The organism is Ruegeria sp. F11 (assembly GCF_056533855.1).
Genome location: NZ_JBQFOW010000001.1, coordinates 1 through 56,347 on the forward strand (window position 1 = coordinate 1; position 56,347 = coordinate 56,347).

Annotated in this window: 57 protein-coding genes and 1 tRNA gene (1 of these 58 cut by a window edge); 25 read left to right on the forward strand and 33 right to left on the reverse strand. The window is 58.8% G+C overall.

Annotated elements, in window-relative coordinates; all coding sequences use genetic code 11:
• Both ACR0NJ_RS00005 and ACR0NJ_RS00010 read right to left on the reverse strand, forming a co-directional pair.
• On the reverse strand, nt 1–670 hold a 670-nt coding region (locus ACR0NJ_RS00005; protein WP_480815084.1), incomplete at its 3' end, for a hypothetical protein.
• Nucleotides 667–930, reverse strand: coding sequence for a hypothetical protein (locus tag ACR0NJ_RS00010; RefSeq protein ID WP_480815085.1), 264 nt, complete (start codon nt 928–930; stop codon nt 667–669). The genes ACR0NJ_RS00005 and ACR0NJ_RS00010, both read right to left, overlap by 4 nt.
• A gap of 229 nt (nt 931–1,159) precedes the next feature.
• Between ACR0NJ_RS00010 and ACR0NJ_RS00015 the strand changes: the two genes are divergently transcribed.
• The gene (locus ACR0NJ_RS00015) at nt 1,160–1,906 is read left to right on the forward strand and encodes a hypothetical protein (protein ID WP_480815086.1); all 747 of its coding nucleotides are present in this window, start codon (nt 1,160–1,162) and stop codon (nt 1,904–1,906) included.
• Between the two features lie 215 nt (nt 1,907–2,121).
• On the forward strand, nt 2,122–3,585 hold the full coding sequence (locus ACR0NJ_RS00020) for a caspase family protein (protein ID WP_480815087.1): 1,464 nt from the start codon (nt 2,122–2,124) through the stop codon (nt 3,583–3,585).
• Between the two features lie 18 nt (nt 3,586–3,603).
• Here the strand turns inward: ACR0NJ_RS00020 and ACR0NJ_RS00025 are convergent, their stop codons facing one another.
• Nucleotides 3,604–4,278 (reverse strand): SOS response-associated peptidase, encoded by a 675-nt coding sequence (locus ACR0NJ_RS00025; protein WP_480815088.1) that lies wholly within the window; start codon nt 4,276–4,278, stop codon nt 3,604–3,606.
• Here ACR0NJ_RS00025 and ACR0NJ_RS00030 point away from each other — a divergent pair, their 5' ends adjacent.
• Together ACR0NJ_RS00030 and ACR0NJ_RS00035 are read left to right on the forward strand one after the other, a co-directional pair.
• A complete protein-coding gene (locus tag ACR0NJ_RS00030; protein WP_480815089.1) occupies nt 4,279–4,620 on the forward strand; it encodes a hypothetical protein in 342 nt (113 codons plus the stop codon).
• A gap of 863 nt (nt 4,621–5,483) precedes the next feature.
• Complete coding sequence (locus ACR0NJ_RS00035; protein ID WP_480815090.1) at nt 5,484–5,933, forward strand: CAP domain-containing protein; 450 nt, start codon at nt 5,484–5,486, stop codon at nt 5,931–5,933.
• Nucleotides 5,934–6,347: 414 nt separating this feature from the next.
• Here ACR0NJ_RS00035 and ACR0NJ_RS00040 read toward each other — a convergent pair whose 3' ends face one another.
• The 8 genes from ACR0NJ_RS00040 to ACR0NJ_RS00075 form a co-directional block, all read right to left on the reverse strand.
• The gene (locus tag ACR0NJ_RS00040; RefSeq protein WP_480815091.1) at nt 6,348–6,680 is read right to left on the reverse strand and encodes a hypothetical protein; all 333 of its coding nucleotides are present in this window, start codon (nt 6,678–6,680) and stop codon (nt 6,348–6,350) included.
• Nucleotide 6,681: 1 nt separating this feature from the next.
• A complete protein-coding gene (locus ACR0NJ_RS00045) occupies nt 6,682–6,999 on the reverse strand; it encodes a hypothetical protein (protein ID WP_480815092.1) in 318 nt (105 codons plus the stop codon).
• Complete coding sequence (locus tag ACR0NJ_RS00050; protein ID WP_480815093.1) at nt 6,996–7,439, reverse strand: hypothetical protein; 444 nt, start codon at nt 7,437–7,439, stop codon at nt 6,996–6,998. The genes ACR0NJ_RS00045 and ACR0NJ_RS00050 overlap by 4 nt, the downstream gene beginning before the upstream one ends.
• Before the next feature lie 146 nt (nt 7,440–7,585).
• Complete coding sequence (locus ACR0NJ_RS00055) at nt 7,586–8,113, reverse strand: hypothetical protein (RefSeq protein WP_480815094.1); 528 nt, start codon at nt 8,111–8,113, stop codon at nt 7,586–7,588.
• A gap of 325 nt (nt 8,114–8,438) precedes the next feature.
• Nucleotides 8,439–8,816, reverse strand: coding sequence for a hypothetical protein (locus ACR0NJ_RS00060; protein ID WP_480815095.1), 378 nt, complete (start codon nt 8,814–8,816; stop codon nt 8,439–8,441).
• Between the two features lie 101 nt (nt 8,817–8,917).
• Nucleotides 8,918–9,091, reverse strand: coding sequence for a helix-turn-helix transcriptional regulator (locus ACR0NJ_RS00065; protein ID WP_480815096.1), 174 nt, complete (start codon nt 9,089–9,091; stop codon nt 8,918–8,920).
• Between the two features lie 86 nt (nt 9,092–9,177).
• Entirely contained in the window at nt 9,178–9,873 is a 696-nt protein-coding gene (locus tag ACR0NJ_RS00070; protein ID WP_480815097.1) for a hypothetical protein, read from the reverse strand.
• A complete protein-coding gene (locus tag ACR0NJ_RS00075) occupies nt 9,870–11,066 on the reverse strand; it encodes a tyrosine-type recombinase/integrase (protein ID WP_480815098.1) in 1,197 nt (398 codons plus the stop codon). The genes ACR0NJ_RS00070 and ACR0NJ_RS00075 overlap by 4 nt, the downstream gene beginning before the upstream one ends.
• Before the next feature lie 372 nt (nt 11,067–11,438).
• On the opposite strand from ACR0NJ_RS00075, the gene ACR0NJ_RS00080 reads away from it, so the two are divergent.
• Nucleotides 11,439–11,524: transfer RNA gene (locus tag ACR0NJ_RS00080), tRNA-Leu, on the forward strand.
• A gap of 70 nt (nt 11,525–11,594) precedes the next feature.
• Here the strand turns inward: ACR0NJ_RS00080 and ACR0NJ_RS00085 are convergent.
• The gene (locus ACR0NJ_RS00085) at nt 11,595–12,092 is read right to left on the reverse strand and encodes a hypothetical protein (protein WP_480815099.1); all 498 of its coding nucleotides are present in this window, start codon (nt 12,090–12,092) and stop codon (nt 11,595–11,597) included.
• On the reverse strand, nt 12,085–12,813 hold the full coding sequence (locus tag ACR0NJ_RS00090; protein ID WP_480815100.1) for a response regulator transcription factor: 729 nt from the start codon (nt 12,811–12,813) through the stop codon (nt 12,085–12,087). Before ACR0NJ_RS00090 ends, ACR0NJ_RS00085 begins: the two co-directional genes overlap by 8 nt.
• A gap of 619 nt (nt 12,814–13,432) precedes the next feature.
• On the opposite strand from ACR0NJ_RS00090, the gene ACR0NJ_RS00095 reads away from it, so the two are divergent.
• The 5 genes from ACR0NJ_RS00095 (at nt 13,433) to ACR0NJ_RS00115 (ending at nt 21,740) form a co-directional block, all read left to right on the forward strand.
• Nucleotides 13,433–15,727 (forward strand): hypothetical protein, encoded by a 2,295-nt coding sequence (locus tag ACR0NJ_RS00095; protein ID WP_480815101.1) that lies wholly within the window; start codon nt 13,433–13,435, stop codon nt 15,725–15,727.
• A gap of 131 nt (nt 15,728–15,858) precedes the next feature.
• Nucleotides 15,859–17,799, forward strand: coding sequence for a type I secretion protein (locus tag ACR0NJ_RS00100; protein WP_480815102.1), 1,941 nt, complete (start codon nt 15,859–15,861; stop codon nt 17,797–17,799).
• A 38-nt stretch (nt 17,800–17,837) separates the two neighbouring features.
• Nucleotides 17,838–20,090, forward strand: coding sequence for a type I secretion system permease/ATPase (locus ACR0NJ_RS00105; RefSeq protein WP_480815103.1), 2,253 nt, complete (start codon nt 17,838–17,840; stop codon nt 20,088–20,090).
• Between the two features lie 11 nt (nt 20,091–20,101).
• Nucleotides 20,102–21,454: an HlyD family type I secretion periplasmic adaptor subunit gene (locus ACR0NJ_RS00110; RefSeq protein ID WP_480815104.1), complete on the forward strand. Its 1,353-nt coding sequence runs from the start codon at nt 20,102–20,104 to the stop codon at nt 21,452–21,454.
• Nucleotides 21,455–21,554: 100 nt separating this feature from the next.
• On the forward strand, nt 21,555–21,740 hold the full coding sequence (locus ACR0NJ_RS00115; RefSeq protein ID WP_480815105.1) for a hypothetical protein: 186 nt from the start codon (nt 21,555–21,557) through the stop codon (nt 21,738–21,740).
• Here the strand turns inward: ACR0NJ_RS00115 and ACR0NJ_RS00120 are convergent, their stop codons facing one another.
• The gene (locus ACR0NJ_RS00120) at nt 21,741–22,541 is read right to left on the reverse strand and encodes an alpha/beta fold hydrolase (protein ID WP_480815106.1); all 801 of its coding nucleotides are present in this window, start codon (nt 22,539–22,541) and stop codon (nt 21,741–21,743) included.
• 47 nt (nt 22,542–22,588) lie between these two features.
• Here ACR0NJ_RS00120 and ACR0NJ_RS00125 point away from each other — a divergent pair, with 47 nt between their 5' ends.
• The gene (locus tag ACR0NJ_RS00125; protein ID WP_480815107.1) at nt 22,589–22,963 is read left to right on the forward strand and encodes a hypothetical protein; all 375 of its coding nucleotides are present in this window, start codon (nt 22,589–22,591) and stop codon (nt 22,961–22,963) included.
• Nucleotides 22,964–23,030: 67 nt separating this feature from the next.
• Here ACR0NJ_RS00125 and glyA read toward each other — a convergent pair whose 3' ends face one another.
• The gene (gene glyA, locus ACR0NJ_RS00130) at nt 23,031–24,326 is read right to left on the reverse strand and encodes a serine hydroxymethyltransferase (protein ID WP_480815108.1); all 1,296 of its coding nucleotides are present in this window, start codon (nt 24,324–24,326) and stop codon (nt 23,031–23,033) included.
• Nucleotides 24,327–24,493: 167 nt separating this feature from the next.
• Here glyA and ACR0NJ_RS00135 point away from each other — a divergent pair, with 167 nt between their 5' ends.
• A complete protein-coding gene (locus ACR0NJ_RS00135; RefSeq protein ID WP_480815109.1) occupies nt 24,494–25,255 on the forward strand; it encodes an NAD kinase in 762 nt (253 codons plus the stop codon).
• Between the two features lie 242 nt (nt 25,256–25,497).
• On the opposite strand, the gene ACR0NJ_RS00140 is transcribed toward ACR0NJ_RS00135, so the two are convergent.
• The 4 genes from ACR0NJ_RS00140 to ACR0NJ_RS00155 all read right to left on the reverse strand — a co-directional run bounded on the left by ACR0NJ_RS00140 (nt 25,498) and on the right by ACR0NJ_RS00155 (nt 31,868).
• A complete protein-coding gene (locus ACR0NJ_RS00140) occupies nt 25,498–26,946 on the reverse strand; it encodes an amidase family protein (protein WP_480815110.1) in 1,449 nt (482 codons plus the stop codon).
• Between the two features lie 92 nt (nt 26,947–27,038).
• Entirely contained in the window at nt 27,039–28,928 is a 1,890-nt protein-coding gene (gene prpE, locus ACR0NJ_RS00145) for a propionate-CoA ligase PrpE (RefSeq protein ID WP_480815111.1), read from the reverse strand.
• Nucleotides 28,929–29,161: 233 nt separating this feature from the next.
• Nucleotides 29,162–29,551, reverse strand: a complete 390-nt coding sequence (locus ACR0NJ_RS00150; protein WP_480815112.1) for a GFA family protein — start codon at nt 29,549–29,551, stop codon at nt 29,162–29,164.
• 43 nt (nt 29,552–29,594) lie between these two features.
• Nucleotides 29,595–31,868 carry an NADP-dependent malic enzyme gene (locus ACR0NJ_RS00155; protein ID WP_480815113.1) on the reverse strand — a complete coding sequence of 758 codons (2,274 nt, stop codon included), beginning with the start codon at nt 31,866–31,868 and terminating at the stop codon, nt 29,595–29,597.
• 182 nt (nt 31,869–32,050) lie between these two features.
• Between ACR0NJ_RS00155 and ACR0NJ_RS00160 the strand changes: the two genes are divergently transcribed.
• From ACR0NJ_RS00160 to upp, 7 genes are all read left to right on the forward strand, one after another.
• The gene (locus tag ACR0NJ_RS00160) at nt 32,051–32,746 is read left to right on the forward strand and encodes a hypothetical protein (protein ID WP_480815114.1); all 696 of its coding nucleotides are present in this window, start codon (nt 32,051–32,053) and stop codon (nt 32,744–32,746) included.
• Nucleotides 32,718–33,812, forward strand: coding sequence for a cupin domain-containing protein (locus tag ACR0NJ_RS00165; RefSeq protein ID WP_480815115.1), 1,095 nt, complete (start codon nt 32,718–32,720; stop codon nt 33,810–33,812). Before ACR0NJ_RS00160 ends, ACR0NJ_RS00165 begins: the two co-directional genes overlap by 29 nt.
• A gap of 71 nt (nt 33,813–33,883) precedes the next feature.
• Nucleotides 33,884–34,297, forward strand: a complete 414-nt coding sequence (locus tag ACR0NJ_RS00170; protein ID WP_480815539.1) for a cytidine deaminase — start codon at nt 33,884–33,886, stop codon at nt 34,295–34,297.
• 3 nt (nt 34,298–34,300) lie between these two features.
• Nucleotides 34,301–35,608: a thymidine phosphorylase gene (locus tag ACR0NJ_RS00175; RefSeq protein ID WP_480815116.1), complete on the forward strand. Its 1,308-nt coding sequence runs from the start codon at nt 34,301–34,303 to the stop codon at nt 35,606–35,608.
• Nucleotides 35,605–36,816, forward strand: coding sequence for a phosphopentomutase (locus ACR0NJ_RS00180; RefSeq protein WP_480815117.1), 1,212 nt, complete (start codon nt 35,605–35,607; stop codon nt 36,814–36,816). The genes ACR0NJ_RS00175 and ACR0NJ_RS00180 overlap by 4 nt, the downstream gene beginning before the upstream one ends.
• Nucleotides 36,813–37,799 carry an adenosine deaminase gene (locus ACR0NJ_RS00185; RefSeq protein WP_480815118.1) on the forward strand — a complete coding sequence of 329 codons (987 nt, stop codon included), beginning with the start codon at nt 36,813–36,815 and terminating at the stop codon, nt 37,797–37,799. Before ACR0NJ_RS00180 ends, ACR0NJ_RS00185 begins: the two co-directional genes overlap by 4 nt.
• On the forward strand, nt 37,796–38,428 hold the full coding sequence (gene upp, locus ACR0NJ_RS00190; protein ID WP_480815119.1) for a uracil phosphoribosyltransferase: 633 nt from the start codon (nt 37,796–37,798) through the stop codon (nt 38,426–38,428). Before ACR0NJ_RS00185 ends, upp begins: the two co-directional genes overlap by 4 nt.
• A gap of 5 nt (nt 38,429–38,433) precedes the next feature.
• Here upp and ACR0NJ_RS00195 read toward each other — a convergent pair whose 3' ends face one another.
• Nucleotides 38,434–39,447, reverse strand: coding sequence for a hypothetical protein (locus tag ACR0NJ_RS00195; RefSeq protein ID WP_480815120.1), 1,014 nt, complete (start codon nt 39,445–39,447; stop codon nt 38,434–38,436).
• A gap of 88 nt (nt 39,448–39,535) precedes the next feature.
• On the opposite strand from ACR0NJ_RS00195, the gene ACR0NJ_RS00200 reads away from it, so the two are divergent.
• Together ACR0NJ_RS00200 and ACR0NJ_RS00205 are read left to right on the forward strand one after the other, a co-directional pair.
• Nucleotides 39,536–40,501, forward strand: a complete 966-nt coding sequence (locus tag ACR0NJ_RS00200; RefSeq protein WP_480815121.1) for a DMT family transporter — start codon at nt 39,536–39,538, stop codon at nt 40,499–40,501.
• A 224-nt stretch (nt 40,502–40,725) separates the two neighbouring features.
• Nucleotides 40,726–41,502 (forward strand): Hint domain-containing protein, encoded by a 777-nt coding sequence (locus ACR0NJ_RS00205; protein ID WP_480815122.1) that lies wholly within the window; start codon nt 40,726–40,728, stop codon nt 41,500–41,502.
• 42 nt (nt 41,503–41,544) lie between these two features.
• Here ACR0NJ_RS00205 and ACR0NJ_RS00210 read toward each other — a convergent pair whose 3' ends face one another.
• The 8 genes from ACR0NJ_RS00210 to ACR0NJ_RS00245 form a co-directional block, all read right to left on the reverse strand.
• Nucleotides 41,545–43,746, reverse strand: coding sequence for a 3-hydroxyacyl-CoA dehydrogenase NAD-binding domain-containing protein (locus tag ACR0NJ_RS00210; protein ID WP_480815123.1), 2,202 nt, complete (start codon nt 43,744–43,746; stop codon nt 41,545–41,547).
• Nucleotides 43,739–44,227 (reverse strand): cupin domain-containing protein, encoded by a 489-nt coding sequence (locus ACR0NJ_RS00215; protein ID WP_480815124.1) that lies wholly within the window; start codon nt 44,225–44,227, stop codon nt 43,739–43,741. Before ACR0NJ_RS00215 ends, ACR0NJ_RS00210 begins: the two co-directional genes overlap by 8 nt.
• The gene (locus tag ACR0NJ_RS00220) at nt 44,227–45,438 is read right to left on the reverse strand and encodes an acetyl-CoA C-acetyltransferase (protein ID WP_480815125.1); all 1,212 of its coding nucleotides are present in this window, start codon (nt 45,436–45,438) and stop codon (nt 44,227–44,229) included. Before ACR0NJ_RS00220 ends, ACR0NJ_RS00215 begins: the two co-directional genes overlap by 1 nt.
• 11 nt (nt 45,439–45,449) lie before the next feature.
• On the reverse strand, nt 45,450–46,088 hold the full coding sequence (locus tag ACR0NJ_RS00225) for a glutathione S-transferase family protein (protein ID WP_480815126.1): 639 nt from the start codon (nt 46,086–46,088) through the stop codon (nt 45,450–45,452).
• Between the two features lie 313 nt (nt 46,089–46,401).
• Entirely contained in the window at nt 46,402–46,614 is a 213-nt protein-coding gene (locus ACR0NJ_RS00230; protein WP_480815127.1) for a hypothetical protein, read from the reverse strand.
• A 51-nt stretch (nt 46,615–46,665) separates the two neighbouring features.
• A complete protein-coding gene (locus ACR0NJ_RS00235) occupies nt 46,666–48,447 on the reverse strand; it encodes an acyl-CoA dehydrogenase C-terminal domain-containing protein (RefSeq protein WP_480815128.1) in 1,782 nt (593 codons plus the stop codon).
• Between the two features lie 36 nt (nt 48,448–48,483).
• Nucleotides 48,484–48,885, reverse strand: a complete 402-nt coding sequence (locus tag ACR0NJ_RS00240) for a MerR family transcriptional regulator (protein WP_480613402.1) — start codon at nt 48,883–48,885, stop codon at nt 48,484–48,486.
• 255 nt (nt 48,886–49,140) lie between these two features.
• The gene (locus tag ACR0NJ_RS00245) at nt 49,141–49,509 is read right to left on the reverse strand and encodes a MerR family transcriptional regulator (RefSeq protein ID WP_480815129.1); all 369 of its coding nucleotides are present in this window, start codon (nt 49,507–49,509) and stop codon (nt 49,141–49,143) included.
• Nucleotides 49,510–49,622: 113 nt separating this feature from the next.
• Here ACR0NJ_RS00245 and ACR0NJ_RS00250 point away from each other — a divergent pair, with 113 nt between their 5' ends.
• Genes ACR0NJ_RS00250 through ACR0NJ_RS00260 form a run of 3 tightly spaced genes read left to right on the forward strand, consistent with a single transcriptional unit; the run spans nt 49,623 to nt 51,884 of the window.
• A complete protein-coding gene (locus ACR0NJ_RS00250) occupies nt 49,623–50,042 on the forward strand; it encodes a PaaI family thioesterase (protein WP_480815130.1) in 420 nt (139 codons plus the stop codon).
• A gap of 1 nt (nt 50,043) precedes the next feature.
• A complete protein-coding gene (locus ACR0NJ_RS00255; RefSeq protein ID WP_480815131.1) occupies nt 50,044–50,565 on the forward strand; it encodes a PaaI family thioesterase in 522 nt (173 codons plus the stop codon).
• A gap of 2 nt (nt 50,566–50,567) precedes the next feature.
• A complete protein-coding gene (locus ACR0NJ_RS00260; RefSeq protein ID WP_480815132.1) occupies nt 50,568–51,884 on the forward strand; it encodes an MATE family efflux transporter in 1,317 nt (438 codons plus the stop codon).
• Here the strand turns inward: ACR0NJ_RS00260 and arsC are convergent.
• From arsC to ACR0NJ_RS00280, 4 genes are read right to left on the reverse strand one after another with little or no spacing between them, the layout of a single operon-like run.
• Nucleotides 51,881–52,222, reverse strand: coding sequence for an arsenate reductase (glutaredoxin) (gene arsC / locus ACR0NJ_RS00265; RefSeq protein ID WP_480815133.1), 342 nt, complete (start codon nt 52,220–52,222; stop codon nt 51,881–51,883). The two genes, ACR0NJ_RS00260 and arsC, sit on opposite strands and share 4 nt — an antisense overlap.
• Complete coding sequence (locus ACR0NJ_RS00270; protein WP_480815134.1) at nt 52,219–53,277, reverse strand: quinone-dependent dihydroorotate dehydrogenase; 1,059 nt, start codon at nt 53,275–53,277, stop codon at nt 52,219–52,221. Before ACR0NJ_RS00270 ends, arsC begins: the two co-directional genes overlap by 4 nt.
• Nucleotides 53,274–53,705: a DUF1330 domain-containing protein gene (locus ACR0NJ_RS00275; RefSeq protein WP_480815135.1), complete on the reverse strand. Its 432-nt coding sequence runs from the start codon at nt 53,703–53,705 to the stop codon at nt 53,274–53,276. The genes ACR0NJ_RS00270 and ACR0NJ_RS00275 overlap by 4 nt, the downstream gene beginning before the upstream one ends.
• On the reverse strand, nt 53,702–54,040 hold the full coding sequence (locus ACR0NJ_RS00280; protein ID WP_480815136.1) for a DUF952 domain-containing protein: 339 nt from the start codon (nt 54,038–54,040) through the stop codon (nt 53,702–53,704). The genes ACR0NJ_RS00275 and ACR0NJ_RS00280 overlap by 4 nt, the downstream gene beginning before the upstream one ends.
• A 107-nt stretch (nt 54,041–54,147) precedes the next feature.
• Here ACR0NJ_RS00280 and ACR0NJ_RS00285 point away from each other — a divergent pair, with 107 nt between their 5' ends.
• Entirely contained in the window at nt 54,148–55,731 is a 1,584-nt protein-coding gene (locus ACR0NJ_RS00285) for a bifunctional metallophosphatase/5'-nucleotidase (protein WP_480815137.1), read from the forward strand.
• 46 nt (nt 55,732–55,777) lie between these two features.
• Here the strand turns inward: ACR0NJ_RS00285 and ACR0NJ_RS00290 are convergent, their stop codons facing one another.
• A protein-coding gene (locus ACR0NJ_RS00290; RefSeq protein WP_480815138.1) for a tetratricopeptide repeat-containing sulfotransferase family protein crosses the window boundary here: on the reverse strand, nt 55,778–56,347 show its 3' end. It continues 1,215 nt past the right edge of the window; only the last 570 of its 1,785 coding nucleotides appear in the window; the start codon falls outside the window, past its right edge; the stop codon is at nt 55,778–55,780.

The following is a 56,347-nucleotide window of genomic DNA, read 5'->3' on the forward strand; positions in this document are numbered from 1 at the left end:
GTTGCCCGCCGCCGTAAGAGACAACGGTGCCGTCAGATGTAGTGACGTTGAAGCCTTGCCCCTTCTTGGCCTGCGCGTATTCAATCCGGCTCAGAGGTGTGCGACCCGCCGCTGTTTCCTCCGCAACATACCGTTGATATTCGTCTGCCGGTTTGTCCGGCTGTTCCGCTTGCAAAATCTGCGCAAATTCCATGTGACGGCGAACATGGGCTTCCTTGTTTTCAAACTCGCCCACGAGTTCCTGAGCGCCAAACTGTGTTACCATCGCGTCCCACTGTTCCGGGGTCTGTGCGCCAAATGCAGCCTTGAGGCCCGTCTGTATCCGTTCCGCAGTAGCTGCGCGCTCTGCTGCGTCCATCTTGGCGACATGCGCCTCTGCACTCCGACGTTCCTCTGCTGTCAGGCGGGCCTGCACTTGGCGGCGCTGCGCTTGAATCTGGTGCTGACCTTGAATTTGGACCGCTGCGCCGGGATCATGCCGGGCTAGTACATTCATCGCAGCCGGATCACCGGCCATGATTTGCGGGCCGTGTGTCTGGTACATCTCACGCAGTGCGTTCTGGCTTTGGTATTGGTCAGCCCGTGCGCGGGCCTCTTGTCCTTGGGCCAGTGCGTTGATGAAATTTGGCTGGCGGCCAGCCAAAATTATCGATGCATCCATTCTGCTCATTGCATTACCTCGGGCATTTTTTGCGTTGCTATTTCGTCCATGGCTTTGGCGGCAAGCGCTACCCCAAGTTTGTCAGACGCCATGCTTACAAGTCTGGCTTTCAGTTCGGGTGATAGAGGCTTTGAGCGGTCGCTGTTTAGCCACCGATAGACCTCTCTGGTTTCATCTTCCGCCTTTCGTACGGCGGCCATCATTTCCCGGATTTCTACGCTCATTTGGTTCGCCACTGCCTGCCATTCTTGTTTGGTGTACGGTAACATATTACCTCCCTCAAAGCAAGAACAGGGCGTGAACATTCGACCGATTTGAGGCGTAGATGCACCGCGCAAACAGCGGTTCTTAGCGAAGAACTAATCCACTACATCTTGCGTCCCGAAAATCCTCAATGTTTCAGACGAGGTTTGGCCTTCCGGGGAAGAGTCCAATCATGAATTTGTTTGCGTGCTGATCCGGGGGTGTTAGCTCTAAAGGGTATAGTGAGGTTTTTTCATGGCAAAGTTTGACGATATCGAAACCATCCAGCTCGAGAATTTTCGGAGCTTCGGAAAGTTCATGAATAAGTACGGGCCGAACATTCGACCAGAACCCAACGCCGCCGGGTTTTATGCGGGTGGATGGGTTACCAACTCAAAAGGGATCAAGGCCGACAAGAAAGACTTGGAAGATGGCTTCGAAAAGAAGTTCGGTGCGCTGATGAAGCGAGCCTATAAGGTGCTGGAAGAAAGAAACAAAATTCGGGCATCTTTGGGCCTGACAAAGATTCAAATTCTGAACGATGTTGTGCGTGAAATCGGTAAGCATCCGGGAGTGGTCGGAACCCTGGGGAAGCAACTCGGAAAGCCGCTGAAGTTTAAATCCTTGCTGGACTACGCAAATGCCGTCTCTAAGAAGACGAATGCGCTATTTCCTGAAAAGCAACTGAAAAAGGACATTGTTTGGAAAACCATGAGCCATTGGTATGCCAAGGGGGCCGAGGGCGAAATACATGTCATGGAAGGCATAATGCCAGACCCTAAGGACAAGAATTTCAAAAACCTCAATGCGCTGAAAATCTTTGTGAATACAGAACTACCAGCATTGCTAAAAAGCCCCAAGCTCACGGATGGAGCGCGCCGAGAAGCACAAGCGCTCGCCAAAAAATACATCAAGCTGTTGGATCAAGATGAGAAGGCTCTGAACAAAGACGCCTCGCTTGCCATACGCAAATTGCGTTCCGGTTCACGTCCCAAGAAGTGATATTCCCGAAGGATCGATACAGGGTTTGGATTTCCCAGAGACAAAGTTCCGGCTCAAACAGACTGGGTGCTACAGTCGGAGTTAATGCACATTTGTTTTGCGATTAGGATTATGGAATTCTTGAAGCTACTGTAAAAAGATTACTTTTTTCTGTGGGAATTTGACCGGCAAGAGCTTTGTGAGATACTCTAGCAGCAAACCACGGGAGTGGACTTTTGGCGTATTTGTTTAAGACTATTTCTTGGATTATTTTGGCATTATCCCTGCCATTTTCTGCCGCAGCATCAGATAGGTTTGCCTTGGTCATTGGCAATGCTAGCTACGGAGACTTCAGTGACCTTAACAACCCACTGAACGACGCCAGTGATATCGCATCGACTCTATCCAGTCTGGGATATGCTGTAACTCGACATGTCGACTTGGAAAAACATGCGATGGAGCAGGCGCTACGAGAGTTTCGAAACGAGAGCGCTGGTGCCAAACACGCCATAATCTACTTTGCGGGGCACGGTGTTGAGATTGAGCGCAAAAACTACCTTATTCCAACCGACGCATCTCTGAAATCGGACCTCGATATTGAATTCGAAACTGTCCCTTTGAGCTTGCTGGAGCGCTCGGTTCAAGGTGCAACAGAGCTCCAACTGATTTTGCTGGACGCTTGCCGCGATAATCCGTTTTTGAATACGATGGCATTCTCGAACGGCACAAGTCGGTCAATCGGTAGAGGACTGGCTGACATTGAGCCTTCGGGAAGCAGCCTTATCTTCTATGCCGCTCGCCATGGCACTGTGGCCAATGATGGTGTCGGACGCAATAGCCCATTTGCCAGAGCTTTGTTGGCAGCACTCAATGAGCCGAACCTCGAGGTTGGGCAGCTTGTCCGGCGCGTCCGGGATGACGTTCTGGAAGCGACAAGTCACGTGCAGGAACCTTTCTTCTACGGCACGTTGTCTTCGCGGCAAGTGTTCTTAAACCAAAAACCCATTCAGCCAAAGAGCGAAGACGACAGAATTCAAAGCTCGTCCTCTGAGGCGTTGGAGCTTGCCTTTTGGCAGGCGACCGAACGAGGCGGAACGGACGCGGATTATCGCGATTACCTTTCACAGTTCCCGGAAGGCAAGTTCCGTTCGATAGCGGAACGCCGTTTGGCAAAACTCGATAGTCAAGTACCCAGCTTGTCCAAAGATGAAGAAACCTCAGCATCGGATACTCAGAAACTTGACGAAGTACCTTTCTTAATGACGAAAGAACTGGTTCACGAAATACAGGAACGCCTGAACGCAGGTGGTTACAGTCCAGGCCAAGTGGATGGTATCTTAGGTAATCGAACTGTCGGTGCCGCTGGTGAGTTTTCAGTTGCTTACGGCCTTACCGGTAACGGAAGAATTGACCATGCTTTTGTTGCCGAATTGCGTCGGCAAGTCACTGACGCAATGGTCTTAGAATGGAAAAGGGAACTGGCCTCGAAGCAGCGGGCAACTGCAAAGAGTACAATAAAGAGTGAAGCAAATTTGAGCGACACAAATGCGAACCAAGACAAAGAGTTGAAAGCACTGCGAAGTCAACTTGAAGGTCAAAGCCTCACACAGGATCAATACGAATCTAGACTGACAGAAATCCAACAAATCCGAAATCGATTAAAAAGAACTCTTAGCGAAATAGACGGCCATACTGATTGAAAAATAGTGCCAAAACAGTCAAATTAACTTGTCCGATTTCTCACCCTCACCGCTAAGAACGACTTGCATGCCGTCGGCGTCATAAGGTTGCAGAAGCTCAAAAGCTTCGTCAGGGCCGCCGCTCATCCACTGTTCATAGTCGTCTGGCTTGAGGATCACCGGCATTCTCTGATGGTGGATCGGCTTCACAATCTCATTTGCTGTTGTAGTAACCACAGTGTACGTCTCGACGGCGTCGGGGCCTTCTTTGCCCGCATAGCGCGACTCTTGCCACATCCCGGCAAAAGCGAACGGCGGGCGGTCCTCATCGCCTTTCAGGGCGAACCAGTGATAAGTGGCCGGGTTGCGCCCCTTGGCCTCGCAAAAGGAACTGGCAGGCACGAGGCAACGACGATGCTCGAAACTGCCCCTCCAAAGCCCGCTCGAACGTACCTTGTCGTCTCGGGCATTGTTCCAGGCATTCGGCTGGATAATTGCCCCAGTCTTCTTGGATTTCTTCGTTGTCCGAAACCCCCAACTAAGCGGCAGCAATTCTCGCTCGCCATCTTCGGTAATTCTGACCACCGGAGCCATATGCTTTGGATAAATCGCCGGTAGGGGCTCTGCGTTTCCAAGCCTGTCGCGTTCAACCGCAACGTCGAACAGTTGGCGCATCGCTTCGGCGGGGATCGTGTTGGAGTAAAGGTTGCACATGTGAAATACGGTAAGTGCGATTTTTCATTTGGACAAGCGGTCGATGTTCGCTACCTGTTCCCTATGCAGAACTGGCCCAACCGAATCCCCTTCGACCTTCATATCGAACTTGAATCCCGTCGTGTGGACGATTGGGAAGCCGCATTGCGCGCGTGGGCAAAAGCGCATGGGCTCAGGCTCAAACTGCAGTGGTGGCGGCAGTTGGAAATCACAATCGCAGACCTGCATTCACGCCGATACACAGCAAAGCCGCAGGACTATTGGTCTGTCTTCAAGGAATGGCTTGAGCGGCACTACGTAGCTGCGCCAGAACAGCTTCCTGCGTGGCCGGAGCAGAAATGACAGCGTTACTTTACGTCACCTAGGCAATTAATTTGCCAGCTTATCTCCTCTTCCCCCAAAATAGTGAATGTACGCGGAGCGGCTAACAGGATGCACTTGCTCCACGCCGCCAGGGACAACCACAACTGCCTGTCACAAATGAATAGAAAGTGATGGGTGGTGTGAGGGGCTGGATGAGGGGGTCTTGGCCAGCCCCTCATATTGTGGGGGTGTTACGGATTGGGTTAAGTGGTCCGTTGATAAAACCCTACTCTCTGGTTCATGTTTCCGAAATTGGGGGTTTCCCTTAGACCCTCTATTTTCTTGTCCCAGACACAATTCCAACATTCTGCTCTGGTACCAAAGCGGTGCGGCGCGTCTTGAGGGGGTTAACGATTTCCAAGAGGGGGTATGATTTTGGCGCGTCGTACCCCGGTCTGCCAAGAGTCAGCCATTTTTGGCTTCATCTCAAACACCTAGTTTCCTTGGCTAACGTTTCCGCTGGTTTTGACGTTTTTAGGCATGTGCGAACAGATTTCATCCAACCAACTCGCGTCTGCTGCTACGTTGTATGCCGTTTTGTCACCTCGCGCGAACTCTGCTCTGGTGGTGTACATGAGGGCAACTGCGTGGCACCGCTTCTTGTTCCAATATCCTTTAGGTTTTTTCGGTCCGGGCATGCAGCTTCTCCTGCGCGGATTGTGATGGCGCAGGGTAAATTGGGATTGTGAAACTTTGCCAAATTATTTGTTATTTTTGCCGCCGATGTCAGATTGGCTAAAGAGTATGTCTGAAAGCTACCCCATTTCTGCAAACCACGTTGGTCTCTTGCCTGTTCCCAGGTGAGCTGTTTCAAGTGTTCTAAACTCGCTGCGTGCTCGCCAATGAGCTTTAAATTGAGAAAGAGAGAGATGGTACGTTTGTTGACTGCATTGGCGCTCCTGCTGCCCGCTCCCCTCGCGGCAAATCCCTTGGCAGAGGACGAACTCAACACATTTCGCAATAGCCAAGGCCTTGCAGAGGTAAGCTACAATCAAAGACTGGAGAAAGCCGCCAAATCTCATGCTGAAGACATGGTGAAGAAGGGTTTCTTTTCGCATAACGGCTCCAACGGGTCTGATGTGGGCGAACGAGTACGCGACGCGGGCTACGAATGGTGTTTTGTGGCTGAAAACATCGCCCAAGGGCAGAACGGTCTAGACGCCGTTATGTTGGCTTGGGCGCAATCGCCTGGACACAGAGCCAACTTACTGTCACCGAAAGCTAAGGAGTTTGCGCTGTACGAGGCGACGGGCCGTACATGGGTCATGGTTTTAGCCGCGCCGTGTCGATAGTCTTGTGCTGAGATTTGGCCAAACACGCATCAAGTACACTGCTACAACTCGCTATCGACAAGCCGCTCCAAAGCGCGAGCCAGACGCACATGCTCGTTGATATCTTTTCTCATCTCCTGCGTCTCTCGACTTCGCATACCGTGCTTCTAGCCGGGTTATTCTGCTTTTCATGTTCATTTACTCTGCTCCTCTCAGAGGTTTTCGCCATCTTGCTCAAGGTAGGCGTGTCGCCGACCGTATGGGTTGGCCCGCTCCTTGAAATCCTCTTGAATCTCCTTGGGCTGGCGCTCCATCACCGTCCCACTCACTGCGGCGCTTTGGATAATCAGGTCAGTTTCTTCTTAGACGGCTAGCGTTTCCACGAAGTAGAGGACAGAATCCCCATTTGCAGCCTGTTCCAATTTGCTGACGCGTTTACTTATCGTTATGGTTGCTTCCTTCCATTTCCAGGTCCGCAGCAGCGAATGCCGCTACACGTTCTTCTTCGGTCATGTCTTCAATGAGCTTGCCGCCAGCCCTGATGGCATACACGCGCCGCTCAAACTCGGTTTTGCTTTCGCCGTCTTTTGGATGAATACGACCAACACCAAGGCCGCAGATTCTTGCAGGTCCAGGCCTGTACTCGACAATCCGGGTGGTTTCCTCGGTGCCCTTTTTGATCCCGTAAATCTGATAGAACACGATGAGATGATCCTGAGTGACCGGCGATTTTGCTTCCAGTTTCTTCAAGCGATTTTTGATGCTCATATCAACCTTCCTCCGTCAGGCTTGCTTGGTTGCAACCGGCTGCGTCCAAGAAGCATTGGAACAGTTTCGCGTTCGGGGCTGATTGCTTAGAAAGCTCGATACATTTCCGGGCTACTTCCTCATCCACCCGGCCATCCAATATGAGGGCGGCAACCTCTACGGGTGATGCCTTAGCGGTCAGTTGGTTCAGTGGGGTATACCGCATCCGTTCGGCAGTGCTTAGCAGTTGCTTGGTCAACTGATCCGATGCGCCCGACTTCGATACGGCGCATACAGCTTTCCTGCTTTCCAAAGCTGCCAGTCGATTTCTGATGTTCATTTTCCTGCCTCCAATGCTGTGATCCGGCGTTCCAGTTCCGTGGTTTCCAGGACCCGCCTGTACTGCTCCACCAGCCCCATGACCGTTGCGCCCTCCAACGGGGTCACCTCACCCTGAGACACGGCCTGTAGGACCGCCTGTGCGGCCTCTGAGGCGTCCTGAGCGCTTTGGATAGGTGGAAGGTCAAAACTAACCGGCGCGTCCTTCCTCGTGGGCGCTATCCGCTCCAAGCAGAGACGCAGGGCAGTGCTGTCGCCTTCAAGCGCCATCTCGACCGCTTTCTGCGTGATTTGCTCACACTGGCCCTCAAGCAATCTTTCAACCGCCCGTGTGACCCTGTGCCGGGTTCCTCGGGGCTTGCCGGGGTTGCCCTGGGCAAACTTACCGCTTTCGTCAGTGTACGTATTGCCCACGTTTTTTCGTTCGGATTCATCCGTCATTGCTCATGCCTCGCTTATTGGATTGTTGGTGCAGAAGGTGTCCGTTTCCCCCAGACACCCTGGTAGATTAAGGATGTCATCAATATTGAGCCGGGAGCCCTGCCGAAATGGGGCGTTTCCGGCACAAATTTTGAGCCGCCCTGTCATCATTTTTGTGCCGCCTCTGCTGTCCCCGGCACAAATTTTAAGACGGTGCTGTCATGATTTTGATGACGGGATTTTTCTTTTCCGTTGGTCCCATTGGGGTTGTGAATCGGGGCTTTGACGACAGGGAAATCCGCGCCTTCGGACCATTGCTTGTACAGTCTTCGTCCGCTGTTCCCGTGTGCGGCGGGTAGGGATAACTCAGTGAGTTCAAACAGCGGGGAAGTAGCTACACCACTGTCACCAAGTTTGGGTGGCGTGGTTACTGCGATGAAGCCCTTGGCCTGCAATTCGCGGAAGCCATTGGCGACAGTGTTACGTGTCACACCTAGACGCTCTGCCGCCTGCCGGACACTTAAACTGATCCTGCCGTTATTGTTGCTGTCCGGGCCTTTCCATTCCAGCTTGAGCCACGGATACAGCGCCTGTGCGACGGGTGAGAGAGCCCGCCAAGCGGGCTCCTCCATCATGTTTCGGGGAAGCTTTGCGAAGTGCTCGCCGCGCTTCTCGTTACGCTTGTCACGCCCCATTTATTCGACCGTTGCTCTGTTGGACGCATCCAACAAAGCCCTCAGAACATATGGCAGTAACGAGGCCTCGAACATGACGCCGCGATTGGTACGGCGCAGACCTGCTTTCGTTTTGGACCAGACTCGGAAATCTACGATGTCCAATCCCGGATGGGGTTTTGCGTCTACAGGGGCGCGAGATATGCGGATTTCCTCGCGCCCGTTGCATGGGACCACAACCATCATGACCGACGCTCCCCGTAGTAGAGGGCGGCAATTAGCCGTGCGGCGGCCTCTGACAGGCCGTGCTTGCGACGAAGGGCGTGAATTTGGAGGTCCCGGGTTCTCATGCCGCCACCTCGTTCGCCTGGATCAGCTCAACTTTGCTGACGAGGAAATAGATGCCGAACTTCTGGCGTCCGGTATCTGCATCACCCCGATACATCTTGCACTCGATGTTCACGCCGTCATCGCGCCGCAGGGGCAGCACTTGATCCGAGAGGCGGCAGTAGCTGGCCGCGTAGAGTGGAGACCGCATCAGCCCTTCAAGGACTTGGCGCTTGTGCTTGGATGCGTGGATTTCGCGCGGCTCCTTACCCGGATCGGTGACCCGATACAGCGCTGGGGCCGTCAAGTTGGGAAGGTCTGCCCAGCGATACACGCGCAGTGCGTTTGAAGGTGGAAGTTCGGTTTTGATTGTTTGGTTTTGCTCGAAAGTAACCATTTATTGTCCTTCTTTTGTTGAAAGACATCAGGCTTTCGGCTATTCTCTCAGTACCACCTAAAAGAATTCGCCTCCGCCCGTGCCTCGGGTGGGGGTTTCTTTTAGGCCGCAACCTGTTTCTCGATTGCAGCATCGATATCGGCCTCGTTCCAATAAAGACGAGAACCGAACTTGATAGGCTCAGGAATACGACCCAGTTCGACGTCGCGGTAAACGCTGGAGCGACTGCGACCGCCCAACTTGGCTTGCAGGTCTTGGAAGGAAAGTAGCTTCATGACTGTGCACCGCGTTGCTTCGTGGTGCACCTAGAGTCATTCATACAGGCGAATTAGAATATTGCGAAAGAAACTAAACCCTTAAATCACACTCTATCACGGGTAACTTCGGCCTGTTGGACATTGTCTCTAGCTGTCTGCTGAGTCGCTGCCGTGACGCCACCTAACAGAACACTTGCTATATCTGCGTACGATGCTCCTTGCGCCTTAGCGTCCAAAACTCGTAAGTACCTCTTCCATTTGGATTTATGAGTTCTTTCGAGGCCCTTTGTGGCGTGGTTTCTGTGCATTTCTAAATAGTCTTTTAAGCCGTCTAGTTGAGGATCAAGCGGTTTGTCGCAATCGAACACAATTGCTACCTGACCCGGCCCTATGCAGCTTGCTGTGTCCCATGAACCAAGCTTTTGAGCTTCAAGATGAAACGGGAGAAGCTTTCGCGACTCCAAAAAATGGAGCTTTCCGCCCAGCTCTGACTTAAGCAAAGCGTAGCTATTCGAATAGGCAGGGTTTGGCAGGTGCGAGTAACCAATACCAGCCGCCCGTGCTGGAACCAGCCGAAAGAAATGATCTCTGTATCGCGGATGATTAATCACGTTTCTTGGAACAGGTTTACCAGATTTTCGCCAGTCACGGATTGCGAGGTCAGAGAAGCAGAACCTAACTGGCTGGCTGCGCCGCCGAAACTCCCAACGCCATTGTTCTAAATCCCATCCGTCGCTGATTTCATAAGCTCTTTCGTCGGTCCAATCCGGGACGCCCCAATCAACATCATTCTTATTCATGATGCGCCCTCATCACGTGTTCCTAATTTTTTTGAACCCGACAATAACAATGACCATTTTCTCATCAGTCGGCCACGTTGCTCCAAGAAATCGGTACGCTTATAGGCGCGTTCAACAGACCCACCAACAACGTGACCCAAGCAGGTTTCAGCAACTTCGAACGGCACGTTCTGCGTCTCCGCCACCCAATCTCGGAACGAAGACCGGAAACCGTGCGGGCGTTCAACCAGACCACGGCGCTTCATATACGCGCTCATTGTCATGTCAGAAATCACACCACGGCGGACGCTTGGGAAAAGGTAGCCGTCCCGAGCCATGGGCTTGGCTCTCTCGACTACAGAAAGGGCTTCAGTGGATAGTGGCACCCGGAAATCTTGGGTCGCGTCTCTGCGTCCCTTCATCGCTTCTGCCGGTATGGTCCATACGTCACCGTCAATCTGATCCAGGCGCAGGTTTCGCAAAGGGTAAGACCGCACTGCTGTAAGTATAAGCAAACGCAGCGCAAGCTCGGTTGTCGTTCCGCCGTCCAAGCTTTGATAGAAGGCTGGAACGTCCTGCCACGGCATTGCGGGAATGTTCTTGGCCTTGTGGCGCTGTTTTCCTAACAACGCCTTTGCTTTGTCAGTGGCTTGCAAATCCACATCCAAGCCGAGGGCCGCAGCGTGGCGCATCACGATTGATAGCCGGTTCATAGCTTTCCGGGCTGTATCCGCCTTTGTGTGCCAGATAGGGGCAAGCGTATCCCGGATATCCTTTTGGTCCAGTTCCACGACCGGCACTTTCCCAAGCTTGGGCAGCACATGCAGTTCTAGCGGTGAATACCACCGGCCTGCTTTACCATCACCTTTCAACTCGGCCTTTCGGCTCTCGAACGCATCCAGGGCAACGTCCTTCAACAGATGCAGCTTACTGGCTTCCTCACGCTTGAGACGTTCGCGTTCTTTGATTGGGTCAATGCCTTTCCGAGCAACAGCCCGCCAGTTCTCTGCCACCTGACGGACTTCCTTGAGCGATACCTCGGGATAAGGCCCCAGACCCATTTCACGCCTACGACCGTGGACAGTGACACGCAAGAACCATTGTGCCCCGCCATCCTCGCGACGGTGGAACCACAACCCGCCACCGTCAGAATACTTTCCGGGAGCGGAAGCCTTCAGCGTAGCTGCACTGAGCTTGTTCAAAGGGCGTGACACTCAACCACCTCTCTATCCACCCTCAATATATAGTATACGCTGGGGCATAGTGGAACACAGTGGCACAGTTAAATCACTGTAAATAAATCATTCAGCAAATTCTTGGGACATGGTGAAGCATCCTGAAACAAGGATTAGATGCCGTGTGGGGGCACCATTTTTCAGCAAATACAGTGAAGCGCTCCGAGGCAGGCGCAACCATTGCGACTCCAAAGCGGAGGCGTTTGATTGAACAATGATCGATCTCGTGCGGCGGCAAACCCGCTTGTGAGGTACCTCAAATTAACCGTCTCTTCTCTGCTGAAACGCATTGTCTTCATTACCTTGTCGCTTTAGGGGTTTCTCAGGCCCGACGGCGGGTCAAAGCGCTTTGCCCGCGTGGTGGAATGGTAGACACAGGAGACTTAAAATCTCCAGGCGGAAACGCCGTGCCGGTTCGAGTCCGGCCGCGGGTACCAAGTTTTTAGGCGCATTGTTGGAATTAGACGCTAAGGTGCTAACTCCAAGCGCCACGCCGCGGGGAAACAACTAGACCGGATAACCCAGTTCCGTGATCAGGCGCCAGATGTCGCGGTTTGCGGCTGACAGTTGTTCGACCACGTCCTCGATCTCGTGTATCGCCTCGTCATCTACCGTGTCTTCCCGGCCCAGTTTGATGTCGGTTTTGCGGTCCGAGATGCGCATCAGAATGGTCTTTGGGTTCCCACTTTCCTTGTCGAAAGAGTATATGCAGTGATTGAACTTGTTTCGGATGCCCGACAGTTTGCTGAGGCGATGGGTGTGCTTCAGAATCGGATCACGTATCTCAGCCGAGCGACCATCCATTTTGGCCAGACGTTCGACCAGATCTATCCGGGCTCTGGTGGTGTTCAAAGTCAGGAAGATGATTACGGCGACGTCCTTTGAGGTCCCGCTCAGGCCAGCGATCAGGTGGATTAGCAGGCTTTCGGTGTTGGTCCACATGTAATTCAGCTTGCCGACCAGAAGGATCAGGCGGTCGAAGCGGGCCTCGAAAGGATCAGTCAATTGAAATCTGCGCGTCGTTTGGCGCGACCTCGAAATAGAAATGAGCGGCGGCGGTGCGGTTGCTGACCCCGATCTTGCCCACCACGTTATGCATGTGCAGCTTGACCGTGTGCTCGGTAATGCCCAGCCGGGAGGCTATAACCTTGTTGCTTTCCCCCTGAGAAACCAGACGCAGGACCTGTTTTTCCCGGCGTGTCAGTTTGGCGTAGAGGCTTTGAAGTTTCGGGCTGTCTGCGCGGGGCGATGCGGGGGCGGGTCCGTTTGGACGAGGGCTCGGTTTGGAAACGGCGTTGGCGAGGAAGCAGGGCAGATACAGTTCCTCATGCATCAGCAGCCTAAGTATTGCCCGCCAAACATCCGGCGCGACGTTCATGGGCAGATAGCCGATATCGCCGAATTGCTCTCGATCCCAGTTCTCAAAAAGGACGCGGGCCGATTCTTCTTTACGATAGGCGAAGGCCAGGCAGCTGGACGCGGCATTGCGGATATAGTCCTTTGGGCGGGCCAGAAGGTCATCCAGCAAGAGTTGATCGACAACCATGACACTGCCAGCCGCTGCGGCGGTCCCTGCCAGAGCATCAAGCGTTTCGTGGCGCAGGGCTTGAACGCCAAATTCATTGTGAACGCTTCTTAGGGTTTGATTCGAATAGAATAATTCTTTGCCAATAAAATTGATCGAGAAGTCCTCGTAACCGGTGCTTTGGGTATCGGAATTACTCATTACGGTTTCACTCATTATTATTCTCTCCGGTAAAAATTGAGATAATAATTGTTTCGTTAATTAAGCTGAAGTTTAGGGCGGTGAAAGGGTAGTGTATTCAATTAAATAGTAAGGGGACTATACCTGAAAGTAGAATTTTCAGCAATAAGGCAAAAGAAAATCGAAGCTTCACATAGAACTTTCGTTTAGGTATTTGAGGCAATTTTGTGCCTAAATTGCGGAAACAATTGGATTTCTTTGTGCCTTCCGGGCTCGGTGAAAAAATCAGTGCGCTTTTTCCCAAGATGAGTTTTTGAGCACTTAAAATACAGCAAAAACAAAGTTTTAATCTCTTTAGTACTTTCAGGCAGCTAGGCGTTCGCAGGTACCCCTGCAACGATGAGAGGGCTTCAATTCAGGAAGCTTCAATATCCTTGCGTGACCGCGCACTGCCTATTGTGGCGCACTAAAAAGCGGTCGCGAATTCGGCTTGGCCGAGAAGGGAGGTGGGCACGACACATGCTTGACGACCACATTCAGCGCAATTCAGCGGCTGTATGTGGAGTTTTTTGTTTCCAACACGCCGAATACCGCTTTGTAGATGAATGGCGGTCTGGCGTATCAGTGATGGATTATTGTTATGAGACGCAATGTAAATAACACCAATGTTACGACCGTCGACGAAATTAATGTCGAAAATCTCTCTGCCGATCTCGATGCAGACGTGGATATTGCAGAAGCGACGATTGATGCGGACCTGACTGCTCAGCAGCAGCAGCAAGATCAGAACGTCGAATCCTCGAACGACCAAGCGCAGGATCAGGGACAGGATCAGGGCCAAGAGCAAGGTCAGGATCAGGGTCAAGATCAGGGCCAGGACCAAGGTCAGGACCAAGGTCAGGATCAGGACCAGTCTCAGACGCTGGATGCTGGTGACGACAGCAACGACAACTCGAACAACAACGCCATCAACATCGACTTTGGCGGCGGCGAGTGGATTCCGCGCGATGACGATCAGGTCGATCTGGACCTCGGCGATGACGCATCGGTTGGCGATGTGATCAGCGCTGGTGGTGATCTTGACTACGATCCCGGCGACGACATGAACCTGGACATCTCAATGGATGGTGCCGGGACCGCGATGTCATCGGTCAACAACCAGGTGAACACACTGGATGACAACGACTCGCTCGAGTCAGCGTCCGTGTCGAATGACGGCATGTTCCACCAGGAAGGCGATGCGCATGGCGGTACTGCCCATGCCGAAGAGGGCATCGGTTCAAACGCCAATGGCGGTGACTCCGGTTATGGCGGCACCAGCTACGGCGGTGATGCAAGCTCGGCGACCAGTGGTGGTCATGCACATGCTCTGGGTGGCCATACTGGCAGCGCAGATGCGGCCTCGACCGGCGGTGACGGCGGTTCGACCGGTGACGCACATAATGCCAGCATGGGTGTAGGCACCTCGGATGCCGCATCTGACGGCGACAGCTCCGGCGGCAATGGCGGCGACGCGGATAACTCGTCTTCGGCCAGCAATTCCGGTTCTTCAGACGCCAACGGTCAGGGCACCGGCGGTGCTGGCGGTAGCGCGGATTCATTCGGTCTGGGCCTTGGCCTTGGTCTGTCTGGTGCAGGCGCGTATGGCGACGCTGATGGCGGCGACAGCGACTCTGACTCCAACGGCAACGGCAATGGCAACGCGACGAACGATACGAGTGCCGATGGTGCGGACGGCGGTGACGGCGACGCCACCTCGGATAACTCGGCATCGAACTCCGGCGACGCGGACACCGAAGCCAATGACGCGACCGCGGGCAGCAATGATGCTGATGGTACTGCGTCCAGTGCTGCTGACAGCTCGGCCGACGGCGACGGCGGCGACGGAGACGGCGGTGATGGAACCGGCGGTGACGGAGACGGCGGCGACGGAACTGGCGGTGACGGCACCGGTGGTGACGGCGAAGGCGGTTTCGCGGCATTGGTCGAAGCGGCAATCATGGCCCTGCAGGAAGAGCTTGGCATGGTTGATGCTGAAGCCGGTGAAGGCGGCGACGGCAATGGTGGCGACGGAAACGGCGGCGACGGTTCTGGCGGTGACGGCGACGGCGGCGATGGTTCCGGCGGTGACGGTTCCGGCGGTACGGCCGACTCGGATGCCGATTCGCAGGCGGTTGGCGATCAGTCCGCAAGCGGACCTGACATCGACCAGACCTCGGGTGACGTGAACGGATCGGCCGACAACTCGCAAGCGACCGATGGTAGCGGCGGCGACGGCGGCACGAACGATGCCGACGGTGCGGCAAACGGTACTGGCACCGGTACGGCAGCAGCCGACGGTGACGGTGGTGCCGGTGGTACGACCACGCCGACAGCGACCTCGACCGGTAGCGGTGCGGGATCTGCCGATGCGGCCAATACGGCCGGTGCCGGCGGTGCTGCTGATGTTATGGGCGACTCCGACAACGAAGGTTCGGCAGACGCCTTGGCAGAAGCGATTGCCGGTTACGGCGGTGCGGGTAGCTCGGACAACGATGCGACCTCGACCGGGTCCGGCAGCGCGACCGGCGCGGCAAGTTCGGGCGCAAGCGGTGCCGGTGGTGCATCTGCTGCAACCGGCGGAACCAGCGGCGCGGCAACCGGTACGGCGATGTCCGGCGACACCATGGGTGGCACGATCACCGGTGGTAGCGCGGCTGGTGCCTACTCGGGCGACGGCGGTGCTGGCGGTAACGGCGGCGCATGGGGTTCGAACAACAGTGGCGATGGTATCGTGACTGGCGAGTCCTACGCTTCGGCAGCAGCCGTTGTCGATACATCGGCGTTCAACCAGTCGATCGTCATGGGTGCCAACGTGCTTGGTAACTCGGTCGATACGACCATGGTTGGCGGTTCGATGACGTCGTCCTACGCAAGCGACGACACCGACGCGTAAACAGTAAAACGGGGTCCGCATTCTCGGGCCCCGTGATTTTAACGATAACGCCGGGGCCGTAATCTGCGGCCTCGGTCAAGCTGAACCCAAGGCGGAAATTGTAGCCGGTGCGGGTGTAAAGGATGACCGATATGGCCCTTGACAGTATTACCGAAAAGATTGCCCATTTTATTGGAACTTTTGAGCTAACCACCGAACAGGCCCGGTTGCGGGATCAGTACGAAGAGTTCACGGCCATGCGGCGCAAAGCCGAGCTTGATGAACTGGAAGACCCCATCAAAATCAATGTCAAAGCCAAGCTCGAACTTGATCCGGGCGACTACAAACCCCTTCCTTTCAAATTCGACGCGCCGCCCGCAGACCTGCCTCTGCCACCGGCCCCGTTTGGCCCCATTCAAGAGGCCGCGATCTATCTGGATGGCGTCCCGCTGGCCGAACGGTTCGTTCCCGAGTCATTTTTCGGGGGTCCTGATGTAAACTTTGAAGTGCTGTTCATTCGTCCGGAAATTGAACCCTTGGGTTCGGCAGTAACCTTCACGCTGCAAAAGCTGTTCCTGCGCGACAACGATACGGTGGGCGAGGGCGACTTTCGCGACACTGAGGATCTGATTGCCGAGGGCGAAGCGTTTCTGGATACCGCCCTGTCCCTGCACGCCTTTGCCGCGCCGTCTTTCAGCCTTGCGGATTATGCATCCGTCGACGCCGTGAAAGAGCTGGCCGAGCAGATGCAGAACCCGTTGAACTCCGAGGTCGAGGGCGTCACCATTCACCAATTCCACGGCGAAGATGCGCTGGGCATCATTGTGAACGGTGAGTATGTGGACGAAGCACCGGTCTGGAACGATTTGCTGCCCGAGTATCATCAACCCGATGAGGACGAGGAAGCCGAGGCCGAGTACGAAGCGCAGTTCCCAGACGAATGGGATCAATCGAAAGACCCTGATTTCGATGAAGGGCATACGGTAATCGCTGGCGGAAATCTGGCGATCAATGCGATATCCACCACCGTTGCGTGGGTCGATGCGCCATTCATCGCCGTGGGCGGTCAGTCGATCAACCTGACAATGATCAGCCAAGTGGCAGCCGTTTCGGATTGGGACCAGGGGCTACCGGGCACCGAAAGTGGCACCAATGTCATCCAGTCCACCGAGATTGTGGTCGAGGCCAACGAAGCCTCGTGGCTGGACGGCGGCACGGAACAACCCGCTTTCATCACGGTCGATTGGGTTCACGGCGATATGGTGGTTGCGAACTTCATCAGCCAACTGATCGACGCGACGGATATCGACCACATTCAAACCGAAATCTCGGCCTCGTCCACGCTGTACGCGCTGGGCGATAACGAGATGGTCAACGTGACCGACATCATTCAGCTTGGCAGCTATTACGACCTGGTCATGATCGGTGGGGATATGATTTCGGTCGATGTGCTGCACCAGAGCATCGCTCTGATGGATGACGACATCGTTACAGGGGTAATCCCCGCCACTCACGAAGACGGCGACGACGAAAACCTGGTGATGAACGACGCCTCGATCACCACGATGGGCGAAGACACGCACGAGGATATCGGCGACAACATCTCGAACGCGATGGCGCTGCAAGAGATGGACATGGAGGCGCTGGAACAGGCGTTGCTGAATGACCCGATGTTTGCCGGGATGGAGCAGATGCGGGTCCTGAAGATCGATGGTGACCTGATGCAGGTCAACATTATGGAACAGGTCACGATGATGCTGGATCAGGACGATGTGCATCTTTCGGGGCCGAACGCCCCGGAAACCGACGTGGTCGCCGGCAGCAATGCCATTCTGAATGCCGCTGACGTCACCAAGTTAGGCGTCGATTCCGTCGTCATGACCGGTGAGGGCGAGTATTCCGACCTGCTGATTCATCAGGCCAGCCTCATTGATATGCCGGACAATGAAGAGATCGCGGAACTGACTAATGAGGCGATTGCCATGATCATGGAAGAAGCCTCTGGCGGACAGATGGAGGCCGGAACAGCACCGCAACTGACGCCAACAGAAGAGTTCAGTACCGAAGACGGCCTGCAGTCCATGCTGGCCTGAGTTTCCCATGTTTTTACGAGTGACCAGAAGGTTAGTAGATGTCGATTATGTTTTCGTCGCGCCGTACCTTATATGCCAGCCCTCTGGATCGGCACGGTGGCACTGGCCCGCTGAAGCCTGACGCAGGCGACAGGCTGGCGCGCCCGAAGTCGGGCACCAAAGGCGCAGCGCGCCTGAGTCTGACCGAGGAGATGCGCGTGCTTGAAGCGGATGAAAGGCAGGCGGCGAAGGTGGCAGCGGAACCGGAACCGTCCGCGCGTTCAATGGAGGATACTGCCCGGCCACAGAACCCGGAAGACCCAGCAGATCAGCAAACAACGCGTGCCGTTCCTCCCCAACGGCGCGAACAGCCGCAGCCCGCGCAAGATCAAGACCCTGCGGGCGGTGGCGCAGGGGTGGCCGATGGCGATGGCTTCGGTCCCGAAACCGCCAAGGATGCCACAGCGCGCACGACCCCCTCAGCGCCCGCATCCGGCGGCGATCGCATAGGCACCACGATTGAGGCCAAAGCAAACGAGCCACTGATGCGGGCCAAGTCCGGCGGCGGTGGTGGGAATGGGCCACCCCAAACTTTCCACAAGCGCACCCCGCCCGAGGATTTTCAGCAAACGCTGAAAACCTCGATGCGGGCGATCTGGCGCAATCTGGCGTTTGTGTTGGTGCTGACCTGTGCGACCAATATCCTGATCCTGGCGATCCCGATCTACCTGTTCCAGATCAGTGACCGGGTGCTGACCAGCCGTTCACTGGATACGCTGATCATGCTGACGGCTATCGTCGCCGGGGCGGTGATCTTTCAATCCGCCTTTGACGCGATCCGGCGGTTTATGCTGATGCGGACCGGGGTCGAGATTGCAGCCCGCCTTGGGGCACCCGTGCTGAGCGCCGCCGCCCATGCCTCACTTCACGGAAGCGGGCGCGAGTATCAGACGCTGGGCGATCTGCAGCAGGTGCGCGGTTTTCTGGTGTCGGGTACGCTGATTTCGTTTCTGGACGTCCCATTTGCACCGATGTTCATCCTGATGATCTTTCTGGTGCACCCGCAATTGGGCATGATCGTTGTGGTCACCGCTTTGCTGCTGATGACCATTGCACTGATTAACCAGAAGATGACCGCCAAGCCCTTCTCCGAGGCGAACCGGGCGCAATCCATGGCGAACCAGCATCTGGATTCGATGGCGCGCAACAGTCAGATCATCAACGCGTTGGCCATGATCCCCGAAGCTGTGCGGATTTGGGGCCGCGACACCGCGCAGTCCCTGACCTGGCAGGTACGGGCGCAGGACCGTAACGTTGTCTTTGCCGCCATCTCACGCGCGATACGCCTGCTGACCCAGATCGGCATTCTGGGCTGGGGCGCGTTTCTGGCGCTGCAGGGAGAGATCACCGGTGGTATGGTGATCGCCGCGTCGATCATTGCCGGGCGGGCCTTTGCGCCGATCGAAGGCTCCATCGAGGGGTGGAACAGCTTCCTGATGACACGCGGGGCCTACAGCCGGATCAACGCACTGCTGTCGAGTTCGGCCCTGCAGTTCGAAAAACTGCGCCTGCCACGCCCCGAGGGCCGGGTGGATGTCGAGCGACTGCTCTATGTGCCCGGCGGCACCAAGCGCGTTGTGCTGAACGGCATCAGCTTCTCGCTTAATCCGGGCGAGACACTGGCCATCATCGGCAATTCCGGCGCGGGCAAAACCACGCTGGGCAAGACGCTGGTGGGCTCGATCCTGCCCACCTCGGGCAGCGTGCGTCTGGACCTGATGGACATCCGCAACTGGGACCCGCGCCAGTTCGGTGAAAGCATCGGCTACCTGCCGCAGGACGTGCAACTGTTTCCCGGCACCATCAAAGACAACATCGGACGCATGCGCGCGGACGCAACGGATGAGCAAATCCATGACGCCGCCGTGCTGGCGGACGTGCACAACATGATCGCAACCCTGCCGCAGGGGTACGAGACGGTGGTGGCCGCCGATGGCTCGCCCCTGTCGGGCGGTCAGAAACAGCGCATCGCGCTGGCGCGCGCCTTCTTCGGGAACCCGCGGATGGTGGTGCTGGACGAGCCGAACTCGAACCTCGATGTGGCGGGGGACAAGGCGCTGGCCCGTGCCATTGAACAGGCGCGGGAAAGCAAGATCACCGTCGTGGTGATCACGCAGAAACCGACGTTGCTGAGCGTGGTGGACAAGATCATGCTGCTGACCGACGGACGCGTGGCGCTGTTCGGACAGCGTGAGCAGGTTCTGCAGCAGTTGGCTGCATCGCGCAAACAGCCCGGAATTGAAGGCCAATAGGGGGTCTGACCATGAACGATCTTGTACCCGTAGACGACTCTCCCAAGGACCCCACCGTTTGGTATGCCGAGGTTCCGCGCTCGATCAACCGGCTGATTGTGATCGGCATGGTGATGCTGGTGGTCTGTTTCGGCGGCTTCGGCGTCTGGTCGTTCAGCGCGCCGCTTGCGGCGGCTGTGATCGCGCAGGGTAGCTTTGTTGCGACCGGGCGCAACAAGATTGTGCAGCATCTGGAAGGCGGCATTATCGAAGAAATCAAAGTCATGGAAGGGCAGACCGTGACCGCTGGCGAAGTGCTGATGACGCTGGACCAGACCTCGGCCGAGGCGAATGAGCGCGAGCTGTTCATCCGCCAGGCGCGTCTGCAAGCCATGACCGAACGCCTTCTGGCCGAATATCGCGAGCAGGACAAACTGAACTTCTCGGCCAACCTGATCGAAGCCTCCAAGGACGTTGAGGTGATGACCATCCTCGATGGGCAAAAACTCAGCTTTGAGCTGTCGCGCAAGACCCTTCTGAATGACGTGGCGCTGCTGGAACGCAATATGGAGGCCCTGAAAATCCGCGCCAGCGGGTTCGAGGCGCAACTGGCCAGCATGGTGCGGCGTGCGGAAATCCTGCAGGAAGAGTACGATACGAAAAAGTCTCTGTTCGACAAGGGACTGGTGCGCAAGGGCGACCTTAACACCATCCGCCGCGTTCAGGCCGAGGCCGAAGGCCAGCATGCCCGGTTGCAGGCTGAAACGGCAGAAATCAACCAGATGCTTCTGAAATACGAAGAACAGATCGCGCGTACCAAGGCCGCTTATCGCGAGGCCGCGCTGGATGAGTTGGGCGTGATCGAGGCCGATCTGGAAAGTGTCCGCGAGAAATCGCGGCAGGCCCGCAGCGTTCTGGCCCGCGCCGTTGTGCGCGCGCCGGTCACCGGCACGGTCGTTCGGTTGCACTACCACACACCCGGCGGCGTGATCGAAACCGGTGAGCCCATCGCGGAAATCCTGCCCGCCGACGCCCCGCTGATTATCGAGGCGCAGATCCCCCGCACCGAAATCGACAGCGTCGCAACAGGGCAGGAGGCCACGGTGCGACTGGTCGCACTCAACCAACGGACCACGCCGGTTCTGCAGGGTGAGGTGTTCTATATCTCGGCAGACGCGCTGCTTGAGGATACGACAGGCGTACCGCAAGAGGTCTATCTGGCCCGCATCTCGCTGACTCCGGACGAGTTGGAACGTGTGCGCGGGTTCATCCCCACGCCGGGCATGCCGGCTGAGATCATGATCCAGACCGAGGAACGCACCTTCGCCGCCTATATCGCCAAGCCGGTGACAGACAGCATGTCCCGCGCGTTCCGCGAGCACTAGGCCCTCCAACAATGGCTGTGTGATCTGACCCATATCAAGGCTACTCACATTCGAATTGCATAATATGGTGGAAGAATTCCAATCAACAGGATGACCGGCCATGATACGCCTTGCCGCCACGCTTTATTCTCTGATCGCAACCGCTTTGGCCGGGTCGGCTGTAATTGCGGTGTTGTCCATGGGGATGGTCTCGGTCGCGGCCATTGTCTCGGCTGCGGCGGTGGGGGCCATTGTTGCCGCCCCCGCGTCGTGGCTGGTTGCCAAGCGCCTGTATCAGGGCGCGTGATCAAGCGTTCAGGAAGGTTCTGACGGCGGCCTCGAACTCACGCGGTTTCTCGGCATGCAGCCAATGCCCCGCGCCGGGGATTTTGGCGAAACGCGCGCTTGGAAACAGGGCGCGGATTTTGGCGCGGTGTTCCGGCAGCACGTAATCTGAGCTTGCGCCGGACAAGAACAATGTGGGCCCGCCCCATGCGCCTTGGATGTCGGGGAAGCCCATGATTTTGGGCATTTCGGCGGCCAGCACATCCAGGTTCAGCAACCACCGCTTGCCGGGGATATCCAGCGACTGGGTGAAAAAGCTTTGCAGCGCCGGTTCAACGCCCAGCCCGGCCAGTTGTTGTTCCACATCCGACCGACGCGAGACGCTTGAGAAGTCCACGGCCTTCATCGCCTCGATAAACTGAATCTGGCTGTGGCTGTAGGCCACCGGCGCGATATCCGCGACAACCAGCTTGCGCAGCAGATCGCCGTGCTGCAGGGCCAGCGTCATTGCGGCCTTGCCGCCCATCGAATGGCCCAGCACATCCGCCGTTCCGCCGAAATGCTGGATTACCTCGGCCAGATCCTCAGCCATTTGCGGATAGGTATGCTGATCGGTCCAGATGCTGAGCGTGTGATTACGCATGCCCACGGCGATCACTTGCCGTTCATCCGACAGCCGTTTCGCAATCACCCCCCAGTTCCGGGCCGAGCCGTAAAGGCCATGCGCGATGACCAAAGGGGGATTTTCGGTTGGTTCACCATGTACGATCGTGTGCAGCATGATCGGGTGATACCCGGCGCGATCGAAAACGACCAGCCCCATTGTTCACAGCCCCGGTGACAGGTAGATTACCCGTTCAGGAGGGGCCAATGTCGCAGGACACAGATATCCAGTACCGGATTGCCGAAACGATCGCGCTGCTGCGCGCGAAGCTGGGCGTGCGGGACAAGACCCTGACGGCCTCGGTCCGGCATGCAAAACGGCGTCTGCCGCGCCGGATCTACAAGAAAGCGATGGTTCTGGCGCAGGCCGAGCAGATGGCTGCCCATCCCAAGTTGAGGCTTGTTCTGGATAACCCGAAACTGATCCAAGCCTCGGAAGAGGTTCAGGCGCATCTTACCGCGATCAATCTGGCGGATCGCAGATGGGGCTGGTTTCTGGGGCTGCTGGGCGGGCTGGCGTTCAATCTGTTGGCCCTAGCGGTGCTGTTTCTGGTCGTTCTTTTGTGGCGCGGTTTCATTTGACCAGCCGCGTAGAGGCCACAAAAAAAACGGCGCCACATGGGCGCCGTTCTCGTTTGTTTCAAATCGTTTATAGGTTCGGATAGATCGGGAAGCGCGCGCACAGCTCGGCGACTTCGGCCTTCACTTTAGCCTCGACCTCGGCGTTGCCGTCTTCGCCGTTGGCGGCCAGACCGTCCACAACTTCGATGATCCAATCCGCAATCTGACGGAACTCGGTCTCGCCAAAGCCACGGGTGGTTCCGGCGGGCGAGCCCAGACGGATGCCGCTGGTGATGGTCGGCTTCTCGGGGTCAAACGGCACGCCGTTCTTGTTGCAGGTGATATGGGCGCGGCCCAAGGCCTTTTCGGTCGCGTTGCCCTTGACGCCTTTGGGGCGCAGGTCGACCAGAACCACATGGGTGTCGGTGCCGTGGGTCACGGTGTCCAGGCCGCCCTTGATCAGTTGATCCGACAGCGCCTGTGCATTCACAACGACCTGCTTGATATAGTCCTTGAACGCGGGCTGCAGCGCCTCGCCAAAGGCCACGGCCTTACCAGCGATCACATGCATCAGCGGGCCGCCCTGAATGCCGGGGAAGATGGCCGAGTTCACTTTCTTGGCGATATCCTCGTCATTCGTCAGGATCATGCCGCCGCGCGGGCCGCGCAGGGTCTTGTGCGTGGTGGTGGTGGCCACATGCGCGTGTGGGAAGGGGCTGGGATGCTCGCCTGCCGCAACCAGACCGGCGAAATGCGCCATGTCCACATGCAGGTAGGCACCAACCATGTCAGCGATTTCGCGCATGCGGGCAAAGTCGATCTGGCGCGGGATCGCGGAACCACCTGCGATGATCAGCTTGGGCTGATGCTCTTTCGCCAGCGCCTCGACCTGATCGTAGTCCAGCATGTTGTCCTGCTTGCGGACGCCATATTGCACCGCGTTGAACCACTTGCCCGACTGGTTCGGACGCGCGCCGTGGGTCAGGTGACCGCCCGCGTCTAGGCTCATGCCCAGAATGGTATCGCCGGGTTGGATCAGCGCCTGGAACACGCCTTGGTTGGCCTGAGATCCGGAATGCGGCTGAACGTTGGCAAAGCCACAGCCAAACAGCTCTTTCGCGCGGTCGATGGCCAGATTCTCGGCGATATCGACGAACTGGCAACCGCCATAGTAGCGGCGACCCGGATAGCCCTCGGCGTATTTGTTGGTCATAACCGAGCCCTGCGCCTCCATCACGGCGGCAGAGACGATGTTCTCGGACGCGATCAGTTCGATCTCGTCGCGCTGACGACCCAGCTCGGATGTGATCGAGCCAAACAGCTCGGGGTCACGATCTGCGAGGGACTGGGTGAAGAAACCGGTATCACGAAGGTTGGCGTTCATAGTGGCTCCACAGAACTGGGGTTTATCTGGCGGATTTCCTATCGGAAACATACCCTGGGTAACAGCCCTAAAGCGACGAAATGGCCCGCTGCGGCGTCAAGACTGGCCTATTGCGGAAAGGTATGTTTGTTTCGGAACCAAATGTGCAGGACCGGAAACCGGAAAACATGATCAAGAGAATCGCCTTTCTTGCGAGCGATGCCAAGGTGGCGCAATCGGCCCGCGACAACCTGGTCGCCAGATATGGCAACGCCGCCCCGCGGGACGCGGATGTTGTGGTCGCTTTGGGCGGCGACGGGTTCATGCTGCACACGATGCACAGTATGCATCATCTCGACACGCCGGTTTACGGTATGAACCGGGGCACCATCGGGTTTCTGATGAACGAATATCACGAAGAAGACCTGATGGACCGTCTGGCCGATGCCGAGGAAGAGGTCATCAACCCGCTGGCCATGCGCGCGATTGATCAGTCAGGCACCCTGCACGAGGCGCTGGCCATCAACGAGGTGTCCTTGCTGCGCGCAGGGCCGCAGGCCGCGCGGCTGAAGATAAGCGTGGATGGCCGCGAGCGGATGGGGGAACTGGTCTGCGACGGGGCGTTGCTGTCCACGGCGGCGGGCTCGACGGCATATAATTACTCGGCCCATGGCCCTATTCTGCCGATTGGTTCGGACGTTCTGGCGCTGACGCCGATTGCCGCCTTTCGCCCGCGTCGCTGGCGCGGCGCATTGTTGCCCAAGATCGCCAAGGTACGGTTTGATGTGCTGGACGCGGACAAGCGCCCGGTCATCGTGGCTGCCGATTCAGTTGCCTTCCCTGATGTCGATTGGGTGGAAATCAAATCCGAGCCTGCGATCACGCACAGGATACTTTTTGACCCCGGACACGGGTTGGAAGAGCGTTTGATCTCCGAACAATTCACATAATTTTCAGTAATTTGGCGAAATATTCTTGCTTATGTGAACCAGTTCACACGAAACTGATCAGCCTTGAGGTAGTCTGAACTTGCCCGGAGAACACGCCAAGGTGGGAGTGAGTGGCCACCAACGGTGTTTTCGAATGATTGCGCAGTTTTCGCGCTGGCGAGGGTGGGTGGTGCTACGCTCGTCATCAGAAATCCGGGAATATTTTAGTAGCTGGGCCCCGGGCAAGTTACCCCGGGGTCTATTTATTTTGGGGACGTCTGAGTCTCGATCTGATCCCATAGGGGGTCGCACATCCGCCCCACGCGCGACTCGATCGCAGCGGCGGCATCCACGGCCAGATCCTCGCGCCAACGCCTTGATGCGATCTGCACGTTTATGGGCTGTGGGCCACCCGGTAGATCGGCCAGCCGGGCAGGGACACAGGCAGCGGGCAGGCCGAGGAAGTTCATCGCGTAGGAATAGACCGCACAGCCCAGAACCTCATGCACGCCTTCGGCCCCTTCTGTGTCCCGGTCGGGCTTGAAGAAGGGTTGTGGCAGGAAGGGTGACAGGACCAGAGGGTGGTTTTGCATAAACAGTGACCACTCGCGCGCGTAGTGGCTGCGCTTCGCCAGCATCTGCACCAGTTCTTTTTCCACGATGGGCGGGAATTCCTGAAAATAGACGCCAAAGATGTCTTGAATGGTCTGCGATCCGGCAGCCTCGATATCGCCTTGCATCAGGGTCAGAACCTCTCCCATCAGCGCGCGATAGCCGTTGCGCCCGCATTCGAATACATCCGGCGGGTCGATCTGTTCGACCAGATAACCCGCATCAACCAGCGCATCTCGGGCCGTATCCAGCGCCTTTTCGACCTCGGGGTGCAGGGCGTAACCGAATGTGTTTTTGGTAAAGGCCACTTTGATCGGGCCGTCCGGGGCCTCACCCCGCCAAGGCAGCGGCACGTGAAACGGGTCGCGCGGGTCGGGCGCGATCAGGCTGGGCATGGAGAGATGCAGATCGGCGGCGGAGCGGCTGAGCAGGCCCTGCACCGACATGGACTGCGCCAGCATTCCGCGTTCTGCGGTCTGGCTCGGGTTCCAGGCGGGAACACGGCCTAAGCCCGGCTTGATGGTCACAGCTCCGTTCGCAGCCGCCGGAAACCGCAGGCTACCGCCGATATCGTTGCCATGCGCCAGCGCCCCGATGCCTGCCATCACCGCGGCACCGGCCCCGCCCGAGGACCCCCCGGCCGAGATATGCCGCCCCCACGGGTTATGCGTGCGGCCATAGAGCGGATTGTCGGTATCGGCCCTGAACGAAAACTCGGGCGTGTTGGTGCGCCCGATCACAATGGCCCCGGCTTTATGAAGGCTGGACACCACGGGCGCGTCATCCGGGGCGATCACATCCTTCAGGGCGACCACGCCGTTGGTGGTCGCGTGGCCCTTTTGGTCCACATTGACCTTGATCGTGACGGGAACGCCGTGCAGCGGGCCGATTTGTGCGCCCTTGGCGCGGGTCGCGTCCAGAGCGCGCGCGCGATCCAGCGCCTCGGCGCTCAGGTCCTCGACCACCGCGTTCAGGGTTGGGTTCACCTGATGCATCCGAGCGATCGCGCTTTGTACGGCGTCTTCGGCATTTAACTCGCCACTGCGCGTCAACGCTGTCAGGTCGGTGGCGCCAAGGCGCCAGATTTCGCTATCTGCCATGTACCCTCACTGTCTTACGGTGACAGTAGGGGGGCTGTTTCAGGTTGCAAGCAAAAGCGGGGTTTGGGCGGTCAAAGACCGCCCGGGGATTTTTACTGCGCGTAACCGATGGATTGCAGCGCCGTGGTGATTTCACCCAGAATGGCGGGGTCATCAATTGTAGCGGGCATCTTGTAGTCCTGCCCATCCGCAATCGAAACCATCGTGCCGCGAAGGATTTTGCCCGAGCGGGTTTTGGGCAGGCGATCCACCACAACCGCCAGCTTAAACGCCGCGACCGGGCCGATTTTTTCGCGCACCATTTTCACGACTTCCTGCACCACCTCGCCATGATCGCGGGCGGCACCGGCATTCAGGCACAGGAAACCAACAGGCATCTGGCCTTTCAGCTGATCCGAGACGCCGATCACGGCACATTCGGCCACGTCCGGGTGGGCGGCCAGAACCTCTTCCATACCGCCGGTGGACAGGCGGTGGCCCGCGACGTTGATCACGTCATCGGTGCGGGCCATGATATAAAGGTATCCGTCCTCATCGATCATGCCCGCATCGCCTGTCTCATAGTAGCCGGGGAAGTGGTTCAGATAGGATTTCCTGAACCGTTCCTCTGCGTTCCACAATGTTGGCAGAGTCCCCGGCGGCAGCGGCAGTTTGACCGCGATTGCGCCCAGTTCGCCCGGCTTCACCGGATGGCCACCTTCGTCCAGAATCTGAACGTCATATCCGGGCATGGGCTTGGCGGGCGAGCCCAGCTTGATCGGCAATTCCTCGATCCCCAGCGGGTTTCCTGCGATTGCCCAGCCGGTTTCGGTTTGCCACCAGTGGTCAATGACCGGAACCTGCAACGCCTTCTGTGCCCAGGTGATCGTGTCGGGGTCGGCGCGCTCGCCTGCAAGGAACAGAGCCTTCAGGCAGGACAGGTCATATTTCGCCATCATCTCGGCATTGGGGTCCTCGCGCTTGACGGCGCGGATGGCGGTGGGTGCTGTGAAGAAGCTTTTGACCTTGTGCTCGGCAATCACGCGCCAGAAGGTGCCCGCATCGGGGGTGCCCACCGGTTTGCCCTCGAACACGATGGTGGTGTTGCCGTGGATCAGCGGCGCGTAGCAGATGTAGGAATGCCCCACGACCCAACCGACATCCGAGGCGGCCCAGAACACGTCGCCGGGATCAACATTGTAAATGTTCTTCATAGTCCAGTTCAGCGCAACCAGATGACCCGCTGTCGGGCGAACGACCCCTTTGGGCGCGCCCGTGGTACCCGAGGTATAAAGGATATAGGCCGGATCATTGCCGTTGACGGGCACACATTCTGCCGGTTCGGTTCCGTACTGGAACCCGTGCCAGTTCACATCGCGCCCCTCAACCAGTTGCGCCACTTCCTGTTCGCGCTGGAAGATCACGCAGAATTCAGGCTTGTGGGCAGCAAGCTCAATCGCGCCGTCCAACAGCGGTTTGTAGTGCACTACGCGGCCCGGCTCCATCCCGCACGAGGCGGCGATGATTGCCTTGGGTTTGGCGTCGTCGATGCGCACCGCCAGTTCGTTGCTCGCAAAGCCGCCAAACACGACCGAGTGTACGGCCCCCAGACGGGCGCAGGCCAGCATCGCCTCAAGCGCCTCGGGAATCATCGGCATATAGATGATGACACGGTCACCTTTTTCTACGCCTTTGGCGCGCAGCGCACCGGCAAGGTTGGCGACACGGTTGCGCAATTCGACATAAGAGATTTCGCGTTTCGTGTGGGTGATCGGGCTGTCATAGATGATGGCGGTCTGTTCGCCGCGCCCGTTTTCCACGTGGCGATCGACAGCATTCCAGCACGTGTTGACCTGCGCGTCGCTGAACCATTCGTACAATGGGGCATTGTCGTCAAACAGGGCCTTGCTGGGGGCTTTGACCCAATCGATCCCTTTGGCGGCGTTCATCCAGTACGCCTCGGGGTCGGATTTCCAGCTGTCGTACACGTCCTGATATGCCATCATTTTCTCCTCCGAAACTCCTCGGGCTTGTTGTTAGGCATACTGACCCCCGGTCACAAGCGGCGCGAGTGACGGCGCGTCAGTTTATCGCGAATCCTTTGCAGATCGGCCAATTCCGGCTTGCAAATTTTTGCAAAACTCTTTTTGGAATGGAGTTTTTCGTTATTTGATGGTCTGATTTGCAAAGTTGCAAACTCCTTGGCGCAAAAATATTGGGCAGCCTGGGAATCGGCTCAGTGGGCAGTTTTGGCAAAGCGGGGAAGATCGTCCCGGATGGTAAGCCAGCGCAAATGGTCCGAGTGAAAAACGTGAAAGCGGGGCGGAAGACTGTCGGGCTCTTCCAGCGTTGCCGTGTAGAGGTGGATATTAACTGTGTCGCGGGCATTGCGGTACGCCATCTGCGTCCCGCAGGTGCCGCAGTACAGCCGCTCGACATGATCAGAGGACCGGTAGATTTGCGGCAGATCGCCCTGCCATTTGACCGTTTCGTGCGGCAGGCCAAAAAAGGTGGTCACCGGTGACGCACAATTACGGCGGCAATCGGCGCAATGGCAATAGCAGCTCCAGGCCACATCGCCATCGCTTTCCCAGCGTATCGCCTTGCAGTGACAGTGCCCCTTCATGCGGACCTCCCCCTAGGGCGGCCGGATGAAGGGGCCGCCCGCCTTAACCGTAATGCGCGACCGGGGTTCCGGCAATGGCCGCCATGTTGAGCAAGCCACGTGCGGTGATCGACGGCGTCACGATGTGCGCCTTGTTGCCCATGCCCATCAAAATCGGGCCGACCTCGATTCCGTCGGCCTTCATTTTCAGAACATTGCGCACCCCGCTGGCGGCATCCGCGTGGGCAAAGATCAGCACATTCGCCGCGCCGGTCAGGCGGGATGCCGGAAAGATGCGATCCCGCAGCTCAGGGTCCAGCGCTGCATCGAGGTTCATTTCCCCTTCGTAGACAAAGTCGCGCGGTTTCTGATCCAGAATCTCCAGCGCTGCGCGCAGCCGCTTACCGGACCCTTCTGCCTGATTGCCGAATTGCGATTGCGAACAGAATGCGATCTTGGGTTCCAGTCCGAACCGGCGCACGTGGCGTGCTGCACCGATTGTGGATTCGGCCAGTTCTTCGGGCGTCGGAAGCTGCCTGACATGGGTGTCGGCGATGAACAGGGGGCCGTCTTCCAGAATCATCAGCGACAAGGCCCCATGAGGGCGCACATCACCGTCGGCTAACACTTGTTCCACGTAATTCAGATGCCAGCGGTATTCGCCGAAAGTACCGCAAATCAAGCTGTCAGCCTCGCCCCGCTGTACCATGATCGCGCCAATGGCCGTCGTGTTTGTGCGCATGATCGCCTTGGCCAGATCGGGCGTCACGCCGCGACGCTGCATGATCTGGTGATACGAGTTCCAGTAGTCGTAGTACCGAGGATCGTTTTCCGGGTTCACGATCTGACAATCAGTGCCGGGCCGGATGGTCAGACCCAACCTCTCGCAGCGGGCCTCGATAACCTCGGGTCGCCCGATAAGGATCGGCGTTTCGGTGGTTTCTTCCAGAACGGCCTGCGCGGCCCGCAGGACCCGCTCGTCCTCGCCCTCGGCAAACACGATCCGGCGCGAGGCGACGGCTGCCGCTTCGAAAACCGGACGCATCAGCAGCGCGGATTTGAAGACGGTCTGGTTCAGCTTTTCCTTATAGACCTCTAGGTCGTTGATCGGTCGTTTCGCGACGCCACTGTCCATGGCAGCCTTAGCGACGGCCGAGGACACCACGCCAACCAACCGAGGATCGAAGGGTTTCGGGATCAGATAGTCCGGACCAAAGGTCAACTGTTCACCTTTGTAGGCCGCCGCAGCTTCGGCGCTGGTTGTGGCGCGGGCCATTTCGGCGATGCCGTGCACACAGGCGATCTGCATCTCGTCATTGATCTCGGTCGCGCCGACGTCCAGCGCACCCCGGAAGATAAAGGGAAAGCACAGGACGTTGTTGACCTGATTGGGAAAATCGCTGCGCCCGGTGGCGATGATCGCATCCGGGGCCACCTCGCGCGCTGCATCGGGCAGGATTTCCGGCGTCGGGTTGGCAAGCGCGAAGATGATCGGGCGGCTGGCCATTTTGGCGACCATCTCAGGCTTCAAAACGTTCGGACCGCTGAGGCCCAGGAACAGGTCGGCATCGCCGATCACGTCATCCAGTGTGCGCAGGTCGGATTTCTGCGCGAACTGGTCCTTGTGCGGGTTCATGTCCTCTTCCCGGCCTTCGTAGACCAGCCCGTGGATGTCGCACAGCCAGATATTCTCGCGCTTAACGCCCAGCTTGACCAGCATGCTCAGGCAGGCGATCCCGGCAGCGCCGCCACCGGTCGAGACGATCTTGATGTCTTCGAATCTCTTGCCCGCAACGTGCAGCGCGTTCTTGGCGGCTGCGCCCACTACGATGGCAGTGCCGTGCTGATCATCGTGGAACACGGGTATGTTCATGCGCTCGCGGCAGAGCTTTTCGACGACAAAACAATCGGGCGCCTTGATGTCTTCAAGGTTGATCGCACCAAAGGTGGGTTCCAGCGAACACACGATATCGGCCAGCTTTTCGGGGTCAGGCTGATCGACCTCGATATCGAAACAATCGATCCCGGCGAATTTCTTGAACAGGACGGCCTTGCCTTCCATCACTGGTTTCGAGGCCAGCGCGCCGATATTGCCAAGACCCAGAACCGCCGTTCCGTTGGACACCACCGCGACCAGATTGCCACGCGCGGTGTAGCGTTCGGCGTTCGACGCGTCGGCCTTGATTTCCAAACTTGCCTCGGCCACGCCCGGGGAATAGGCGCGGGCCAGATCGCGGCCGTTGGCCATCGGTTTGGTCGCCCTGACTTCAAGCTTTCCGGGCTTTGGATAGGCATGATAGTCAAGCGCGGCCTGTCGCAGGTTTGGGGTGTCAGACATCGGCGATTCTGCTCCATTATGAATTTGGGTTAGTGCTAAAGTGTTTTTCACGATTTGGCTACGTTGCGTCACTTTTGACCACCCGGACGGATCGCAGCAGCCCGTGGTTGCTTTTTGTCGCAAAATTTTTACATTGCCAGCTTCCTGAAAATCTGGACCGCGTAGCAGCGACAAGAACCAGCATGGCGAACAATTCTGAAATTCAGACCGCGAACGGTCTGCGCGAAACGGCGCGTGGATCAACCGGGCAACGTTATGCCGTCTGGGCGGCGGTCTTGCTGATTGCACTCCTTCTGGGGGCTGTGATCCTGTGGCCCATACAAGCCTCGGCACTCAACCAAGAAGGCGGGCTGATTGAGACATTGTCAGCCGCCGGGTTGTTGATAGCGGGTGTGGTGGCGCTTTGTCGGTTTCGGGGGCTGAACCGTTTGTATATCGGGCTTGTCTGTCTGTTGCTGGCGGAGCGAGAGTTGGAGGCAGAAATTTATGCCACCGACAGCCTGCCGTTCCTTGTGCTCAATGGTTTGGACAATCTTCTGGATATGACTGTCGTGCGCATAGTCCTGGCGTTGCTGGTTGTTGGCGGGTTTCTGTGGCACGGGGTTCCCAATGGCTGGCGTGCGTTTAAGCTAAGGGCCCCGTTCCTCAAGGTTTTCGTGATTGCCGGAGTGGCGGCCGTGATCGCGCAAGTGCTGGAAGAAGTTTCCGGTTTCTACGACACGGATCTATCGACGACGATGGCGACGCGGCTGTTCGTTCTGGAAGAAACGCTCGAGATGCTCTTTTCGATTGGCATTTTGGCCTCGGTTCTGATCGGATGGCCGAAATCGCAGATCGATGAGACAATTCATGAGCCAGACACAGCAGACACGCGCTGAAATTCGCCTACCCACGCAGGAACTCCGCGAAGATATCCCGTTTTATACCCGTGTGCTGGGGATGAAGATGGACATGATCTATCCGGCGGATGATCCCCGGGTCGGCGTGTTTTCCGGCCATGGTTTGCGGCTGCGCATCGAAAAAGACGCGCCTGAAACGCCGGGGACCCTGCGAATTCTGACAGATAACCCGGATGAATTTGCGGATGGTAAACGTGTTCTCGTGGCCCCAAACGGCACCCGGATCGAGATTGAGGAACGTGATCCGCCGCTAGTGATGCCCGAGACGGTGCACTCTTTTGTGGTGCGCAGGCTCAAGGATCAGGCCCCATGGATCATCGGGCGGGCGGGGATGCACTACCGCGATCTGGTCCCCGACAGGTTGGGCGGCTCGATCATTGCCAGCCATATCCGCATTCCCGATGGGGGCCCGGTGCCCGACATGGTGCATTTCCACAAGGTCGGGTTTCAGTTGATCTTCTGCATCCACGGCTGGGTCGATGTGGTCTACGAGGATCAGGGCGACAAGATGCGCCTGACCGCAGGCGATTGTTTTATCCAGCCGCCGGAAATCCGCCACCGCGTGCTTGAGGCCTCGGACAATGTGCAGGTGATCGAAATCGGTGTGCCTGCCGAGCATGTCACCGAGATTGATCATGAGATGGACCTGCCCACGCCCGACTATCGCCCGGACCGGGAATGGCAGGGGCAACGGTTCGTCTATAATCAGGCAAAAGATGCCAACTGGGGACCGTTCCGTTTGCCGGGCTATGTCTGCCGCGATACAACGATTGCCGAAAACACCAAAGGCGTCGCCGGGGTGCAGGTCGTGCGCCGGGGGCAGGGCGATCCGGTCTGGGCCAGTCACGACACCGATATCCACTTTACCTTCGTCATGGACGGCGCGGTCACGCTTGAGGGCGAAGGTCGCGAGCCGTACCGGCTCGAGCAGGGGGATGCGTTCGTGATCCCGCCGGGCATGCGCACCCGTCTGGCTGATCCATCGGACGATGTTGAACTGCTCGAGGTGACGTTGCCCGGCACGTTCAACACCACTATCGGTTAGGCAAAAACACCGGCGCGGGGGCTTCAACTCTCCCTTCGGTTTCCGGTAAGGTGAGTTTTTCTGACCAGACGATCAAAAATCGGGGAATCGCCATGTCGCTCAAAGATGCTGCCTTGAAGGTCCGCGAAAACGCCCATGCGCCGTATTCCAACTTTAAGGTTGGCGCTGCGATCCGGTCTGGGTCCGGAACGATCTACATCGGATGCAACGTTGAAAACGTGGCGTACCCCGAAGGCACCTGTGCCGAGGCCGGTGCGATTGCCGCCATGGTCGCCGCAGGCGAAACGGAACTGTCCGAGGTCTATGTCGTCGCCCAAAGCCCGCAACCGGTGCCGCCCTGCGGTGGCTGCCGCCAGAAGCTGGCCGAATTCGGCGGGCGAGACGTCAAGGTAACGCTGGCCACCGTCGACGGGGCCGAGTTGGAAACGACCATCGGCCAACTGCTGCCCGGTGCGTTTGACGCCTCGCACATGAAGGATGCCTGACCCATGGACGCCCGTTCAATCATTGCCAAGCTGCGGCGGAATGAGGTGCCAACCAGCGACGAATTGATCTGGTTCGCGCAAGGTCTGGCCGATAGCAGCATCAGCGACGCGCAGGCCGGGGCTTTTGCCATGGCCGTTTGCATGGGTGGGCTGGGCGCTCAGGGGCGCGCGGATTTGACGGTGGCCATGCGCGACAGTGGCGATGTGCTGAACTGGGACGTGGATGGCCCGGTAATCGACAAGCACTCGACCGGGGGGGTGGGCGACTGCGTCAGCCTTGTGTTGGCTCCGGCATTGGCGGAATGCGGTGCCTATGTGCCGATGATCTCGGGCCGGGGGCTGGGGCATACCGGCGGTACGCTGGACAAGCTCGAGGCCATCCCCGGCGTCAGCACCCAGATCGGGCAGGACCGGCTGGCGCAGATCATGCGCGACCACGGCGCAGCCATCGTTGGCGCAACGGGTCAGATCGCGCCTGCGGACAAGCGGCTTTACGCGGTGCGGGATGTGACGGCGACGGTTGAAAGCCTGGACCTGATCACGGCCTCGATCCTGTCCAAGAAACTGGCCGCCAGCCCGGACGCGCTGGTGCTGGACGTCAAGGTCGGCAGCGGGGCCTTCATGAAAACCTTCGATGACGCGCGCAAGCTGGCCACGGCCCTGACCGAGACGGCAAATGCCGCAGGCTGCCGGACCTCGGCGGTGATCACCGACATGAACCAGCCTTTGGCGCCGGCCTTGGGCAACGCGCTGGAAGTGGCCGAGGTGATGAAGGTTCTGACGGGTGCGTATGACTCCCCGCTGCCGGTAATCTCCGCCGAGTTGGGCGGTGTCCTGCTGGCCGATGCCGGGATGTGCGACACGGTGGAAGAGGGTCGCGCCAGAATCGCCGAGGTGATCCGCGATGGCCGTGCGGCAGAACGGTTCGGCCGGATGATGGCCGCTGTCGGCGGCCCGGTGCAATTTGTCGAGACCTGGGCGCGCTTCCTGCCAGAGGCCAATGTCATTCAGGAGGTTCCTGCCCCAAAGGATGGCTATGTGACCGCCATTGATGGTGAGGCTCTGGGCCTCGCCGTCGTCGCGCTGGGCGGCGGGCGTCAGGTTGAAAGTGACCAGATCGACCCTGCCGTGGGTCTGTCGGATATCGTTCGGTTGGGCGATTGGGTGGCCAAGGGCACCCCGCTGGCCGTTGTCCACGCGGCCCGGGAAGACGCCGCGCGCCTTGCAGCAAACGCCGTGCTGGCCGCCATCCGGGTCGAGGATGCCCCGCCAGAGGTGCCGGACCTTGTGCACGAAAGGATCAGGGCATGACCCGCGCCTTTTTGGTCGTCATGGACTCGGTCGGGATCGGCGGCGCGCCGGATGCAGACCAGTTCTTCAACGGCGATACCCCTGACACCGGTGCCAACACGTTGGCCCATATCGCGCAGGCCTGCGCTGATGGTCGGGCACAAGATGGGCGCTCTGGCCCGCTGCATTTGCCAGATCTGGATGCGTTGGGCCTGGGCGCGGCGGCCCGTCTGGCCTCCGGCGCGGACACACCGGGGCTGACCGCAGAATCCAACGGGCTTTGGGGCTGCGCGCGGGAACATTCGCCGGGCAAGGACACGCCCTCGGGCCATTGGGAACTGGCCGGATTACCGGTTCCGTGGGATTGGCACTATTTCCCGGACACGCAGCCTGCCTTTCCCGCCGACCTCAGCCGCGCCGCTGCCGAAGCTGCAGGGACCGAGGGCATTCTGGGCGACTGCCATGCCTCGGGCACCGCGATCATCGCCGATCTGGGGGCCGAGCACATGCGGACGGGTTGGCCGATCTGCTACACTTCAGCCGACAGCGTGTTCCAGATCGCGGCGCATGAGGAAAGCTTTGGTTTAGACCGCCTGCTGGAGATGTGCCGTGCGCTGGCCCCGCGCCTGCATGAGATGAAGGTGGGCCGGGTCATCGCGCGGCCCTTCGTGGGAACACCCGAACAGGGCTTCACCCGCACCACCAACCGTAAGGATTTCGCCATCCTGCCCCCCGCGCCGGTGCTGACCAACTGGGCGCAGGATGCCGGGCGGCGTGTGCATGCGGTGGGCAAGATTGGCGACATCTTCTCGATGCAGGGGATCGACACGCTGCGCAAAGGCTCGGACGCTGATCTGATGCGCCACCTGTCCGATCTGGTCGATGAGGCCGAAGAGGGCAGCCTGACCTTCGCCAACTTCGTCGAGTTCGATAGCCTCTACGGCCACCGCCGCGACATCAGCGGCTACGCCCGCGCGCTGGAGTGGTTCGACCGCGAAATCGGCGTGATCCTGTCGCGTCTTCGAACCGGCGACCTGATGCTGCTGACCGCCGATCACGGCAACGATCCAAGCTGGACGGGCACTGATCATACCCGCGAACAGGTCCCGGTTCTGGTCGCAGGGCAGGGTGCGGGTCAAATCGGGCAGATCGATTTCGCCGACATCGCTGCCAGCATCGCGCACCATCTGAACATTCCGGCTCAGGGGCCGGGAAAGAGCTTTCTATGACCGTCGCCGACCTGCCCAAGATTGAATTGCACCTGCACCATGAAGGCGCGGCCCCGCCTGCCTTTATCCGCCAGTTGGCCCATGAAAAACGCATCGACCTGAGCGGTATTTTCAAGCCAGACGGCAGCTACGACTTTCGCGATTTCGCTCATTTCCTCAGCGTCTACGAAGCCGCTTGCGAGGTTCTGAAATCGCCCGAGGATTTCCGCCGTCTGACTCTGGCGATTCTCGAAGAAAGCGCCGCGAACGGGGTGGTCTATTCCGAAACCTTCCTCAGCCCCGACTTCTGCGGCGGCGGGGACCTGCACGCTTGGCGCGACTACCTGACCGCCATTCAGGACGCCGCCGACGAAGCCGAACGGAAATACGACATCACATTGCGCGGCGTTGTTACCTGCGTCCGCCATTTCGGCCCGGAACAGGCCAAACGCAGCGCTTTTTGCGCGGCGGAAACCGCCGGGGACTGGGTCACAGGGTTCGGCATGGGCGGCAACGAGTCCATTGGCACGCAGGGCGACTACAAATGGGCATTTGACTGCGCGCGCGAGGCGGGCCTGCGACTGACCACCCATGCCGGAGAATTCGGCGGCCCTGACAGCGTGCGCGACGCCGTTCGCGATCTGGGCGTTGAACGGGTCGGTCACGGTGTGCGCGCCATAGAAGACCCCGATCTGGTCCGCGAACTGGTTGACCGCGGTATCACGCTTGAGGTTTGCCCAGGCTCGAACGTGGTTCTGGGCTTGTTTCCCGATTTCGCCGCACATCCGATTGCGCGGTTGCGCGATGCGGGCGTAAAGGTCACGGTCTCCACCGATGATCCGCCGTTTTTCCACACGACCCTGCGGCAGGAATATGAGATGTTGAACGCGGCCTTTGGCTGGGAGGCTGAAGATTTCGCGGCCCTGAACGAAATGGCCCTGAACGCCGCTTTTTGCGATGAAGACACCCGCGCGCGGGTCAAGAAAAGACTGGAGACATCATGAGCGAACATCTGACCGTCGTCGATCACCCGTTGGTGCAACACAAGCTGACGCTCATGCGGGACAAGGGCACCTCGACCGCCGTGTTCCGGCAGTTGCTGCGCGAGATCACGTTGCTTCTGGCCTATGAGGTCACGCGCGAACTGAAACTGACGACCCGCCATATCGAAACCCCGATGGAGGAGATGGACGCCCCCATTTTGGCCGGCAAGAAACTGGCGCTGGTGTCGATCCTGCGGGCAGGCAACGGGATGCTGGACGGGGTGCTGGAACTGATACCCTCGGCCCGTGTCGGGTTTGTCGGCCTTTACCGTGACGAGGAAACGCTGAAGCCCGTGCAGTATTACTTCAAGGCCCCTGAGGGGTTGAAGGACCGTCTGGTTATCGCCGTCGATCCGATGCTGGCCACCGGCAACAGCTCGGCCGCAGCGATTGATCTGTTGAAAGAAGCCGGAGCGACCGATATCCGTTTCCTCTGCCTGCTGGCCGCGCCCGAAGGCGTCGCCCGCATGAAAGAGGCGCACCCGGATGTGCATATCGTCACCGCCTCTCTGGATCGCGAGTTGAATTCGAAGGGCTACATCATGCCAGGGCTGGGAGACGCGGGCGACCGGATGTTCGGCACCAAGTAATCCGGTTACTCTCCGCAGATATTCTGCAGCCGGACCCAATCGCGGTCAGGCAGAACCTGTTCCAGCGTCCGACCCGCCATCGGGTCGGCCTCGATCAGGCCCAGAACAGTCTCACCTGTGATATCGCGGGCATATGCGTAAGGGGTCGAGGGCAGTGCGGCTTGCGCAAACACGGCCAGCAGCTCTTCATCGCTGAGAGAAGGCCGGGGCTCTGTCAGAACCTGTTCGGTGTAGGTATCGACAATATCCGCCGTCAGCCCTCCGGTCGTGAGCAGCCGAAATGCCGATGAAGCGCCGGTCCGGTCCAGCAGGTCGTCCAGCGGGTCCTGATGTTCGGCCCGCGCGCGCTCGGCGATGATGTAACCGGCGGCGACGGCCGGGTCCTCGTGATCTTCGACCAGCGCGCGGCTTAGCAGAACCGTCCCGCCCGGCAGGCTGAGGCTGTCTTTTACACCCGCAGGCAGGATGATGATCTGGCGCACCCCGGTGCGTTTGGCCAGCCGATCCAGCGAAACCTTCGCGTCCGCGGATGAGCAGGCGCGCCCGGACACACGTTCAATCCGATGTAGGATCGTTTCGCCGATTTCCTGCCGCTTGACCTCGGGCACGACCGAGACGACATGGCTTTGCAGCGCCCCCGGCAACCACAGCAGCAGAACAGCCAGCACCGCCGCGGCAACGCCCCCAACGCTGAGCCAGCGCAGCCGTCCCGGGTGCGGGCGCGAGCGGTCAATGGCGCGTTGCAACCGGTCGATGGCCTCAAGCATCGTGGTTTCGGATTCGGCCAGTTCCAGCGTTTCATCCGGGTCCCCATCGGGGTTGAAGATGGCCGGGTGCGCGCCCGGGTTTTGCCGTTCCAGGGCCGCCAGCGACCAATGGGTCAGCGCCCGGTCGTTGAAATCGGAAATCGTCAGCGTCGCCTCACCAATCGACACCACCACCTCGCGCCGCTGTTCATCGGGCGAGGGGCGCCACAGACCGGTGGCTTCGATCCGCTGGTACTGTTTCAGGGCCGTCATCTGGTTGAGGTCTGCTCGTTTTCGTTTTGCCACAGCTTAGCATGGTGAAATCGCAGGGCGCAAACTTGTTGCGCAGGGTTTTGGAAATGTGCTGGATAGCACGGCGCAACGGATCGAGGCCCACATGCAGCCAGACACACCAACATCGCCGGTTCTGGCCTCGATGCTGATGATCGCGGCGATGGCGATCATCGGGGTGATCGACAATGTCGTGGTCCTGCTGGCGGAACATATCGGTCTGTGGCAGTTCCACCTGAGCCGCGCGCTGTTGATGTTGCCGCTAATCGTCGGGCTGTCCTTGCTTGGGCTTGGGGGGTTGCGGCCCAAACGTCCAGGACCCGTCGCGTTGCGCAGTGTTCTGATCACCTTGGCCATGCTGTTCTATTTCTCATCGCTGGCCCTGATGCCAATTGCGCAGGCGCTGGCGGGGCTGTTTTGTTCGCCGATCTTCGTGCTTTTGATTTCGGCGGTGGCGTTAAGGCAACCCGTTGGCCCGTGGCGCATTCTGGCCGTCCTGCTTGGCTTCGCGGGCATTCTGCTGGTCCTGCAGCCCAACCCGGCCGATTTCGATAGCCGCACCTTGTTGCCCGTCGCAGGAGGGTTTTGCTACGCGCTGAGCGCGATCATCACCCGCACCCATTGCGCGGGTGAAAGCACGGTGGCGCTGCTGGCGGCGATGGTCATCACATTGGGGCTGGCAGGCGGCATTGGGCTGGCGATCTTTACGGCCTTTCCCGTCGCCGTGCCCGACGGGCCAGAAGGGTTCGTAACCCGTGGCTTGATCTGGGAGATGCAACCGGCGGCACCCTGGATCATTCTGCAGGCGGTCGGATCGACAATCGCTGTTTTCATGCTGATCAAAGCCTATCAGGTGGGGGAACCATCCTATGTGGCGGTGTTCGAATACTCGGTGATGATCTTCGGCCCGCTTTTCGCATGGGTCGCTTTCGGCCAGTCGCTTGGCGCGCTGCAGATCGCCGGTATTGGGCTGATTGCGACTGCCGGTGGTCTGCTGGGCTGGCGCGCCCGGGCGTCTGCAGAGCAAAACGCCTAGGTCCTTCGTGCGGGATTGAGCCCCAGATTCGGCGGCCTCATTAAGCTATCGGTTTCCTGTACTAAACCAATGCACGGCTCGCACCCCGCTTTGTTCCCGCCAAAGGGTCCAAAAGCGCCCCAAATGGCGCAAATCAGGCGCAAATATGTCAAAAATAAGCCGTGGCCTGCGGTTCAGTGCTAGAACTTCAGGATCATAAATCAGTGCCAAGGGGGGCTAGGCACGTGTTGGAAGTAGTGAGTATCTCGGATTTTTCCGAGAATGTTGAACATGTAAATACACGCGAAGCGGTCACCGCGCGACGCGGGGGATTCCTGCAAGGCACCAAAGTTGCCACGACCAGCGGTTGGAAACGGATCGAAAGGATTGCCGTTGGCGATCTGGTCCGCACTCTGGATCACGGATTCAAAGAGGTGCGCCGGATTTCCACCAGTTCAGTGACAATCCCAAGGGGCGAGAGGCGGGCGGAGTATCTGCCGGTCTACGTTCCGGCGCGTACCGCGTATAACGGACGGCCTGTGTGGCTGATGCCGGAACAGGGCGTGGCGCTGGATGCCGGTAAGGTCGACGTGGTAGCAGACGGCTGTCCGGTGATACCAGCCCGGATGCTAAGCGGTCTGGGACGGTTGAAATCAAAGGCACCCGAGGCGTCTTTCGATGTGACCAGCCTTTTCTTCGACGAAGACGAAGTGATCTTTGTCGAAGGCGGCCTGCAAGCCTTTTGCCCGTCGGGCCGGTTCAGCATGCGTCGGACGGCAAACCTGAACCGCTTTCAGGTGGCCGACGACGATGCTGCCAGCGCTCTGGTGGATTCGATTGCGCGGCGGGGAGACATGACGGCTTTGGCGAACCCGCTGGGGGCGCTGCCCGCGCCGGTATCAGACAACCCGGTCATTCCGCTGCGCCCGATGAGGGGATGCCGCAGGCCCGGACGGCCCGGACGGCCACCGCAGCCGACCTTGTTTCTGAAGCCAGAGTGGATGATGTTGACCCACCAGTAAAAGATTGACCGGCGCGGGCCATCCCGCGCCGGTTTCGGTTTGTTACGCGGCCCTGGCTTCGGGGTTGAAACGGCCATAGAAGCTTTGGTCTTTTTCGGCCATCTCGCGCAGCAGGGGTGGGCAGGTGAAGCGCTCGCCATAGGCAGCGGCAAGCTGGTCGCAACGCTCGGCAGCGTAAGGCGTGCCGACGATGTCCAGCCATGACAGCGGGCCACCGGACCACGGTGCAAAGCCCCAGCCCAGAATGGCGCCCACGTCGCCTTCGCGGATGTCTTCCAGAACACCTTCTTCCAGCGCGCGCACCGCTTCCAGAACCTGTGCGAACATCAGGCGTTCCTGCACCTCGATCAGGTCGGGCTGATCCTCGGCCAGCGGGTACTTGTCCTGCAGACCTTTCCAGTATTCGACGCGCTTGCCTTTTTCGTCGTAATTGAAAAAGCCCGCATTGGCTTTACGGCCCAGACGCCCCTCGGCCTCCATCCAAAAGATCAGGTCATCGCCCGGACTTTCCGGATACGCATTGCCCATTGCAGCCTTAGTCGCGCGGGCAATTTTGGCCCCCAGATCAATCGAGGTCTCGTCGTTCAACTGGATCGGTCCGACAGGGAAGCCCAACTGACGCGCAGCATTGTCGATCAACACCGGGCTGACGCCCTCGGTGATCATCCGCAGACCCTCGTTGATGTACGGAATAATGCAGCGGTTGGCGTAGAAGAAGCGTGCATCGTTGACCACGATCGGCGTCTTGCGGATCTGGCGCACATAGTCCAGCGCCTTGGCGACGGCGCGATCGCCGGTTTCCTTGCCCTTGATGATTTCGACCAGGAACATCTTCTCAACCGGTGAGAAGAAGTGGATGCCGATGAACTGTTCAGGCCGCACGCTGGCCTTGGCCAGATCGCTGATCGGCAGGGTCGAGGTATTCGAGGCAAAGATGCAATCCTCGGGGATGATCGCTTCGACGCGTCTGGTCATCTCGGCCTTGACGCCCGGGTCTTCGAACACGGCCTCGATGATCAGGTCACAGCCTTTCAGGTGCTCTAGGTCAGGGGTGGCGGTGATCTGCGCCAGCAGGGCCTCTTTCTTCTCAGCCGTGGCTTTGCCGCGCTTGATGCCCTTGTCCATGTAGGTCTCGGAATAGGCTTTGCCCTTGTCGGCGGCTTCTTGATCGCGGTCGATCAGAACAACCTCCATCCCGGCCTGCGCCGAGACCAGCGCAATTCCGGCCCCCATCATGCCCGCGCCCAGAACGCCGACCTTCTTAACCCGCTGATCAGGCACATCCTTGGGCCGCACTGCGCCTTTCTCCAACGCTTCCTTGTTCAGGAACAAGGAGCGGATCATGGCAGACGAGGACGGGTTCATCAGGACATTGGTGAACCACCGCGCCTCAATCCGCAGGGCGGTGTCGAAATCGACCAGCGCGCCTTCGTAGATCGCGCTCAGCAGCGCCTTGGCCGCCGGGAACGCGCCTTGAGTTTTGCCGTTCACCATCGCGCTGGCACCCACGAAGGTCATGAAACCCGCCGGATGGTAAGGCGCGCCACCGGGCATTTTGTAGCCCTTGGCGTCCCACGGTTTGACCAGATCGGCATCCTTGGCGTTCAGAACCCATTCCTTCGCCGCCGCAACCGGATCATCCGCCACTGCGTCGATCAACTGCGCGCCTTTGGCCTTCTTCGGGTCCATCATCTTTCCTTCGAGCAGCACCGGAGCCGCCGCCATCGCGCCCACCATACGGCTGTATCGCATGGTGCCGCCGCCGCCGGGGAAGATGCCGACCATGATTTCTGGCAGGCCGATCTTGGATTTCGGATTGGTGGTCATGACGCGGTGATGACAGGCCAAGGCGATCTCGGTCCCGATCCCCGCGCAGGTGCCGTTGATGGCGCAGGCCATGGGTTTGCCGCCCTTCTTGGTCTTGGGGTCCATCCCCGCCAGTTCCAGCTTGCGTAGGATATGGTGGCCGCCCATGACGAAGTCGAACAGCGCCTGCGCCGGTTCATCGCCTGCTTCCTGACGGATCGTCGCCAGTGTGTTCAGGTCCATACCGCCCGCAAACGAACCTTCCTTGCCGCTGGTGATCACGATGCCTTTGACCTCGTCATCCTCCAACGCCTGGTCGATCAATTGGCTGACCAGTTGGAAGGCCTCGCGGGTCAGGACGTTCATGGATTTGCCCTGTGCGTCCCAAGTGATGAAGGCGACGCCGTCCGCGTCTTTGCTGAGGGTGAAATCAGTCATTGTCATCTCCAATCTGGTCAGCCGTCAGCGGGCTGCCATCCTTGCGGGTGAACGCAAAACCCTCGGGGTCGAACTTCACCATCATGTCTATATCGCTGTAATAGCCGGTCTCGGTCGGGGTCCGGGTGCCCACCACGAGGAATGTCGCGGGCGCATCGGTTTTGTTCACAAGGTGATGGCCGTTGGCCTCACCCGCGGGCCATGCGGCGCAGTCGCCGGGCAGCATCTGGTGCTCACCATCATCGTCGATCAGAGTGCATTCACCGCTGAGCATGATGGCGAACTCGTCCTGCTCCATATGATAATGACGCAGCGAGGACAGGCCGTTTGGCTCCAGCCGCACGATGTTGACTCCGAATTGCGTCAGGCCGTTCGCGTCGCCCAAGGGCTGCACGTATCGGTCGTCACCCGCGCGCGCCAGTTTGCCGGGATAGCCGGACCCGTTCCGAAACGGGATTTTGGAAAGATCGATTTTAGGCATCAGACACGCTCGATAATCGTAGCCGCGCCCATGCCGGACGCGATGCAGAGGGTTGCCAGACCGGTTTCCTTGTCCTGACGCTCCAACTCATCCAGCAGGGTGCCGATGATCATCGCGCCGGTCGCGCCCAGCGGGTGACCCATCGCGATCGAGCCGCCGTTGACGTTGACCAGCGCCGGATCGACGTCGAACGCCTGCTGGAAGCGCAGCACGACCGAGGCGAAGGCTTCGTTCACTTCGAACAAATCCAGATCGCTGATCTTCATGCCATTGTCGGCAAGGATCTTCTCGGTCACGGGCACCGGGCCGGTGAGCATGATCGTCGGATCGGTGCCGATCTTCGCGGTCGCCTTGATGCGCGCGCGTGGTTTCAGGCCGTATTTCTCACCAAATTCCTTGTTGCCGATCAGAACCGCTGCGGCCCCATCCACGATGCCCGAACTGTTGCCCGCATGGTGGATGTGGTTGATTCGCTCAAGATGCGGGTATTTCATCATCGCGACCTTGTCGAAACCGGGCATCTGTTCGCCCATCATCGCAAAGGACGGGTTCAAAGCACCCAGCGACTGCATGTCGGTGCCGGGGCGCATGTACTCATCGCGGTCCAGAATGGTCAGCCCGTTCTGATCCTTGATCGAGATCACCGATTTCTCGAACCGGTTGTCTTCCCATGCAGCTGCCGCGCGTTTCTGAGACTCAACGGCCAGCGCGTCAGCATCATCGCGGCTGAACCCGTATTCGGTTGCAATGATGTCGGCCGAGATACCCTGCGGCACGAAATAGGTCTCCATCGCCAGCGTCGGGTCCACGGCAATCGCGGCACCGTCGCTGCCCATGGCGACGCGACCCATCATCTCGACACCGCCCGCGATATAGGCCTCGCCCGCACCACCTTTGACCTGATTGGCCGCAAGGTTCACGGCCTCCATTCCGCTTGCGCAGAAGCGGTTGATCGCCAGACCGGGGATCGACTGATCCAGATCCGAGGCCAGAACCGCCGAGCGCGCCAGACAGCCACCTTGCTCCATCACCTGCGTGACGTTGCCCCAGATCACATCCTCAACGGCGTGGCCTTCCAGATTGTTGCGCTCTTTCATGGCGTTCAGGGTCAGGGCAGACAGGCGTACCGAGGTCACCTCGTGCAGGCTGCCATCCTTGCGGCCCTTGCCGCGCGGCGTGCGCAGGGCGTCATAGATATAGGCTTCGGTCATGGGTCTTCTCCTCAAGCTCGATCCGACGGATTGCCGGGCATCAGGTCGTATGGGGGTTTCCAGCCCGGCTGTTCGCTCAGGCGCGTCAACCAGGTGTCGATGTTGGGCCAGTCGGCGCGGTCAAAGCCGAACGGTTCGGGGTAATAGAGGTAACCGCAGCAGCTAAGATCGGCATTTGTCACGCCATCTCCAACGATCCAGTCACGACCATCCAGATGGGAATCCAGAACTGCATAGGCGGCTTTCAGGCGACCCTGGTTGAACGCAATGATATCCGCGTTGCGGTGTTCTTCGGGCAGGAAATTGCACAGGAAGCGCGTCATCCCGGCGCCCGAGCTGAGTTTGTGATTGTCCCACAGAACCCAGCGGAAAATATCATAGTTCTCATCACGATCCTTGCCACCGAATTTTCCCGACTTCTCGGTCACATACGCCTGAATCGCACCGGATTGACTGGTGCGGAAATCGCCATCGATCATGACGGGGGCCTCGCCCATTGCATTGACTTCGGCGCGGTATTCGGGGGTGCGGGTTGCACCGTTGAAGAAATCGACAAAGACCGGCTCCCAGTCCAGCCCCGACATCTCTAACGCTAGCGCGGCCTTATAGGAGTTTCCGCTTTCTCCGAAGCAATGCAGTTTGATGGTCATGCGAACGCCCCTCCCGTGGCGTGTGTGGTTATGTCCGAATTTCCGTATTTTTAACGAGAAGAAGGACGGGTTTCGCTTTTTCTCGTAACGATTTCTTAAGGTTGATGCTGTTTCATCCTTTATGCGGTACAGGCTGCGGAGCCGATGACCGTACGAGGAGAAGCCCCGCCGTCCCGGCTGAGTGCCACTTAGTGAGATCAGTTCCCGGATGGCGGGGTGGACGTGCGTCCATATCTTCTTCTTGTCCCAAATACGGCCGCCGGAGGCGGACAGAGCGGATGGAGCATGCTCAGATTTTGTTCGTTGCGCGGATTCACCGTTTGCGCGCCTCAAGCTCGGAATTGAAAATACGCAGCCGGTGAGTCAGGTTGTCCTCATCAATCACGCTGGTGAAATTTTCGAACAGAAAAGACAGCGCCTCGCCTTCGTCCAACCCGGCCTCGCGAGCAAAGCCTTTGAGGCGACGGTAGCCGTCCTCGGTCATGGCGACCGGAAAGCGGCGGGTCAGTCGAAAGCGTTTTGGCATTATGTCTCCTCCGGGACGGGCTCGGGCGGTTAGCCCGAACCCAGACTGAGATCAGAAGTTCGCCGCGTCCAGTGCCATGACCGTGTCTCCGCCCGATTGAATGCGGGTCAGGTGCATTGCAGTCGCGGGCAGGCGGCGGGCCATGTAGAAGCGGCCGGTATTGATCTTGGTCTCGTAGAACTCTGTGTCCGAGGCACCGCCGTCCAGCGCGTCCTGAGCGGCCTTTGCCATCTGCGCCCACATCAGGCCCAGGCAGACATGGCCGAACATATGCATAAAGTCATAGGACCCTGACAGCGCGTTATTCGGGTTTTTCATGCCTTCCTGCATGAAATACATACTCGCAGCCTGCAGATCTTTGGACGCAGCTTTTAGTGGTTCGATGAAGGCCCTGTCATAGCTCTCATCCTTGCCGCCATTCTCTTTGCAGAAGGTTTTGACCATCTCGAAGAAGGCCATGACGTGCTTGCCACCATCCTGAGCCAGCTTGCGGCCCACGAGGTCCAGCGCCTGAACGCCGTTTGCGCCTTCGTAGATCATAGCGATCCGGGCGTCGCGGGTATACTGCGACATACCCCATTCTTCGATGTAGCCATGGCCGCCATAGACCTGCTGCGCCTGAACGGTCATGTCGTAGCCCTGATCGGTCAGGAAGCCCTTGATCACAGGGGTCAGCAGCGAGATCAGCCCGTCCGCATCCGCGTCACCCGAGCGATGCGCCTTGTCGATCATGGTCGCGCCCCACAGGATGAACGCGCGCGCACCCTCGGTGAAGCTTTTCTGATCCATCAGGTTGCGGCGAATGTCCGGGTGAACGATCAGCGGATCGGCAGGCCCGTCAGGGTTCTTCACGCCTGTCACATCGCGGCCCTGCAGTCGGTCCTTGGCGTATTCCAGGGCGTTCTGGAACGCGGCCTCGGCCTGAGACAGGCCCTGCATGCCCACACCCAGACGCGCCTCGTTCATCATCGTGAACATGGCGCGCATGCCCTTGTGTTCCTCGCCCAGCAGCCAGCCGGTCGCCTCGTCATAGTTCATGACGCAGGTCGAATTGCCGTGGATGCCCATCTTCTCTTCGATCTTGCCGACCGACACGCCGTTGCGTTCGCCCAGCGAGCCGTCTTCGTTCACGATGAACTTCGGCACGATGAACAGCGAGACACCTTTGATGCCTTCAGGGCCGCCGGGGATTTTCGCCAGCACCAGATGGATGATGTTGTCGGCCATGTCGTGATCGCCGGACGAGATGAAAATCTTCTGGCCCGAGACCTTATAGCTGCCGTCGCCCTGCGGTTCCGCCTTGGTGCGCATCAGGCCCAGATCGGTGCCGCAATGTGGCTCGGTCAAGTTCATGGTGCCGGTCCATTCACAGCTGACCATGTTGGGCAGGTAGGTGTTCTTCTGCGCGTCGGTGCCATGCGCCAGAATGGCCGAGGCCGCGCCGTGGGTCAGGCCCTGATACATCACAAATGCCTGGTTTGCGCCCGAGAACATCTCGCCCACTGCAGTCCCGATGACATAGGGCATGTTCTGGCCGCCATATTCCTCGGGCATGTCCAGACCGGGCCAGCCGCCTTCCTTCATCTGCTCGAAGGCCTCTTTGAAACCCGTCGGGGTATACACAATACCGTTTTCCAACCGGCACCCTTCAGTGTCGCCGACCACGTTCAGGGGGTGCAGCACGTTCGCTGCCACCTTGCCAGCTTCTTCAAGAACCGCAGCGGTGAAATCGGCCTCAAGCTCGGAATATCCAGGAATATCGGACTCCGAAATTTTCAGAACGTCATGCAGGATGAACTGCGTGTCTTTGGTTGGCGCGTTGTAGACGGGCATGTGAAGCTCCCTTAATTCATATGTCCGGAGGCGGGTTTATTCAGCCGCCTTCTTTTCCTGTTTCATCGAGGCGATAACCTTCTCGCCCCAGCGCAACTGCTCTTTCAATTCGTCGATGGCCTGTGTCAGTTCCTCGCGGCGCGATTCCATGTCGGCCAGACGTTCGCACGCGATCTCATACGTGCGGGACATCTGGGTCACCTGCTGGTCGCCCACATGGTAGAGATCCAGAAGCTGGCGGATTTCCTCCAGGCTGAAACCAAAGCGCTTACCGCGCAGGATCAGCTTGAGCCGCGCCCGGTCGCGTTTGGTGAACAGGCGTTTCTGACCCTCGCGGATTGGAAACAACAGTTCCTTGGCCTCGTAGAACCGCAAGGTACGGGGCGTGACGTCATAGGTCTCGCACATCTCTCGGATGGTCATTACATCTTCGGTCATTCGTCAAACTCTCGTCGCTGGCGTCATGAGCTATGAGTTGCGCAGTCGATATGCGCTTTACAACATGAGAATGACGTTTACGTAATCTAGACGCTGCGTCACTTCAAAGTTGACGTAACTTCCGAATGCGTCAGCAACGATTGGCGCAATTTTCTTTCCCCAACGTCAGGTGTCGGTGCGGGCATTGAAAGGCCTGAAACACGCCACGCCGGGGGCGTCGATACGATCACGATATTCCGAAAAGGGGCAGGGCGATCAGGACAGCGATTTCTCGGTCTGATCGCGCAGACGTTTTAGCTCATCCATTGCTTCATCCAACTGTTTGCGCTGTTGGCGCAGCTCTTCCATCTGCCGGTCGGCCATTTCAACAAAGGTCGCCATCTGCGCCTTGTTGCCCTGATCTTCGTAGATCAGCAGCCATTGGCGAATCTCTTCCAGCGGAAAGCCGAACTTCCTGCCCCGCATGATCAGCTTCATACGAGCGCATTCGCGGGGGCCGTAAAACCGCGAGCGGCCTTCGCGATCGGGCTGCAGAAGTTCAATATATTCGTAGTAGCGCAGGGTGCGTGGTGTTACGTCGAACTCGGCGCACATCTCTTTGAATGACAAACGATTGTCGGACATTCCTGTTCTCCTTGGCGGCAGCGTAGGATGTCGTGGCGGTAAGCGCAACAGGCGGTCTTGCCCTTTGCGGAAACTGCGGCTCATAAAGGGGAAACACAACAGGATGCATCACTATGGTCGACAAGACAGCCCTGGCCCGTCAATTCATCGAGGCCATCCCGCACGCCCGGGCGCTTGGCCTGACGCTGAAGCAGATTGGTGAAGGCGAGGCCGTCATCTCGATGCCTTACAACGAAGATCTGATCGGCGACCCGCGCACTGGGGTTATTCATGGTGGGGCGGTCTCGACCATTCTGGATACGTGCTGTGGCGCGGCGGTCATGAGCCACCCGTCGGCCCCCGGTGGGACGGCAACGATTGACCTGCGCATCGACTATATGCGCGCCGCAACGCCGGGTCAGGCGATCACCGCGCGGGCAAGCTGCTATCACATCACCCGCAACGTGGCCTTTGTGCGGGCCACGGCGATGGATGACGATCACGACCGGCCCGTGGCGACTGCCACCGGGTCCTTCACGGTTGAGGGGAAGTAACATGGCCCGTCGTCCCCGTCCCGAACCCATGCAGGTGGTCAAACAGCGGCGCGATGCGGCGTTGCGCGCTTTGGTCGATGGTGTGCCCTATATCCGGTTTCTCAACATCAGTTTCGACCGGCGCGGGGATGAGCTGACCGGCGTTCTGAATTTCGACGACAAGCTGATCGGCAACCCTCTGCTGCCCGCCATCCACGGCGGGGTTACAGCCGCCTTTCTGGAAGTCACGGCTGTGATCACCCTGAGTTGGGAACATATGTTTCCCGGCATCGAAAACGGAGAAATCGACGCCGATGCTATCCTGAGCGATCACAGCATCCGCTTTCCCAAGACCATCGACTTCACGGTCGATTATCTGCGCTCGGGCTTGCCAAGAGACGCCTATGCGCGCGCGTTTATCAACCGTGCCGGGCGGCGCTATGCCTCGGTCCGGGTCGAGGCCTGGCAGGACAACCACGCCAGACTATTCGCGCAGGCAACCGGCCATTTCCTGATGCCGCAACCGGCGAAAGACAAGGGCTGAGCATGCAGGACGCCTCGGCGCCCATCACGCACAGGCGGGTGCTGAAAATCGCGGTGCCGATTGTGCTGTCCAATGCCACGGTGCCGATTCTGGGCGCAGTAGATACTGGTGTTGTTGGCCAGATGGGGCAAGCGGCTCCGATTGGGGCTGTGGGCATTGGCGCGGTGATCCTGTCCGCGATCTATTGGATTTTCGGCTTTCTGCGGATGGGCACGACCGGTTTGGCCGCGCAGGCGCGTGGGGCGGGGAACCTGACCGAGACACGCGCCCTGTTGATGCGGGGGTTGTTGTTGGGCGGTGCCGCCGGGCTGGTCTTTATCGTGGCACAGGTCGCGGTCTTTGCCGGGGCCTTCGCCCTGTCCCCGGCCAGCCCCGAGGTTGAGGCGCTGACCCGCGCCTATCTTGAGATTCGCATCTGGGGCGCACCGGCGACGATCGCATTATACGCCGTGACGGGCTGGCTGATCGCGGTCGAACGCACGCGCGGTGTTTTTGTCCTGCAAATCTGGATGAACGGCCTGAACATCCTGCTGGACCTGTGGTTTGTGCTCGGACTGGGCTGGGGCGTCGAAGGTGTCGCCATCGCTACCCTGATTGCCGAGTGGACGGGGCTGGCGCTGGGCCTGTGGCTTTGCCGCGATGCGTTCCAAGGCAGACTCTGGCGCGATTGGGCGCAGATTTTTGACGCCGCGCGGTTGCGCCGGATGATGCAGGTGAATGCGGACATCATGATCCGTTCGGTGCTGCTGACCGGATCGTTCACGACCTTCCTGTTCGTTGGCTCTGACCTTGGCGACGTCAATCTGGCGGCCAATCAGGTGCTGCTACAATTCCTCGAAATCACCGCCTTCGCGCTGGACGGGTTCGCCTTTTCGGCTGAGGCGTTGGTGGGCGGCGCGGTGGGGGCGCGGGACCGGTATCAGGTGCGCCGCGCCTCGGTCATGGCCTCGCAATGGGGTATCGGCGGCGCGGTTCTTCTGGCGGTGATCTTCTTTGCTGCCGGGCCAGCGTTGATCGACCTTATGTCCACCTCGCCCGAGGTGCGCGAAGCCGGGCGTGAATTCCTGATCTGGGCCGCCATCGCGCCGGTGATCGGCGTTGCCAGTTGGATGTTCGACGGCATCTATATCGGTGCGACCTGGACCCGAGCCATGCGCAACGCGATGATCCAATCGGTTGCGATCTACATCGTCGCCCTGTTCGTTCTGGTGCCCGCCTTCGGCAACCATGGCCTTTGGGCTGCTCTGATGGTTCTGAACACGGCGCGCGGCGTGACAATGGGCTGGCGCTATCCGAAGCTAGAGGCGCAGGTCGCCTAAAGCAGCGCCAGCAGGGTCTCCGGAGGCCGCCCGATGGCCGCCTTGCCGTCCGCAATCGCCAGAGGGCGCTCGATCAGGATCGGATTCTCTGCCATTGCGCTGATCAGGTCCGCGTCCGGTGAGGTTTTCGTCAACCCAAGCTCTTTGAACCGCTTCTCGCCGGTGCGGATCATCTGAACCGCGGGAACGCCCAGCAGGGACTGCGCCGCGCGCAGTTCGTCCTCGGTCGGCGCATCTTCAAGGTACTTGCGCAGCTTTATCTCTGCCCCGCGCTCCTCGAGCAGCGCCAGACCCGCGCGCGATTTCGAACAACGCGGATTGTGCCAGTATTCGATCACAGCCAGTCCTCTCGTTTGCTGCCCACCGCCTGCGCCACGGTCTCGAACCCGTCGCGGGCCAGCAGCTTGTCCAGACCTTCGGCGATTTCGGCGGCCAGCGAAAGGCCGCCATAGACCATCGCGGTGTAGAACTGCACCGCCGATGCGCCAGCACAAATCTTGGCATAGGCGTCTTCGGCGGTGCTGATCCCGCCAACCCCGATCAGGGGAATGCTGTCGCCGGTCAACTGGCTGAGACGGGCCAGAACACGGGTCGATTTTTCGAACAAAGGCGCGCCCGACAGACCACCGGCCTCGGCCTTATGCACGCTGCTTAGCCCGTCACGGGACAGAGTGGTATTGGTTGCGATCACCGCGTCCACCTTGGTCTCTTGCGCGACTTCGGCGATGTCCTGCAACTCGGCATCGGTCAGGTCCGGCGCGATTTTCAGGACGATGGGTAGGGGTCGGGGCAGAGCATCGCGGGTTTCGATGACACCGTTCAACAGCGCGCTCAACGCGGCCTTGCCCTGCAGGTCGCGCAGCTTTTCGGTGTTGGGGGATGATACGTTGACAGTGGCGAAATCCAGATGCGCTGCGCAATGGGCCAGCACCTTGGCGAAATCACCCGACCGGTCATCGCTGTCCTTATTGGCCCCCAGATTCAGTCCGATCACCGCGTCCTTGGGGCGCTGCGCTAACCGCTGCGCCATCACCTCCATGCCTTCGTTGTTGAAGCCGAAACGGTTGATCGCCGCCTTGTGCTCGGTCAGGCGGAACAGGCGCGGTTTGGGGTTTCCCGGCTGCGGGCGAGGCGTCACGGCCCCCACTTCGATGAACCCGAACCCGGCGCGGCACAGAGGCGTCAGAACCTCGCCATTCTTGTCGAACCCGGCTGCAAGGCCCACGGGGTTCGGTAGGTCCAGGCCCGCGATCCGGGTACGCAGGCGCGGGGATGTGACCGGCCCGGGCGCGGGGACCAGACCGGTTTTCAAGGCCATGATGGACAGGCCATGCGCGGTCTCGGGGTCAAAACGGTGCAGGACAGCCAGCCCCAGTTTCTCGGTCAGTTTCATCCGAATGATGCTCCGCCTTCTGCCGATCCGCAGCGGATCAGTCGGGATGTTTCCACAGCCGCCTGCCTGTGCACGACAGCCGCGCGATAAATCGGGTCGGTCACCATGTCCAGAAACGCATGGGCTGAAGGATAGTGGGCAAGGAACACCTCATCCCAAACTTCATCCGCCGGTCCGATCAGGACCGTTTGGAACGCACCGCGCCACAGGATCGACGCGCCGATCCGAGCGATAATCGGCGCGGTGTCGCGGCCATAGTTTCTATAGGCCTGCGCGCCGGTCAGCCCCGCTTCCGCCAGTTCATGATCTGACGGATACGCCGCTTTGTCTCGGAACTTCACCAGATTGAGCATCGCGATGGGCTGATCGCGGTCCAGCGCCTTGAAAGCCTCGAATTGCTCACGCTCGGGGTCGATATAGGCGGTCATGCCATCTCCTGCGGGAAGTGATGCTCTTCGCCGTCAAACGGCAAAGGGCGCGACCAGATCACATCCGTCATGCGAATCTGGCGATAGAGATGCGGAAACAGCGCGCCGCCGCGCGACACTTCCCATTTCAGATCATCACCCATCGCATCCGCATCGCAGGCCAGCAGGGTCAGGCCATCTACGCCGGCGAAATGCTTAGCCGCGGTTTCAGCGGCCTGTTCGGCGGTCGAGAAATGCACAAACCCGTCCGCCACATCAATCGGCGCACCGTCCGAGGCCCCCTGAGCCTGCAGCGCCGTCCATTCCTCGGCGCGGAAAATCTTGTAGATCAGCATGTGCTCCTGATGCCTTGGGGCGCGGGGGGAATCAAGCCGGAATTCCCCTTTGACTCTCCGACCGCCCCGGCGCACGATTTCGAAAAACAACAACTGGGAGTTTGAACGTGTTAACCCGAATCTTGACATCCGTGGCCGTTCTGGGCCTGACCGCAGGCATGGCGGCTGCTGAGTACAAGCTGACCATTCTGCATACAAACGACATTCACAGCCGGATTGAATCCATCAACAAATATGATTCCACCTGCGATGCCGAGGACGAAGCCGAAGGCAAATGCTTCGGCGGGGTGGCGCGTCTGAAATCGGCTGTCGACGCCAAACGCGCGGCGATGCAGGGTGAAAACGTTCTGTTGCTGGATGCAGGCGATCCATTTCAGGGCTCGCTGTTCTACACCACATACAAAGGGGCCGCCGAAGCCGAGTTCATGGAGGCGATCGGCTATGACGTTATGGCCGTCGGCAACCACGAATTCGACGATGGCCCCGAAGGTCTGGCTGCCTTCATTGACGCGGTGAGCTTCCCCGTGATCTCGGGCAACCTCGACCTGTCCTCTTCGGCCGAGTTGAAGGACAAGGTGAAGAACCACGTGGTTCTGGACGTCGGCGGGCAGAAAGTCGGCATCGTCTCGGCGCTGGCGACGGATACGGTGGATACTTCAAGCCCGGGTAAGGATGTCGTTTTTCAGGATGAGATTGAAAGCCTGACGGCAGACGTTGCCGCCCTGCGCGACGAAGGGGTGAATATCGTCATTGCACTGACCCATGTTGGCCTTCCGAAAGATCTTGAGATCGCCGAGAAAGTGCCGGGGCTGGATCTGGTGGTCGGTGGTCACTCGCACACGCTGCTGTCGAACACGGATGAAGACGCGGCAGGATCATATCCGACCATGGTCGGCGATGTGCCGGTGGTTCAGGCTTATGCCTATTCCAAATATCTGGGCGAGATCACACTGACCTTCGACGATGATGGCAATCTGATCGGGGCCAAGGGCGCACCGATCTTGCTGGACGCCTCGGTCACACCTGACGCGGACATTGCAGCGCGCGTGGCGGAAATGGGCGCACCGATCGAGGAAATGAAAAAACGCGTCGTAGCCAGCTCCGCTGCCGCAATCGAGGGGAACCGCGATATCTGCCGGGTGCAGGAATGCGAGATGGGCAACCTGGTCGCCGACGCCATGCTGGCGCGGGTTGCTGATCAGGGCGCACAGATCGCCATAGCGAACGCGGGCGGCTTGCGGGCGTCCATTGATCCGGGTGATGTGACAATGGGCGAAGTGCTGACGGTTCTGCCGTTCCAAAACACCCTGTCCACTTTTGAAATCAGCGGTCAGGGCGTGATTGACGCGCTTGAGAACGGAGTGAGCCAGGTAGAAGAGGTCAAGGGACGTTTCCCGCAGGTCGCGGGCCTGACTTTTGCATGGGATCCGTCAGTCGCACCAAACGAAGGCCGTATCAGCGACGTTATGGTTGCCGAGGGCGATGGTTTTGTGCCGATTGATCCCTCTGCGACATATCTTGTCGTGACCAACAACTATGTTCGCAACGGCGGCGACGGGTACAAAATGTTCGAAGGTGATGACAAGAATGCCTACGACTTCGGCCCCGATTTGGCGGATGTGACAGCCGAATACCTGGCCGAGAACGCACCCTACCAGCCATATCTGGACGGTCGTATCAAACAGAAATAATACGCTGAGAAAGGCCGCATCAAACCGATGCGGCCTTTCTTAATGGTCAGCTAAAATCATATTCCGGCCAAAGCTCGGGATCGAACCCATCGAGCATCGGTTGAATATGATCGGCCACCTTGCGCCAGCCGCCAATGGATTTGGTCGAGATTTTGTTGCGGACCTGATCAATACTGGCCGTGCGCACCTGTTTGGTGTTTTCTTCCGGATGCATCATCGTCTCATGCCATTCGATTCCGCAGAATTCAGCGACTTGCTTGCTGTAGGTTTCGGGATCGGAAACCAGTTGTTCGTAAGAGATCGTCAGAATCCTGTCGCCAAACACCTCGTCCCAGTGCCGCATGTATCGGCGATAGAGGTTGGCGGAATGCGCGATGGACTCCAGATTTGAGGCATAGTTCATCCCACCCGCCGGGAAACGTCTGATCCATTTCGACAATCCCACATCGCGCGGGTCACGCATCATGTTGATGATCTTGGCATTCGGGAAGGCACTTATAAGGAAGCCGACGCGCTGATAGTTGTGGGGCATCTTGTCGACGAAAGCGATGGCGTCGCTGGGCAACGGCGGCATCAGGTCGCGGAAATCCCGAGCATATTTCTCTGCGGCGTCCGT

Coding starts and splice junctions, on each gene's coding strand:
- ACR0NJ_RS00010 (WP_480815085.1), bottom strand. CDS start 930: ATGTTACCGTACACCAAACAAGAATGGCAGGCAGTGGCGAACCAAATG.
- ACR0NJ_RS00015 (WP_480815086.1), top strand. CDS start 1,160: ATGGCAAAGTTTGACGATATCGAAACCATCCAGCTCGAGAATTTTCGG.
- ACR0NJ_RS00025 (WP_480815088.1), bottom strand. CDS start 4,278: ATGTGCAACCTTTACTCCAACACGATCCCCGCCGAAGCGATGCGCCAA.
- ACR0NJ_RS00035 (WP_480815090.1), top strand. CDS start 5,484: ATGAGCTTTAAATTGAGAAAGAGAGAGATGGTACGTTTGTTGACTGCA.
- ACR0NJ_RS00040 (WP_480815091.1), bottom strand. CDS start 6,680: ATGAGCATCAAAAATCGCTTGAAGAAACTGGAAGCAAAATCGCCGGTC.
- ACR0NJ_RS00045 (WP_480815092.1), bottom strand. CDS start 6,999: ATGAACATCAGAAATCGACTGGCAGCTTTGGAAAGCAGGAAAGCTGTA.
- ACR0NJ_RS00050 (WP_480815093.1), bottom strand. CDS start 7,439: ATGACGGATGAATCCGAACGAAAAAACGTGGGCAATACGTACACTGAC.
- ACR0NJ_RS00055 (WP_480815094.1), bottom strand. CDS start 8,113: ATGGGGCGTGACAAGCGTAACGAGAAGCGCGGCGAGCACTTCGCAAAG.
- ACR0NJ_RS00060 (WP_480815095.1), bottom strand. CDS start 8,816: ATGGTTACTTTCGAGCAAAACCAAACAATCAAAACCGAACTTCCACCT.
- ACR0NJ_RS00065 (WP_480815096.1), bottom strand. CDS start 9,091: ATGAAGCTACTTTCCTTCCAAGACCTGCAAGCCAAGTTGGGCGGTCGC.
- ACR0NJ_RS00070 (WP_480815097.1), bottom strand. CDS start 9,873: ATGAATAAGAATGATGTTGATTGGGGCGTCCCGGATTGGACCGACGAA.
- ACR0NJ_RS00090 (WP_480815100.1), bottom strand. CDS start 12,813: ATGAGTAATTCCGATACCCAAAGCACCGGTTACGAGGACTTCTCGATC.
- ACR0NJ_RS00095 (WP_480815101.1), top strand. CDS start 13,433: ATGAGACGCAATGTAAATAACACCAATGTTACGACCGTCGACGAAATT.
- ACR0NJ_RS00100 (WP_480815102.1), top strand. CDS start 15,859: ATGGCCCTTGACAGTATTACCGAAAAGATTGCCCATTTTATTGGAACT.
- ACR0NJ_RS00105 (WP_480815103.1), top strand. CDS start 17,838: ATGTCGATTATGTTTTCGTCGCGCCGTACCTTATATGCCAGCCCTCTG.
- ACR0NJ_RS00110 (WP_480815104.1), top strand. CDS start 20,102: ATGAACGATCTTGTACCCGTAGACGACTCTCCCAAGGACCCCACCGTT.
- ACR0NJ_RS00115 (WP_480815105.1), top strand. CDS start 21,555: ATGATACGCCTTGCCGCCACGCTTTATTCTCTGATCGCAACCGCTTTG.
- ACR0NJ_RS00120 (WP_480815106.1), bottom strand. CDS start 22,541: ATGGGGCTGGTCGTTTTCGATCGCGCCGGGTATCACCCGATCATGCTG.
- ACR0NJ_RS00125 (WP_480815107.1), top strand. CDS start 22,589: ATGTCGCAGGACACAGATATCCAGTACCGGATTGCCGAAACGATCGCG.
- glyA (WP_480815108.1), bottom strand. CDS start 24,326: ATGAACGCCAACCTTCGTGATACCGGTTTCTTCACCCAGTCCCTCGCA.
- ACR0NJ_RS00135 (WP_480815109.1), top strand. CDS start 24,494: ATGATCAAGAGAATCGCCTTTCTTGCGAGCGATGCCAAGGTGGCGCAA.
- ACR0NJ_RS00140 (WP_480815110.1), bottom strand. CDS start 26,946: ATGGCAGATAGCGAAATCTGGCGCCTTGGCGCCACCGACCTGACAGCG.
- prpE (WP_480815111.1), bottom strand. CDS start 28,928: ATGGCATATCAGGACGTGTACGACAGCTGGAAATCCGACCCCGAGGCG.
- ACR0NJ_RS00150 (WP_480815112.1), bottom strand. CDS start 29,551: ATGAAGGGGCACTGTCACTGCAAGGCGATACGCTGGGAAAGCGATGGC.
- ACR0NJ_RS00155 (WP_480815113.1), bottom strand. CDS start 31,868: ATGTCTGACACCCCAAACCTGCGACAGGCCGCGCTTGACTATCATGCC.
- ACR0NJ_RS00160 (WP_480815114.1), top strand. CDS start 32,051: ATGGCGAACAATTCTGAAATTCAGACCGCGAACGGTCTGCGCGAAACG.
- ACR0NJ_RS00165 (WP_480815115.1), top strand. CDS start 32,718: ATGAGCCAGACACAGCAGACACGCGCTGAAATTCGCCTACCCACGCAG.
- ACR0NJ_RS00175 (WP_480815116.1), top strand. CDS start 34,301: ATGGACGCCCGTTCAATCATTGCCAAGCTGCGGCGGAATGAGGTGCCA.
- ACR0NJ_RS00180 (WP_480815117.1), top strand. CDS start 35,605: ATGACCCGCGCCTTTTTGGTCGTCATGGACTCGGTCGGGATCGGCGGC.
- ACR0NJ_RS00185 (WP_480815118.1), top strand. CDS start 36,813: ATGACCGTCGCCGACCTGCCCAAGATTGAATTGCACCTGCACCATGAA.
- upp (WP_480815119.1), top strand. CDS start 37,796: ATGAGCGAACATCTGACCGTCGTCGATCACCCGTTGGTGCAACACAAG.
- ACR0NJ_RS00195 (WP_480815120.1), bottom strand. CDS start 39,447: ATGACGGCCCTGAAACAGTACCAGCGGATCGAAGCCACCGGTCTGTGG.
- ACR0NJ_RS00210 (WP_480815123.1), bottom strand. CDS start 43,746: ATGACTGATTTCACCCTCAGCAAAGACGCGGACGGCGTCGCCTTCATC.
- ACR0NJ_RS00215 (WP_480815124.1), bottom strand. CDS start 44,227: ATGCCTAAAATCGATCTTTCCAAAATCCCGTTTCGGAACGGGTCCGGC.
- ACR0NJ_RS00220 (WP_480815125.1), bottom strand. CDS start 45,438: ATGACCGAAGCCTATATCTATGACGCCCTGCGCACGCCGCGCGGCAAG.
- ACR0NJ_RS00225 (WP_480815126.1), bottom strand. CDS start 46,088: ATGACCATCAAACTGCATTGCTTCGGAGAAAGCGGAAACTCCTATAAG.
- ACR0NJ_RS00230 (WP_480815127.1), bottom strand. CDS start 46,614: ATGCCAAAACGCTTTCGACTGACCCGCCGCTTTCCGGTCGCCATGACC.
- ACR0NJ_RS00235 (WP_480815128.1), bottom strand. CDS start 48,447: ATGCCCGTCTACAACGCGCCAACCAAAGACACGCAGTTCATCCTGCAT.
- ACR0NJ_RS00240 (WP_480613402.1), bottom strand. CDS start 48,885: ATGACCGAAGATGTAATGACCATCCGAGAGATGTGCGAGACCTATGAC.
- ACR0NJ_RS00245 (WP_480815129.1), bottom strand. CDS start 49,509: ATGTCCGACAATCGTTTGTCATTCAAAGAGATGTGCGCCGAGTTCGAC.
- ACR0NJ_RS00250 (WP_480815130.1), top strand. CDS start 49,623: ATGGTCGACAAGACAGCCCTGGCCCGTCAATTCATCGAGGCCATCCCG.
- ACR0NJ_RS00255 (WP_480815131.1), top strand. CDS start 50,044: ATGGCCCGTCGTCCCCGTCCCGAACCCATGCAGGTGGTCAAACAGCGG.
- ACR0NJ_RS00260 (WP_480815132.1), top strand. CDS start 50,568: ATGCAGGACGCCTCGGCGCCCATCACGCACAGGCGGGTGCTGAAAATC.
- ACR0NJ_RS00270 (WP_480815134.1), bottom strand. CDS start 53,277: ATGAAACTGACCGAGAAACTGGGGCTGGCTGTCCTGCACCGTTTTGAC.
- ACR0NJ_RS00275 (WP_480815135.1), bottom strand. CDS start 53,705: ATGACCGCCTATATCGACCCCGAGCGTGAGCAATTCGAGGCTTTCAAG.
- ACR0NJ_RS00280 (WP_480815136.1), bottom strand. CDS start 54,040: ATGCTGATCTACAAGATTTTCCGCGCCGAGGAATGGACGGCGCTGCAG.